Genomic DNA, 57,671 nt, shown 5'->3' on the forward strand with positions numbered 1-57,671 from the left:
GTCGTCACCGGCCTGCTCGACGAGAGACTGTTGGTCGAGATCACCGCTGTGGCTGTGCATTCCGGCGAGGGTGTCGAATGAGAATCGCAGTTCTCGGTGGCGGCATCATCGGTGTGACGAGTGCGTTCTATCTGGCACGCGAGGGCCACGAGGTGGTGGTCTACGACGAGCGCGATCGCGTCGCAGACGACACCACCGCCTCGACGGCCGGGTTGATAGCGCCGGGGCATTCGTATGCATGGGCGTCTCCGCAAGCACCGAAAATGTTGCTTCGATCGCTGGTCGGAGGACAAACCTCCATTCGGGTGAAACCTCGCCTGGATCCAGCGTTGATCCGGTGGGGCCTGGCATTCATGCGTGAATGCACTCCCGCACGCAGCCTGAAGAACACCCTCGCCAAGTACGAGCTCGCCTCCTACAGCCAAACCTTGCTCGAGAAGCTGACGGTGGAGGAGTCGCTCGAGTATCACCGGACCGACGGAGGGATCCTCTACCTCTACCGGGACGCAGCCGCCCTCCACGAAGCCAGCAGCAAAGCCGAGCTGATGCGTCAGCAGGGGAGATCACAACGCCTGCTCACCCGGGAGCAGGCGTTCGAGGTCGAACCTGCTCTGGCCAACAGCACCATCGACTTCGCGGGAGCTGTTCACGACGAGGACGACGGCACCGGTGACCCGGCGCTGTTCACCGTGGGGTTGGCGGCGGCAGCCGAACGCCTCGGTGTCCGGTTCGAGCTGAACACGAGAATCGAGTCGTTGGAGTCCGACGGCACCTCGATCGTCAGGGCTCGTACCGCTCGGGGCAGCGAAATCGACGCCGACTGCTACGTGTTGGCCCTCGGGAGTGCGTCGAGCACACTCGCTCGCACCGCAGGGCTCCGCGTCCCGGTCTATCCGGCCAAGGGATACAGCCTTTCGGTTGCGATCCGGGACCAGTCGCGGGCACCGCACACAGGCGGTATCGACGAACGATCACTGGTTGCCTGGTCTCCGTTCGGATCGACACTCCGTATGTCGGCCGTCGCCGAATTCGCCGGTTACGACAAGACCCATGCGCCGTCGAACTTCGCCGAGATACGCGCTGCCGGTGAGGAACTCTTTCCCGGAGCATTGGACTGGAGTTCGGTCGAGTATCGCTCGGGATTGCGCCCGATGACTCCGGACGGGCCGCCGATCATCGGTGCAACGCCCCGCGACAACCTGTTCGTCAACACCGGACACGGACACGTCGGCTGGACGATGGCCTGCGGCTCGGCCGCACTGCTCGCTGCCGAGTTCGGTCGAGGTCCAGCCGAGATCGATGCCACACCGTACCGGTTCGATCGCTTCTCGCGCCGCACTCGGAAGTCGGCAGCTCGGTCGGTCCGAACCAGGTGAACAGCTACCGGTGGACGCCGCGCTCGACAAGCGTCCACCGGTACTCGCCAGAAAGGGAAAGCCGCTCATGCGCTACCACCAACAGATATCCGGAACGGGCTACACGTTCTCCTCGCTGATCGAGGTCATGGCGAAGGCCTCACCTCTGCGTTCCGGTGACGAGCTGGCAGGATGTGCGGCTCATTCGGATGCCGAACGTGCTGCTGCCCAATGGATCCTGGCAGATATTCCGCTGTCGGTGTTTCTCGAGGAACAGCTCGTTCCCTACGAGACCGACGACGTGACGCGCCTGATCGTCGACTCGCACGATCGGACGGCCTTCTCTCCGATCTCCCATCTGACCGTCGGTGGCTTCCGTGATTGGCTGCTCGCAACGGCGGCCACCGGAAACAGCGCAGACACCCTCGCCGCTGTCTCGTCCGGGATCACACCCGAAATGGCAGCTGCCGCATCGAAGCTGATGCGTAATCAGGATCTGATCGCCGTCGCGAAAGCGATGACTGTCACCTCGGCCTTCCGAACCACTATCGGTCTGCCAGGACGAATTGCCACCCGACTACAGCCAAACCATCCGATCGACGATCCACGCGGAATCGCGGCAGCAACGCTGGACGGGCTGCTTCTCGGCTGCGGCGACGCCGTGATCGGCGTCAATCCGGCCACCGACTCGCCGCACGCCACGGCCACGCTCCTGCATCTCCTCGACGACATTCGACTGCGTTTCGACATTCCCGTGCAATCGTGCGTATTGGCCCACGTGACAACAACTATGGACCTGATCGACAAGAACGTTCCGGTGGATCTGATCTTCCAGTCCATCGCAGGCACGCAGGGTGCCAACACGAGTTTCGGAACAACGATCCCGATGCTGCTCGAGGCCGCAGAGGCAGGACGATCGCTCGGGCGAGGAACCGTCGGCGACAACGTCATGTATCTCGAAACAGGTCAAGGATCCGCGCTGTCCGCCAACGCGAATATCGGATCGGGCGGGCTCGCAGTCGATCAGCAAACGCTCGAGACGAGGGCCTACGCGGTAGCGAGAGTGTTGGATCCGTTGCTGGTGAACACGGTGGTCGGCTTCATCGGGCCCGAATACCTGTACGACGGTAAGCAGATCATTCGCGCCGGCCTGGAAGATCACTTCTGCGGCAAGCTCCTCGGCCTCCCGATGGGGGTCGACGTGTGCTACACCAATCACGCGGAAGCCGATTCCGACGACATGGATGTCCTGCTCACCTTGCTCGGAACTGCTGGTGCCGCGTTCGTCATCGCAGTCCCCGGAGCCGACGACGTGATGCTCGGCTATCAGAGTCTGTCGTTCCACGATGCGCTGTACGTCCGGCACGTCCTGGGCCTGAGGCCGGCACCGGAATTCGAGCGCTGGTTGCACACTCTCGGCATGGCCGACGACTCGGGGCGCATCACCCCGATCGATCTCGCAGCCTCGCCGCTCATGGCGCTCACCGATCGATGACGGACCATCGACCGTCCCCAGCGGGCTCGGACACCGACAGCTGGGACCGATTGCGAGCGACGACGACATCACGCATCGGTTTGGGGCGAACGGGTCACGGCCTTCCGACTTCACGATTGTTGGACTTCAACGCTGCTCACTCCGCTGCCCGCGATGCTGTGCACCTCGAGCTCGACGTCGATCGGCTCGCCGACGACATCAGCGAGCTGGGCATCGGCGTTCCGGTGTCCGTTCGTTCTAGGGCCTCGAACCGCAGCGAGTATCTACGTCGACCCGATCTCGGCCGAACACTGCGCTCCTCGGCACATGTCGTCTCGGAGAACAAGGACATCGGCTTCGTACTCGCCGACGGTCTGTCCCCGCGAGCGCTCGGCGAGCACGGCACCGGGCTACTCGAGGCCTTGGTCTCCGAACTGTCGGATCGCCACACCATCGCGGCTCCGGTCATCGCGACTCAGGCGAGAGTTGCACTCGGCGATCACATCGCTGCAGCGTCCGGTGTCCGCACCGTCATCGTGATCATCGGCGAGCGTCCCGGCCTGTCGGTGGTCGACAGCCTCGGCATCTACCTCACTCACCTGCCGTACCCGGGCCGGACCGACGCCGATCGAAACTGCGTGTCCAACATTCACCCTCCGGACGGCCAAAGTTATCTTCGCGCAGCACAGATCACGCGATCGCTGCTGACCGGGGCCCTCGCGCTCGGCCGCTCCGGAGTGGACCTGAAAGACAATTTCACCAGCGAACTCACTGGTTCGGAGACGTACACGATCGAACACACGACGGCCTCGCACCCCTCGCGAGTCCAGTGATGTCTCCTGATCTGCCGCCGCCTCGCGTCGACCATTGGGAGTGGCAGCGCTCTGCCCGATGCCGCTCGATGGCATCGTCCGTGTTCTTCCCTCCAGAAGGGCTACGCGGACCGACATTGCGGTACAGCGAACAGGCGGCCAAGGCTGTCTGCAGTCTGTGTCCCGCACTCACCGAGTGTCGGCGGTACGCCATCGATGTGCAGGAGCCACACGGTATTTGGGGCGGACTGACACCTGCCGAGCGCTCCGCCCTGGCAGAACCGTAGCGGTGCGACGCAGTGTCTCGATCCCGAGACTGCCACCCCGCTTCACTCCGGAACGAGTACGAACCGCTCCAGGACCACCTGAGTGTCGTCGTCGACTTTGAAGTGTGGATCGCCCAGTTCCGCGCGAACCTCGGTCGAGTGCCAGAATCTTTCGTGTCCGGCCCGCCACTGCGCCACATCGGCGTAACCCTCACCCTCGTCGAGGGCATGCTGTAGTGAAACATCCTTCAGCGCAACGACATCGACGGCCTGGGTTTCTATGATCCCCACCGTCAGTCCCGCCGAATCCACCACCGCGCCACGTTCACCGACTCTCGGCATCTCCTCGTCGGCGTACTGGACCAACAGACTGGCCGTGGTGGTCTTGGCACCGGTCAGGACGGCCGCAACCAAGGCGTCCCGTAAGGGCCCGGGGTAAGCGAATTCGACAATCGGTAGATCGGTCACGCACCCATCATATTTCGAGGTCGACCCACACCAGTCGGTGGTCCGACGGGTGCTCGGTGCCCGAAGGCCAGTACACCTGCGAATCGATCACCGTCAGATCGTCCGAGGGCAACACGTAGTCCACGCGCAGGTCGCCCGGCGTCGGGTCGGCGAAATCGGCTGTGTCCGTGCCGTGATCGGCCGAGGTGGGTGCAGGATCCTGAACCCGCGGAAGGTCGAGAACCTGCGCGATGGCACCGGCCACCGAATCGCCGTCCACCGGATCGCTGTTCTGATCGCCCAGCATGACGAACGATGCTCCGTCCTCCAGCCCGCCGCGTACACCGTTGTCGTCGTAGAGGTAGTCCGCACCCGAGATGTAATCGGCGCTGAGCCGGATCTCGTCGTGGTTGCGTTTGCCGTTGCGGTCCTCGGGACCATCGAAAGACGGGGGAGTGGGGTGTGACGTCAACACGTGCAGGGTCGTGCCGTTCACGTCGATCGGCACGTCCCAATGCGATTTGCTGGACAGTCGAAGCGCGTCGGACACGTCGCCGTAGTAGTCACGCGGCAGCAGGGAATCCGGCATGTCCTTCCACAGGAAGTTCTGGAACGTACGTACCGAATCGGTGGCGATCGGGAACTTCGAGTACACGACCATCCCGTACTGGCCCGGGAACTGACCGAATCCCCACGCATCACCCGGGCCGCCGAGTGTGCCGTCCCGGTCCAGGTCGAGTCCCGAATCGACGCCCGTGTTCACCGGCGCAGTGAAGGAGTGCGGATACTGTCCGTCGAGATAGTTGTCGTTGAAGAGAGTCACCGCATCCTGGCCCGAGTAGTCGAACTCGTTGACCAGCAACACATCCGGTGAGTTCGCGGCAATCACATCGGCAACCGCGCGGGCCTGTGCGTCCTCGCCCTGCAGGTCGGTCACCAGCTGCCCGGCCACCGGCCGATTGAGGCTGGCATTGAACGTTGCCACGCGTACCGGCGTCGTAACGGCTTCGAGTCGGTCTGCATCAGGGTCGGACGAGGAGCAACCGGAGGCCATGACGGCGAGGGTAACGGTGACGGCCACGAGTCTCGACATTCTCACGGTCGTCACCGTAGAGACGGCAAGCGAACGCCAGGTTACGGATTAACAAGCAAGCGTGCTTGCTTTTTTCGAGACCTCCTGTGAAGCTGGGCTCATGGCAGACCTCGACACTCTGGTCGACGACCTCCGCGCCGAGGGCAACGACCTCGATGCACTCGTGGCCGAGTTGACCCCGGACCAGTGGGCGACACCGACACCGGCCGCGGGCTGGACCGTCGCGCACCAGATCGCACACCTTTCCTGGACCGATCACGTCGCGGAGCGGACCACGTCCGGCGCATCAGGCGATATCGAGGCCAAGGAAGAGTTCGCTCTCACTCTGAAGAAGGCGTGGGAGAACCCCACGGGCTTCGTCGACGAGGCCGCCGAGGACGAATCTCGCAACCCGAACCTCCTGAGTGAATGGCGAACCCGACGCACCGCCATGACGGACGCGCTGATGCAGGTGCCGTCCGGGATCAAGATCGACTGGTTCGGACCCCCGATGAGTGCGGCGTCCATGGCCACGGCGCGTCTGATGGAGACCTGGGCGCACGGTCAGGATGTCGCCGACGCGGTTGGCGTCACCCGCGTTCCCACCGACCGAATCCGCGGAGTCGCTCATATCGGCGTCCGCACAAGGGATTTCGCCTATGCTGTCAACGAGCAGGCTCCGCCGACCGAACCGTTTCGCGTCGAGCTCACCGCGCCGTCGGGAGAGCTCTGGACCTGGGGACCCGAGGACGCCGCCCAACGTGTGAGCGGTCCGGCGCTGGACTTCTGCCTTCTCGTCACCCAGCGCGCTCACCGCGACGACCTCGGCATTGCGGCCGACGGAACCGACGCCGCGCACTGGCTCACCATCGCCCAAGCCTTCGCAGGCCCTCCGGGGGTCGGACGGACACAGTCAGGACGAGAGCAAGCATGACCGTACGAATCGGAAACTGTTCGGGCTTCTACGGAGACCGCCTCTCCGCCATGCGAGAAATGCTCGAGGGTGGCGAACTCGATTACCTCACGGGTGACTACCTGGCCGAGCTGACGATGCTCATTCTCGGTCGCGATCGAATGAAGGACGCGACCCGTGGCTACGCCAAGACCTTTCTGCGGCAGGCCGAGGATTGCCTGGGGTTGGCACTGGACAAAGGTGTCAAGATCGTCGCCAACGCAGGCGGACTCAATCCCCGAGGCCTGGCCGAGGCACTGGAGAAGCTGGACTCCGGCGCGAAGATCGCGTACGTCGACGGTGACGACCTCCTCGGCCGAGCCACCGAACTCGGTCTCGGCAGCCCGCTGACCGCAAATGCCTACCTCGGAGCGTGGGGCATCGTCGAATGCCTGAACTCCGGGGCCGATGTCGTGGTCACCGGTCGCGTCACCGACGCCAGTGTCATCGTCGGGCCTGCCGCAGCCCACTTCGGTTGGACGCCGACCGATTACGACGCGTTGGCCGGGGCCGTGATCGCCGGACATGTCATCGAATGCGGAACGCAGGCGACGGGTGGCAACTACTCGTTCTTCACCGAGATCGCAGACATGTCTCGTCCCGGATTCCCCATCGCCGAGATCGAGTCCGACGGTTCGTCCGTCATCACCAAGCACGAGGGCACCGGTGGGGCTGTCAGCGTCGGCACCGTGACCGCTCAGCTGCTGTACGAAATCACCGGCGGGCGATATGCGAACCCCGACGTCACCGCGAGAATCGACACGGCGATCCTGGCGCAGGAGTCCAGTGATCGGGTGTCCATCACCGGCGTTACGGGGGAAGCCCCACCGCCCACCTACAAGGTCTCGCTCAACGCACTCGGCGGGTTCCGCAACGAATTCACGATGGTGCTCACCGGACTCGATATCGAGGCCAAAGCGGCACTGGCGCAACGGCAGTTCGAGTCCTGGCTCACGGCTCGTCCCGCCGAGCTCGACTGGACCCTGGTGCGCACCGACAAGCCGGATGCCGAGACGGAGGAGACGGCCAGCGCCCTGCTGCGCTGTGTTGCCCGCGACAGCAACCCCGACGCTGTCGGACGTCAGTTCTCGGCCGTGGCAGTCGAACTCGCACTGGCCAGTTATCCCGGATTCTCGGTGACCGCGCCCCCTGGAAACGGAGCGCCCTACGGAGTGTTCACGGCAGGTTTTGTCGACGCGGCCGAGGTGCCACACGTCGCGCACCAGGCCGACGGGACCGAATGTGCCGTAGCTCCGTCGCAGCAGACGCAGGTACTGGAACCCGTGAAAGAACCGGTGCTGCCTGCACCCAGAGCACCCGAAGCGACCATCCGGCTTCCACTCGGAACCATCGCCGCGGCCCGTAGCGGCGACAAGGGCGGCAACGCCAACGTCGGAGTCTGGGTTCGCACCGACGACGAATTCTCGTGGCTCGTGCACACATTGACGGTCGAGACTCTGAAACAGATGCTGCCCGAGGCAGAGCCGCTGACCGTCACCCGCCACGTACTGCCCAATCTACGGGCCCTGAATTTCGTCATCGAGGGCATCCTCGGTCAAGGCGTCGCCTCGCAGGCCCGATTCGATCCACAGGCCAAGGGACTCGGTGAATGGCTGCGGTCGCGGCACATCGACATCCCCGAAACGCTTGCCTACAAGGGAGAACTCGTATGAACATCTGGACGACGCCCGAGCGTCAGCAGCTGCGCAAGACCGTCCGCAGTTTCGTGGAGCAGGACATCGCGCCGCACATGAATCAGTGGGAGACCGACGGAGAGATTCCGCGCGACCTGCACAAGAAGGCAGCCGCTCTGGGACTGATCGGAGCAGGCTTCCCCGAGGACGTCGGCGGCGACGGTGGAGATCTGGCCGACGCGGTCGTGATCTGCGAGGAGATGCATCAGGCCGGTGCGTCCGGTGGACTGTTCGCATCGCTGTTCACCAGCGGAATTGCGTTGCCGCACTTGGTGGCAGCGGGCGACGCCGATCAGATCGAGAAGTGGGTGCGGCCCACGCTGGCCGGGGAGAAGATCGGATCGCTCGCGATCACCGAGCCGGGCGGTGGTTCGGACGTCGGCCACCTCAGGACGAAGGCCGTCCGAGACGGCGAGCACTACGTCGTCAACGGATCCAAGACGTACATCACCTCCGGATGCCGAGCCGATTTCATCGTCACCGCGGTCCGCACCGGCGGCGAGGGTGCAGCCGGTGTCTCGTTGCTCGTCATCGAGAAGGGCACGCCCGGGTTCGAGGTCACCAGCAAGCTCGACAAGATGGGCTGGCGCGCATCCGATACCGCCGAGCTCTCGTTCGTCGACGCCCGCGTCCCGGTTGCCAACCTCGTCGGTGCCGAGAACAGCGGCTTCGCGCAGATCGCGCAGGCGTTTCTCACCGAGCGCATCGCCCTCGCCGCGCAGGCCTACGCCAGCGCGCAGCGGTGCCTCGATCTGACGCTGCAGTGGGTCCGCGATCGTGAGACCTTCGGAAAGCCGCTCATCGCACGGCAATCCGTACAGAACACCGTGACCGAGATGGCGCGCAAGATCGACATCGCCCGCGTCTACACCCGCTCCCTCGTCGAGCGATCGCTCGAATCGAACGAGGACTTCATCGCCGAGGTCTGCTTCGCGAAGAACACGGCCGTCGAGTCCGGAGAGTGGGTCGCCAATCAAGCGGTGCAGCTCTTCGGCGGGCTCGGGTACATGCGCGAGAGCGAGGTCGAGCGGCAGTACCGCGATATGCGCATCCTCGGTATCGGCGGCGGGACGACCGAGATCCTCACCGGACTGGCAGCAAAACGATTGGGGTATCAGGCATGAGCGTGCTGAAGTCCACCCTCGACACCGCGTCGGAACAGTATTCCGGTGCCACCGAGGCCATGCACACCAAGCTGGCCGAGATCGACGCCGAGCATTCGAAGGCTCTGCTCGGTGGCGGTCAGAAGTACGTCGAGCGACACAAGAAGCGCGGCAAGCTGCTCGCCCGCGAACGCATCGAGCTGCTGATCGACGAGGACTCCGCGTTTCTCGAACTGTGCCCACTCGCGGCCTGGGGCAGCGACTTTCCCGTCGGAGGCAGCACCGTCATGGGTATCGGCGTGGTGTGCGGCGTCGAATGCCTCATCGTGGCCAACGACCCGACGGTCCGCGGCGGGGCGAGCAACCCGTGGACCCTCAAGAAGGGTTTCCGCGGCAACGACATCGCCACGCAGAACCGGCTTCCGGTCATCTCACTCGTCGAGTCCGGTGGAGCCGATCTGCCGACGCAGAAGGAGGTGTTCATCCCCGGTGGTCGCATGTTCCGTGATCTGACGCAGCTCTCGGCGGCCGGCATCCCCACAATTGCCCTGGTGTTCGGTAACTCCACCGCCGGCGGCGCATACATACCCGGCATGTCCGATCACGTCGTCATGGTCAAGGAACGTTCCAAGGTGTTTCTCGCCGGCCCACCGCTGGTCAAGATGGCCACCGGCGAGGACTCGGACGACGAATCGCTCGGCGGTGCCGAGATGCACGCCCGAAAGTCCGGTCTCGCAGACTACTTCGCTGTCGACGAGCAGGACGCCATCCGCATCGGGCGCAGCATCGTCTCCCGTTTGAACTGGAAGAAGAAGGGCCCCGAGCCGCGCGCAGAGGTCATCGAGCCGTTGGCCGACCCCGAGGACCTGCTCGGCATCGTCCCCACGGATCTGAAGATCCCGTTCGACCCACGCGAGGTCATCGCCCGCATCGTCGACGGTTCCGATTTCGACGAGTTCAAGCCCATGTACGGCGGATCGCTCGTCACCGGCTGGGCCGAGCTGCACGGATATCCGATCGGCATTCTGGCCAACGCCCGCGGTGTGCTTTTCAGCGAGGAATCACAGAAGGCGACGCAGTTCATTCAGCTCGCCAATCGCTCGAACACCCCACTTCTGTTCCTGCACAACACCACCGGATACATGGTCGGCAAGGAGTACGAGGAGGGCGGCATGATCAAACACGGTTCGATGATGATCAATGCCGTGTCCAACTCCACGGTGCCGCACATCTCCATTCTGCTCGGTGCGTCCTACGGAGCCGGTCACTACGGCATGTGCGGACGCGCATTCGATCCGCGATTCCTCTTCGCCTGGCCGTCCAGCAAGTCCGCCGTCATGGGCGGCGCGCAGCTCGCCGGTGTCATCTCCATCGTCGGACGCGCCGCTGCCGAAGCTCGTGGACAAGCCTTCGACGCCGAAGCCGATGCCGGCATGCGCGCGATGATCGAAGGCCAGATCGAGGCCGAGTCGATGCCGATGTTCCTCTCCGGACGCCTCTACGACGACGGCGTCATCGACCCCCGTGATACCCGCACGGTGGTGGGAATGTGCCTGTCGGCCATCGCCACCGCCCCGATCGAAGGCACCGCCAACTTCGGTGTCTTCCGGATGTGAAGCCATGACCGTAACGTCCGTCCTCGTAGCCAACCGCGGCGAGATTGCACGCCGCGTCTTCACTACCTGCCGCGCCGAAGGCATCGACACCGTCGCGGTGTTCTCCGACGCCGACGTGAACTCCCCGCACGTGCGTGAGGCCGACTCGGCAGTGCGGCTGCCCGGAAACAGTTCGGCCGAGACGTACCTGCGCGGCGAGCTCGTCATCGCGGCAGCCGCGGCCGCCGGAGCCGACGCCGTGCATCCGGGATACGGATTCCTCTCCGAGAACGCTGATTTCGCGCAGCAGGTGCAGAACGCCGGCCTGACGTGGATCGGGCCACCCGTCAAGGCCATCGAACTGATGGGCTCGAAGGTCGAGTCCAAGAAGATGATGGCCGACGCCGGAGTGCCGGTGCTGACCCAGCTCGATCCCGAGTCGGTCACCGAGAACGAGCTTCCGGTGCTGATCAAGGCGTCCGCGGGCGGCGGCGGGCGCGGCATGCGCATCGTGCGCAACCTCGAGAACCTGGAGTCGGAGCTCGAAGCAGCCGGGCGCGAGGCACTCTCGGCATTCGGCGACGGAACGGTGTTCGTCGAGCGGTACATCGAGACCGGTCGGCACATCGAAGTACAGGTCATGGCAGACAGATTCGGCACGGTGTGGACGGTGGGCGAGCGCGAGTGCTCGATCCAACGCAGACACCAGAAGGTCGTCGAGGAAGCACCGTCGCCGCTCGTCGAACGCATCGACGGCATGCGCGAGAAGCTCTTCCATGCGGCGACGCTGGCCACCGAGGCCATCGGCTACGAGGGTGCGGGCACCGTCGAATTCCTCGCCGACGAGAAGGGCAACTTCTTCTTTCTCGAGATGAACACGCGTCTGCAGGTGGAGCACCCGGTCACCGAGTGCACGACCGGACTCGACCTGGTGGCGTTGCAGATCAGGGTCGCCGCGGGGGAGCGGTTGCCCGCCGAGCAGCCGAAGACGCGTGGCCACTCCATCGAAGTTCGCCTCTACGCGGAGGATCCGGCCCAGGACTGGCAGCCGCAGAGCGGTGCCGTACACCGGTTCGAGATACCCGGTGTCCAGTTCGAGGTGCTGGACAGAGCGGGAATCAGAGTCGATTCCGGCGTCGAGACCGGCAGTGTGGTGGGAACTCACTACGACCCGATGCTCGCGAAGGTCATCTCGTTCGCGCCGACGCGGGATCAGGCTGCGAATCTACTGGCGAAAGCGTTGCAGAAGGCCACCGTTCACGGCCTGAAGACCAACCGCGATCTGCTGGTCAACATCCTGCGGCATCCGGCATTCCTGGCCGGGGATACCGACACCGCCTTCTTCGACAGGCACGGGCTCGATGTCCTGGCTCAGCCGATCGCACATGGCCGGGCCGAGGAACTGTCGGCTCTCGCGGCAGCGTTGGCGGACGCGGCGAGCAACGTCGCGCGAGCGCGGGTGAACCGGGGACTGCCCGGTGGCTGGCGCAATCTTCGGTCCCAACCGCAGCGCAAGACGTACAACGACATCACCGTCGAATATTCGATCGGACGCAGCGGACTCACCTCCTCGGTGGAGGGCGTCGAACTCGAGGGCGTCGAACTCGTCGTGCACACGCCGACCTCGGTGACGCTCGACGACAACGGAATTCGTCGTATCTTTCAAGTGAGCAGCTACGGATCGGACGTGTTCGTCGATTCTGCACTCGGTCCGGTCAGGTTGATCAAGGCCCCGCGGTTCACCGACCCCACCGACGAGGTCGCGGCCGGTTCGTTGCTCGCACCGATGCCCGGCAGTGTCATCAGAATCGCTGCTGCGCAGGGCGATACCGTCACCGCCGGTCAGCCGATCCTGTGGCTGGAGGCGATGAAGATGGAACACACGGTCACCGCACCCGCGGACGGTGTGCTCACCGAATTGAACGTAGTGGAAGGTCAGCAAGTCGAAGTCGGCGCAGTTCTGGCCGTGGTCACCGAAAAGGGAGTGGAGCAAGTATGAGTTTCATCGAAACCGAAGAGCAGAAGGGTCTGCGCAACGCAGTCTCGTCACTCGGCAAGCGCTACAACTACATCGACTACGTCCTGCCGAAGGCGCGCAAGGGTGAGCCGCTGACCGAACTGTGGAACGAGGCGGGCAAGCTCGGCTTCCTCGGCGTCAACCTGCCCGAGGAGTACGGCGGCGGTGGCGCAGGCATCTACGAACTCGCGCTCGTGCAGGAGGAGTTGGCCGCGCATGGTGCCGGTCTGCTGCTGGTCGTCGTCAGCCCGGCCATCTGCGGCACCATCATCGGCAAGTACGGCACACCGGATCAGAAGCAGGAGTGGCTCACCGCTCTCGCCGACGGTTCCAAGATCATGGTCTTCGGGATCACCGAACCCGACGCCGGATCCAACTCGCACCAGATCACCACCACGGCGCGTCGTGACGGTGACGAATGGATTCTCAAGGGCAACAAGATCTACATCTCCGGCGTGGATCAGGCCGATGCGGTTCTGATCGTCGCACGCACCGAGGATTCCAAGACCGGCAAGCTCAAGCCGGCCCTGTTCATCGTGCCCACGGACGCTCCCGGTCTGCAGAAGACGCAGATGGAGATGGACATCGTCGAGCCCGATCATCAGTTCGTGCTGTTCCTCGACGACGTCAGGCTCCCCGCCGAGGCGCTCGTCGGTGAGGCCGACGCCGCCCTGATGCAGCTGTTCGCAGGCCTGAACCCCGAACGCATTCTCGGTGCCGCGATGGCTGTCGGTATGGGTCGGTACGCCATCGATGCAGCGGTGAAGTACGCCAAGGAACGCACCGTATGGAAGACGCCGATCGGGGCTCACCAGGGTCTCTCTCATCCGTTGGCGCAGTGCAAGATCGAACTCGAGCTCGCCAAGCTGATGATGCAGAAGGCCGCCGTGCTCTACGACTCCGGCGACGACTTCGGCGCTGCCGAGGCGGCGAACATGGCCAAATACGCTGCCGCCGAGGCCAGCATCAAGGCGCTCGATCAGGCGATCCAAACCCACGGTGGTGCCGGGTTGAGCAGTGAGTACGGCTTGGCTGCGATGCTCGGGGCCGCCCGTATCGCACGCGTTGCACCGGTGAGTCGGGAGATGATTCTCAACTTCGTGAGCCAGCACTCGCTCGGACTGCCGAGAAGCTACTGATGGCCGTTCTCGTCGAGTCGAGCAACAGCACAGCATATTTGACGTTGGATTCGCCGCAGAACCGGAACGCGCTGTCCTCGGTGTTGGTCGAAGAGCTGACCGCGGGCCTGATCGCTGCTGCACATGACGACGACGTCAGAACGATCGTGCTCGGCCACACCGGCACGACGTTCTGTGCCGGAGCCGACCTCCGCGAAGCCGGAGCATCACCGGAACTGCGCACCCGGCAGATGCTCGATTTGATGCGGTTGATCATCGACACCCCGAAACCCGTCGTCGTGCAGATCGACGGACATGTGCGGGCAGGAGGGATGGGGCTCGTCGCGGCGTGCGACGTCGCGGTCGCCGGACCCGAGAGTTCGTTCGCGTTGACGGAGGTACGCCTCGGCCTCGCCGCGTCGGTCATCTCGGTGGCCGTGCTGCCGCGGCTGACGTCTCGCGCGGCGAGTCGCTATTTCCTCACCGGGGAGACGTTCGACGGTGCCACGGCCGAGGCGATCGGTCTGGTCACCGTGGCCGAAGCCGTCCCCGCGGCCGCGGTGGCCGACTACATGATCATGTTCAGGAAGTGTTCGCCGCAGGGCCTGGCCGAGTCGAAACGCCTCACCACGGCCGCGATCAGGCGCGAGATGGACGAGCGCGGGACTGCCGTCGCCGAGCAATCGGCCAGGTTGTTTGCGTCCGACGAGGCCCGAGAGGGGATGATGTCCTTTCTGGAGAAGAGGCCCCCGTCCTGGGCGGCCGAGAAGTAGAGCGGCCGAGAAGCAGGTCGGCAGAGCGTCGGTAGTAGGGAGTATGGCGATGGTGATGGCGCGCGAACCCAAGCAGGACCGCAGCAGGGTGACGCGTCAGCGACTGCTGGAGGCGACGATCGATTCGCTCGCCGAGCAGGGCTGGGTTGCAACGACGGTCGGCGTGGTCGCCGAACGTGCAGGCGTCTCCCGCGGCGCGACCCAGCATCATTTCCCGACGCGTGAGGATCTGATCACCGGAGCGCTCGAGTACATGTTCGACACTCGGATGGACAGCGCTCGCCGCGAGGCGCAGGAGATTCCGGCGGGCCCGGGCCGGACGAAACTGGTGGTGGAACGGCTCGTCGAGTACTACACCGGGCCGATGTTCAAAGCGGCACTTCAGGTCTGGACAGCGGCCTCGGCCGATCCCGAGTTGCGCGATCGGATCGTCCCACTCGAAGAACGGTTCGGTCGTCGTGCCCACAAGATGGCCGTCGAGAACCTCGGTGTCGACGACAACGATCCCGTCACCCACCGTCTCGTTCAGGCAACCCTCGACCTCGCCCGCGGTCTGGGTCTGGCCGATGTGCTCACCGACGACGCACGACGGCGTGCCGAGGTCGTGCGGTCGTGGGCAGAGGTATTGGATGCGTCGTTGAACGCGCGGCTGTCCGCGGCAGGAGCGGGAGTGCAGTAGAGAGCCGCACGATCTGCAGTTCCGATCGACCTGTGCTTGAGTCTGGCGGGTGACTTCCGAAATCGCACGCGTGCACCGCGGCCACATCTTTCACGTCGCAGGCTCGCCCACCGTGGTGGACGCCGCCGCCGCGCTGGTGTCGATTCCCGACGGTGCCCTCGTGGTCGGCGACGACGGCATCATCGAGTTCTGTGGTGAGTTCGACTCGCTCCCAACCGAATTCGCGCAGCATGCGGTTGCCGACCATCGGCCCGGGTTCCTACTGCCGGGATTCGTCGACACGCACATTCACTTCCCACAGACCTACGCCGGGGATTCCTATGGCGGCGGGCAACTCCTCGAGTGGCTGAACACGTGCATCTTTCCGTCCGAGTCGCGCTTCGCCGATCCCGAGTTCGCTGCCGCTGCGGCCGGAGACTTCTGCGCCGCGCGGATCCGAGCCGGAACCACGCAGGCGATGGTGTTCGGATCGGCGTTCCCGCATGCGCAGGACTCGCTGTTCTCCGAGACCGAGAAGCACGGGCTGCGCATCGTCAGTGGCCGCGGGGTCCAGACCACCGGCCCGGCGTCGGCGCAGGCCCTGATCACCGGTGAGGACGAGGCCATCCGGCTGGTGTCCGAGGAGATCGAGAAGTGGCACGCAGCCGACACCGGCGATGTCGACACGGCAAAGCTGCACGTGGCCGTCGTACCGCGGTTCTCGCTCTCGGTCACGACGGAGACGCTGAAGAACCTCGGCGAGCTCTACGATTCCGTCCGCACGCGAGGTGTCTACTTCCACACACACCTCAACGAGAACAACCGGCCGGGAACCGGCGAGATCGACGCCACCAAGAACGCTTACGGGGTGCAGACGTACCTCGACACCTACGACGGCAAGTTCCTGCCGGGCTCGCAGGTCGGTGGGAAGAGCTTCCTGGGGCGGCGCACCATCCTGGCGCACGCGGTGCACTGTCAGGACGTCGAACTCGCGCGAATGGCAGAGACCGGCACGTCCATCGCGCACTGTCCCACCTCGCAACAGTTCCTGGGCTCGGGCACCATGCCGTGGCTGCGGACCGTTGCCGCGGGGGTGAACATCGCCATCGGGTCGGACTTCGGCGGCGGTGACGAATGGTTGCTGCCGCAGGTCCTCGCCGACGCGTTCAAGGTGCACATCTCCGAGGCCGGTGACGCCGGACTGTCCCTGCATCCCGCCGAGCTGCTGTTCGCCGGAACCCTCGCCGGGGCCCGTGCGCTGGACATGGAGAACCGAATCGGCAACTTCGACGCGGGCAAGGAAGCCGACTTCGTCGTGGTCGATCCGTCCGCATGGCCGCAGCTCGCGGCAGCAGTCGACCACGGCGTCCGTGCCGACGACCCCGAGCTGGCCCGCGACCAGACCCTGTTCGCTCTGCTGATGGCGATGCGCGAGCCCGCCATCGTCGGCGTCTACGTCCAGGGCCGGAAGCTCGCCGCTTCGCGGTAACGTATGGCGACTCGCTTCCAAAGGATCAGGAGACACACAGGTATGGCTCGTCGGACTCGATTCGGTCTACTCGCAGCTGCATTCGCGGCTGTGGGCACCATGGCCCTCGCGCCGGTCGCACAGGCCCAACCGCCTGCCGATGCACCGCCTGCACCCACCGAGAACGCGCCTGCACCCCCGCCGGGACCGGTTCCCGTCCCCGTTCTGCAGATCCCCAACCTCGGAGTCACTGTCGGCGGGCTCGTCGTGCCGGATCAGTGGATCGGGACGATCGAGGTAGCCAGCACCGAGACGCCGGGACTGACCAACATCTGGGGCCGCGCCGCCGAGCCGCGGATCTGCACGTCCTATCAGAACTTCGCCAGCCTGCAGGTCGATTTCGTCAACATCGCCAACGGACGCACCGGCTCGGTGAACGCACCGATCTGCCAGCAGGGAAACGGCGTGTTCGAGCCCTCCGGACCGGTCGTCGCCGATACCGGCAGCGGACCGGTCCTGTTCACCGCACACGTCCTCGCCTACGGCATTCTGTTCGACATTCCGGGCGTCGGCGGATTCTCGGCCCCGTAGCTGTGAGCCCGGGGCAGATCTTGAGACGGTTCGCGATGGTCGTGACGGCAACAGCTGTGCTCATCGCCGGGTGCGGCGGCGCGGAGGACGACGCCGCGGCGCCGGAGGACACCGCCCCGACCACCGCGGCCTACGAGCCCGGCCCCTTCTTCGGCGAATGCGGATCGATCACCGACGCCGAGGTGCAGTCCGCGTTCGGTGCAGGCCCGTTCGCGCAGATCACCCGAAATTCCGTCGGTTGCCAGTGGGAGACCACGGGGTTCGGCGGGCCCGGCGTCAGCTTCTCCTGGTACCGCGGTAGCCCCATCGGACGCGAACGCGCCGGTTCCGAGCTGATCGGCCGTCCGGCGAAAGACATCGACATCGACGGCAACCCCGGCTTCGAGGCCGAGCAGGACACTCTGTGCGAGATCGGCGTGCAGTTCGGCGACGACTTCTTCCACTGGTCGATCACGTACTCCCTCGGACCGGCCGCGCGCCCGCCGTGCGACGTCGGAAACGAACTCGCGACGCTGACAGTGGAGCGCAAGCAATGACGCGCACACGAGTGATCGCGGCGGCGTCGACCCTGTTGCTCGTTGCCGGGTGCGCCCAGACCGTCGAGGGGACCGCGAGACCGGCGAGCTTCGCAGGCTCCGGTGGCCAAGAATTCACCGAATTGTTGACCGAGTGCGACGCCGTCTCCGACGACCAGATCGCCGAGACCACCGGAGCCGACGCGATCGAGCGCGGCTTCTTCGGGGCCATCTGTCGGTGGGATCTCGTCGGCTCCGCGGGCACGGTGAAGGTGACGTTCAACTGGTTCGAGTCCGGCACTCTCGCAGCCGAGCGGGCCGCCGACGAGAAGATGATGTACACCGTCACCGACACAACGGTGCAGGGCCGCAAGGCAATCCAAGCTCAGCGTCCCGACGACTCCGCGTCGTGTGGAGTCTCGGCGGGTGCGGATCGGGACGGCATCTTCGGGTGGTGGGTGCAGTACCAGCCGGACGCCGCGCATCCCGATCCATGCCAGGCCGCGGCGAAGCTCGCCGATCTCACGCTCAACCTCAGTCGTTAGTTGCCTACCCACGCGAGGGGTGTTTTGACCCGAGGCGACGCCGCCGGGTATCGTTATGGGTCGTGTCCGGCCTGGCCGGAACGTTTGTGTGCCTATGCGAGGTACAGCCGTGCGCACGTTCGCTCGAAGAGCGCGCAACCGGCTGGACGTGTGGGGGTATGCGACACACCCGACCGCGGGGTGCAAGAGACCCGCGATAGCAGTACTGGAGCAGCAGCAGTACCGGGTGAGGAGCAGTGTTCTCTTGCTCCAACTGCTAGATCCCTGTTTATCGACACGAAGAAAGCCGGTTTATGCCAACGATCAACCAGCTGGTCCGTAAGGGACGCACCGACAAGGTCGCGAAACTGAAGACCGCTGCCCTCAAGGGCAGTCCCCAGCGCCGTGGCGTGTGCACTCGCGTGTACACCACCACCCCCAAGAAGCCGAACTCCGCTCTCCGTAAGGTCGCGCGTGTTCGCCTGACCTCCTCGGTCGAGGTCACCGCATACATCCCCGGTGAGGGTCACAACCTGCAGGAGCACTCGATGGTGCTCGTTCGCGGTGGTCGTGTGAAGGACCTCCCGGGTGTGCGTTACAAGATCATCCGCGGCTCGCTCGACACCCAGGGTGTCAAGAACCGCAAGCAGGCTCGTAGCCGCTACGGAGCCAAGAAGGAGAAGAGCTGATATGCCACGCAAGGGCCCAGCACCCAAGCGGCCGCTGATCAACGACCCGGTCTACGGATCGCCGTTGGTCACGCAGCTCGTCAACAAGATCCTTCTCGACGGCAAGAAGTCGACCGCAGAGCGCATCGTCTACCAGGCGCTCGAGCAGGCTCGCGAGAAGACCGGCACCGACCCCGTCGTCACGCTCAAGCGTGCACTCGACAACGTCAAGCCGGCCCTCGAGGTTCGCAGCCGTCGTGTCGGTGGCGCCACCTACCAGGTGCCCGTCGAGGTTCGTCCCGGCCGCTCCACCACGCTGGCACTGCGCTGGCTGGTCACGTTCTCGCGCGCTCGTCGTGAGAAGACCATGGTCGAGCGTCTGGCGAACGAGTTGCTCGACGCCAGCAACGGCCTCGGTGCCGCTGTGAAGCGTCGCGAGGACACTCACAAGATGGCCGAAGCCAACAAGGCGTTCGCTCACTACCGCTGGTGATCTCCTCGCTCGGGCGGCATTCGGAACTATCCGGTGCCGCCGGAGCGTTGATCAGCTCAGGCAATACCTCTTCCAACACCAAGGCGGGTTAACTCGTGGCACAGGACGTGCTGACCGACCTACTCAAGGTCCGCAACATCGGCATCATGGCCCACATCGATGCCGGCAAGACCACCACTACCGAACGCATCCTCTTCTACACCGGTATCTCCTACAAGATCGGTGAAGTTCACGATGGCGCAGCCACCATGGACTGGATGGAGCAGGAGCAGGAGCGTGGCATCACGATCACCTCTGCTGCCACGACGTGCTTCTGGAACGACAACCAGATCAACATCATCGACACCCCCGGTCACGTCGACTTCACCGTCGAGGTGGAGCGTTCGCTCCGCGTCCTCGACGGCGCAGTCGCAGTGTTCGACGGCAAAGAAGGTGTCGAGCCGCAGTCCGAGCAGGTCTGGCGTCAGGCCGACAAGTACGACGTGCCGCGCATCTGCTTCGTCAACAAGATGGACAAGCTCGGCGCGGACTTCTACTACACCGTGCAGACCATCATCGATCGTCTCGGTGCCAAGCCGCTGGTCATCCAGCTGCCCATCGGCGCAGAGAACGACTTCGAGGGCGTCATCGACCTCGTGCAGATGAAGGCTCTCGTGTGGAGTGGCGAGACCAAGCTCGGCGAGAAGTACGAGATCCAGGAGATCCCGGAAAACCTCAAGGAGCGCGCGGACGAGTACCGCACCATGCTGCTCGAGACCGTGGCCGAGTCCGACGAAGCGCTTCTGGAGAAGCACTTCGGCGGCGAAGAGCTCACGATCGACGAGATCAAGGGCGCCATCCGCAAGATGACGGTCAACAGCGAGCTGTACCCGATCCTGTGTGGATCCGCGTTCAAGAACAAGGGCGTTCAGCCCATGCTCGACGCGGTCATCGACTACCTCCCGTCTCCCCTCGACGTTGCCGAGACCATCGGACACGCCGTCGGCGACGAGGAGAAGGAGATCACTCGCAAGCCGTCCGCAGACGAGCCGTTCGCAGCTCTCGCGTTCAAGATCGCGACTCACCCCTTCTTCGGCAAGCTGACCTACGTCCGGGTGTACTCGGGCAAGGTCGACTCCGGCGCTCAGGTCATCAACTCGACCAAGGGCAAGAAGGAGCGTCTGGGCAAGCTGTTCCAGATGCACTCCAACAAGGAGAACGCGATCGCGACCGCATCTGCCGGTCACATCTACGCCGTCATCGGCCTCAAGGACACCACGACGGGTGACACGCTCTGCGATCCGCAGAACCAGATCATCCTCGAGTCCATGAGCTTCCCGGACCCGGTCATCCAGGTCTCGATCGAGCCGAAGACCAAGTCCGACCAGGAGAAGCTGGGAACAGCAATCCAGAAGCTCGCCGAAGAGGATCCCACCTTCTCGGTGAAGCTGGACGAGGACACCGGCCAGACCGTCATCGGCGGAATGGGCGAGCTGCACCTCGACATCCTCGTGGACCGCATGCGTCGCGAGTTCAAGGTCGAGGCCAACGTCGGCAAGCCGCAGGTCGCGTACCGCGAGACCATCCGCAAGACGGTCGAGAAGCACGACTACACCCACAAGAAGCAGACCGGTGGCTCCGGCCAGTTCGCGAAGGTCATCATCAAGCTCGAGCCTTTCGAGGGCGAAGACGGTGCGACCTACGAATTCGAGAACAAGGTCTCCGGTGGCCGTGTGCCCAGGGAGTACATCCCCTCGGTCGACGCCGGTGCGCAGGACGCCATGCAGTACGGTGTTCTCGCCGGATACCCCCTGGTCAACGTCAAGGTCACACTGCTCGACGGTGCGTACCACGACGTCGACTCGTCGGAAATGGCCTTCAAGGTCGCCGGCTCACAAGCGTTCAAGGAAGCCGCCCGCAAGGCCAGCCCCGTCATTCTCGAACCCGTCATGGCCGTCGAGGTCATCACGCCCGAGGATTACATGGGTGAGGTCATCGGCGACCTGAACTCCCGCCGTGGTCAGATTCAGGCCATGGAGGAGCGCAGCGGTGCCCGTATCGTCAAGGCACTGGTTCCGCTGTCGGAGATGTTCGGCTACATCGGAGACCTTCGGTCGAAGACACAGGGCCGCGCTAACTACTCCATGGTCTTCGATTCGTACGCAGAAGTTCCCGCGAACGTAGCGAAGGAAATCATCGCGAAGGTCAACGGAGAGTAATTCTCTTCGTTTGCTGGACCACGCTCGACCTGTAATAAGTAAGAACACATACGCGTGTCGGCCCCGTCGGGGTCCGCACAGATCAGTCCAGGAGGACACACAGTGGCGAAGGCGAAGTTCGATCGGACGAAGCCGCACGTCAACATCGGCACCATCGGTCACGTTGACCACGGTAAGACGACGCTGACGGCTGCAATCACCAAGGTTCTGCACGACAAGTTCCCGGACCTGAACGAGGCCTCGGCTTTCGATCAGATCGACAAGGCTCCGGAGGAGAAGGCTCGTGGTATCACGATCAACATCTCCCACGTCGAGTACCAGACCGAGAAGCGCCACTACGCGCACGTCGATGCACCGGGTCACGCCGACTACATCAAGAACATGATCACCGGCGCGGCACAGATGGACGGCGCAATCCTGGTCGTTGCAGCAACTGACGGCCCGATGCCGCAGACCCGCGAGCACGTGCTGCTCGCTCGCCAGGTCGGTGTTCCGTACATCCTGGTCGCACTGAACAAGGCCGACATGGTCGACGACGACGAGATCATCGAGCTCGTCGAGATGGAGGTCCGCGAGCTCCTCGCTTCGCAGGAGTTCGACGAGGACGCACCGGTCATCAAGGTCTCCGCACTCAAGGCACTCGAGGGTGACGAGAAGTGGGGCGAGTCGGTTCTGGAGCTCATGCAGGCCGTCGACGATTCCGTTCCGGATCCCGTCCGTGAGACCGACAAGCCGTTCCTCATGCCCGTCGAGGACGTCTTCACCATCACCGGCCGTGGCACCGTGGTCACCGGACGTATCGAGCGCGGCTCGGTCAACGTCAACGAAGAGGTCGAGATCGTCGGCATCCGCCCCGGCTCGACCAAGACCACCGTCACCGGAATCGAAATGTTCCGCAAGCTGCTCGACTCGGGTCAGGCAGGCGACAACGTCGGCCTCCTCGTTCGTGGCATCAAGCGCGAAGACGTCGAGCGTGGACAGGTCATCATCAAGCCCGGCACCACGACTCCCCACACGGAGTTCGAGGGCAACGCCTACATCCTCTCGAAGGACGAGGGCGGCCGCCACACGCCGTTCTTCAACAACTACCGCCCGCAGTTCTACTTCCGTACCACGGACGTTACGGGCGTCGTGACCCTTCCCGAGGGCACCGAGATGGTCATGCCCGGTGACAACACCGAGATGTCCGTCACGCTGATCCAGCCGGTCGCCATGGATGTCGGCCTGCGTTTCGCAATCCGTGAGGGCGGTCGTACCGTCGGAGCCGGTCGCGTCACGAAGATCATCAAGTGATCTAGTTCCACCAGCTGTACCTGAAGCGGCACTCACCCGAAAGGGTGGGTGCCGCTTTTGCGTGCGTGCGTGCGGCTCCGCCGCCCGCGTCAATGGACCTTTGCACCGCCCAGACGTATGCAATGGTCCATTCACGCAGGCTGAGGTGGCCACCCCCAGAGGGTGAATGGACCTTTGCACTGCCCAGACGTATGTAATGGTCCATTGACGCGGCCCGAGGTGGCGGCCGAAAAATGGGACGCATCGGGCGCGGCGGTCCCGTAACGTCGCTGCGGTGCTACTGACCGTGACTGCAAATGCCACAACCGATTTCCCGGACACCTCCGACATCGGGTATTTGTTGCACAAGCACCCCGATCGCGTGCAGAGCTGGAACCTGCCGATGGGCACCACCACCGTGCTGTATCCGGAAGTCTCGGCTCAGCGCACCACCGTCGCAGTCCTGTTGAACGACGGTGCCGCGTCCGGATTGGCCGTGGCCCTGTCGCGACTGTTCAAGCAGACACTGGCCGGTGTGTGCACCGGAAGGCCCGAATTAGTCTCTGCTGCAATGGATCTGACGATCTCGATGCCGGCCGCGCCGTCACGTGGTGCCGCTGATCTCGCGTCACGGATGTTCGGTCCGTTGGGCTGGACGGTAGACGCGACGCCCATTCCGCTCGATTCGAGGCAGCCGGAGTGGGGCAACTCCGAGTACATCGATCTGGTGTTGACCGGAACCTTCACGCTGTCGGCCGCGCTGCGGCACCTGTACGTCCTTCTTCCGGTCCTCGACGACGGGAAGCACTACTGGGTGGGCGAGGACGAGGCGGACAAACTCGTTCGAGCAGCAGGGGATTGGCTGGGAGATCACCCGGAGTCGGCACTGATCGCGTCCCGCTACCTGGCGCACCGCCGCGAACTGGTGGCCTCGGCGCTCGACCGACTGGTACCCGACGCGCCGCAGGACGACGCAGCCCCGCGAGATCCGACGCTGGCCGAACAGCGAGTACGCGCCGTCCTGTCGGCACTGACGGGTGCAGGCGCGAAGTCGGTGATCGACCTCGGTTGCGGTGAGGGTCGTTTGCTGCGAGAGCTGCTCGCGGACAGCACGTTCGATCGCATCGTCGGTGCCGACGTGAGTGATCGGGCACTCGCCAAGGCACACCGCCGGTTGCGTCTGGACGACATGGCGGATCGGCAGCGGACACGCATCGAACTGGTCCAGTCGTCCGCGACGTACCGCGACGTTCGGTTGCAGGGATTCGACGCGATGGTGCTCATGGAGGTCATCGAACACGTCGACCTCGATCGGCTTCCGGCGTTGGTGCGATCGGTGTTTCTTCAGGCCCGCCCGCGAACGGTTCTGGTCACGACACCCAACTCCGAGTACAACGTGCTGTATCCCGGCCTCGAACCGGGAGGCTTCCGTCACGTCGACCACCGATTCGAGTTCACCCGCTCGCAGTTCGAGCAGTGGGTTTCGTCGGTGGCACGTGATCACGCATATGAGGTGCGCGTCGAGGGAATCGGCCCCGTCGACGACATGCACGGCACCCCGACCCAGATGGCCGTCTTCACCCGAGAGGAGCAGTCCCGATGAGTACCTTCGACATTCCGGATCGGTCCCTCGTCGTACTCGTCGGCATCAGCGGCTCCGGCAAGTCGTCGTTCGCTGCGCGACACTTCGGTCCGTACGAGACGGTGTCCAGCGACGCGTGCCGGGGCATGGTGAGCAACGACCCCAATCTGCAGAGCGCAACCAAGGACGCGTTCGCGCTGTTGGAATTTCTCGTCGCAACCAGGCTTCGAGCCGGTCTGCTCACCGTCGTCGACGCCACCAATGTGCAACCTGCGGCGCGAAAGGCGTTGATCGCGTTGGCTCGCGAACACGATGTGCTGCCGGTCGCCGTCGTGCTCGATGTGCCGGAATCGGTATGTGCACAGCGCAATGCCGAGCGCACCGACAGGACGTTCGGTCGAGACGTGCTGCGTCGCCAGCAGTCCCAGTTGCAGCGCTCGATGCGGGGCCTGTCCAAGGAAGGTTTCCGCTCGGTCCATGTACTCGACGGTGTCGAGGAGGTGGCGTCGGCGACGTTCGTTCGTACCCCGCTGCGCAGTGATCGACGTGAGCTGACCGGACCGTTCGACGTCATCGGGGACATTCACGGCTGTCTCGTCGAGCTCGAAAGACTGCTCGCGACATTGGGTTACACGATCGAGCGGGACGAGGCCGGCCGCCCGGTCGGTGCGACGCCACCGGACGGACGAACGGCCGTGTTCGTCGGTGACTACATCGATAGGGGGCCCGACTCCGTCGGAGTACTCCGGCTGGTGATGGGAATGGTCGGTACCGGAGCAGCACTGGCGGTTCCGGGCAACCACGAGAACAAGCTCGTCAAGGCACTCCGCGGCCGGAAGGTCACTGCCTCGCACGGTCTGGCCGAAACTCTCGAACAGCTCGACGCCGAGACGGAACAGTTCCGCCGGGAGGTTCTCGAGTTCTGCGACGGCCTCGTCGCGCACCTCGTGCTCGACGGCGGCAAGCTCGTCGTCGCGCACGCCGGACTGATCGAGAAGTACCACAACCGGGCGTCGGGCAGGGTTCGAAGCTTTGCTCTGTACGGAGACACCACCGGCGAGACCGACGAGTTCGGCCTGCCGGTGCGGTATCCGTGGGCGCAGGACTATCGGGGCTCGGCGACGGTGCTCTACGGGCACACGCCGGTGCCGGAAGTGGAGTGGGAGAACAACACTGCGTGCCTCGATACGGGATGCGTCTTCGGTGGGAAGCTCACGGCGCTGCGCTATCCGGAGCGCGAGGTGGTGTCGGTTCCGGCCGAGAAGGTCTGGTACGAGCCTGCCCGCCCGATGGGTGCGTTCACGCGGGATGCGGCGTCGCTCGATCTGTCCGACGTGATCGGTCCGACCGGCGTCGAGACGTCGCTGCGGGGGCGCGTATCGATTCGGCCGGAGAATGCCGCGGGCGCATTGGAAGTGATGAGTCGGTTCGCGCTCGCTCCGCAGTGGCTGCACTATCTGCCGCCGACGATGGCCCCTAGTGGAACATCGGAGCGCGAGGGCTATCTCGAGTATCCGACGCAGGCGTTCGACGCGTATCGCGCGCTCGGTGCGTCGACGGTGATCTGCGAGGAGAAGCACATGGGCTCGCGGGTGGTCGTGGTGGTGTGTCGAGATGCAGGCACCGCTCGGGAGAAGTTCGATGCACCGGAGGGAGTGCTCGGCACCGCGTACACGCGGACGGGGCGTCCGGTGTTCGACGAGTCGCTCACCGGTGAGCTGATCACCGGGGTGTCCGACGCGATCGAGAAGGCCGGTGTGTGGGACGAGTTGGCCTCGAGCTGGCTGATTCTCGACTGCGAACTGCTGCCGTGGTCTGCCAAAGCGGAGGGCCTGATCAAGGCCGAGTACGCCGCCGTCGCTGCGGTGTCCCGGGCGAATCTCGGGGCCGAGGCGGCGGTGCTGGCATCGGCCGGATCGCGCGGTCTCGACGTGCAGGAGTTGCTGGAGCGGAACACCGTCAGGCAGAGCAATCTCGGCGAGTTCACCGATGCGTATCGGCGGTACGTCTGGCCGACGGACGGGCTCGACGGGGTTCGGATCGCGCCGTTTCAGGTGCTGGCGTCCAACGTCGAGACGTATGCGGATCGTCCGCACACATGGCACCTCGACGTTGCCGACCGACTGGTGGCAGCAGCTCCCGAGGTGTTCGCCACCACCCGTCGAATCGAGGTCGATCTGTCGACCCCGGATTCGGTTGCGGCAGGGGAGAAGTGGTGGGAGGAGTTGACGGCGCAGGGCGGCGAGGGCATGGTCGTCAAACCGTCAGCGAACGCTCCACGCGGAAAGATGCAGCCCGGCACGAAGGTTCGCGGTCGAGAGTATCTGCGGCTGATCTACGGTGCCGACTACACCGACCCGGATCGACTGACTGCACTGCGCAACCGAAACGTGGGACACAAGCAGTCGATGGCGCTACGCGAATACGCGCTGGGAATGGAGGCGCTGGATCGCTCGGTGCGCGGTGAGCCGCTCTACCGCATCCACCAGGCCGTGTTCGCCGTCCTGGCACTGGAATCCGAGCCCGTCGACCCGCGCCTGTAGGTGCCGAGGGCAGTGGTGTGGTTGTGTGCCCGCTGGGGCACATAACCACACCACTGCCGCAGGCACTAGAACGGACTGATGCCGGCGCTGATCGGTGCCGCGATTGCTGCAGCAACCGCGATCGATGCCCAGAATGTCGGCGAGTCCAGCATCAGGCCGCCCGCGAGACCACACACAGCGACGACGACGCCGGATCCGATCAGCAGGGCCGATCCCACAGCGGCGTGAACTCGGCCGCTTCGGTCCGAGACGGAACGCGCTTTGAGCCAGATCATCGTGCCGGTTGCGACGAACACCAGTGGGGCGTAGAAGAACACCGAACTGCCGCCGAGCTTCGAGGCGAAGGAGGCAAGGACCAGTACCGCTCCGAATGCGACGGGCACGGCGAGGGGCATGCCGCCGGACCATTTCCGGAACTTACTGCGCGTCGATGCAACCATGGCTTCACCGTACCGCCGGGACTGTTATCGACGTTTGTCCACATGCAATTGAATGCGGGTGGCGACGTGTGTACCGGCAAGGGATTCGGCCACGAAAGCGGCACGTGATTCGGCTCGGGCGGTGAAGTCGACGACATCGAAATCTGCTGCAGCATGGACCGACACAGCGACGGTGGGCAATCCTCGATCATCGATCGCCGTACCGCGGGCGCGTCGAACACCGGGGAACTGGGCCAACTCCGCGGCGACGCCCGATGCGATGGCACTCAGATCCACGTGTGCCGAGAAGTGCGGCTCCTCGATGACGCTTGCCGTTCCCGTCGTGCGCGGAGAGAAGTTGCCGATCAACAGGAGCAGTGCCATGACCACTGCGATGCAGACAACCACAGCCAGCGTCGGCACCCACCAGCCCTGTTCCGGTAGCGCCGACATTCGCGCGCGATCGAAGCGAGAGAGCATCTCTCGTGCCCACTGCACGTCGTAGTGCCAGGCGAGCGCGAAGCTACCTCCCGCGATCAATCCCAACCCGGCCACGATCGCGAGGAGTCGATCGACCCCGGCGACGAACGTCTTCATCACGACACCCTCGTCGGAGCTGCCACCGACTGCTTCACCGTCAGCCGTCGTCCGCCCGCGGCAACCGACAGTGTCGGAGCGAGTGCCTCGCGCACGGCGGCGTCGACGTTCTCGGCATCGACAGTCCCGTCCCGCTCGGCTCGCACCTCGATCTTCCTGCGCGTGACGACGGTGTGTGCATCCGCGACTCCGCGCGTGGACTGCGCTGCAGCACTGCACAATCGAGCGATGTCGGTCGGCGTGGCCCAGACGGTCGGTGCCGACTCGCCCAGTCCGGAATGCGTCTTCGTCCGCGGCTTGACCCCGATGAACACGAGGAACAACCCGACGAAGGCTGCTCCGATCGCGGCGGCCGTCATCCAACTCTGCCAGTGCAATCGGGCGATCCAGGACACAGCGTCGGCGATCCACGGGCTACCGCCGAGGTGGCCGCCGGCGATCAGGAATTCCCTGCCGGCCAAAAAGGCCACACCGAGGAGGGCGAACCCGAACAACAGTGCCACCGGCATCGCGGCCGGCCCGGCCGTGGGTGGACGAGGTGGGATGGCCTGCGTTGCTTCGGTATTCGGGGTGGACGAGAAACCGGTGTCCGGTGTGGTGTCCGATACCAGGACGTTCACCCGATGCACGTGCAGCCCCGTCATCGTCGCCAACGCGGCCTCGACGGTGGCGTGCACGGACTCGGTCACCTCGGTGATCTGCGACGGCCAGGTCACGCCGATGTAGAGGTTGACGGCGATCGTGTCCTCGCCGAGGGTGACGTCGGCGCGGGGGAGTTCGCGACCGGTCAGTCGCGAGAAGCCGCCGGTGGTGCGCGTGACCCGAGGATCCTTCAGTGCCGCCGCGATGGCGGTCCGTGAAATCGCCCGATCCTTGATCTCGACGCTGCCACGCATCTCGTGGTCGTTGTCGACCTCGTCGGATCCAGCCTGCGTCATCTCGAGAGAATCCTTTGCGCCTGTCGCGGCTCGCTGTGGTGCGGCACGCGCTCCCCAACTGTAGTGACGACCGCTGACGGATGACGTCACGAGAGTAATTGTTCCTGGCATACTGCGACCGTGTCGGAAATTGTGCGGGTGACCGCGTCGGATATTGCGTCGGCCGAGGAGCTGCTGGAGCCGGTCATGCGCCGGACCCCTGTGGTGGCCTCGCGCATTCTGTCGGATCTGACCGGCCACGAGGTGCGGCTCAAGTGCGAGAACCTGCAGCGCACCGGATCGTTCAAGCCGCGCGGGGCGTACAACCGCATCGCCCGGCTCGACGCCGACCAGCGCGCCCGCGGGGTCGTGGCGGCCAGCGCGGGCAATCACGCTCAGGGTGTGGCGTGGGCGGCGTCGCAGGTGGGGATCGACTCGACGGTGTTCATGCCGGTGGGAGTGTCGCTACCCAAGCTCGTCGCCACCAAGGCCTACGGCGCGACGGTACATCTGGTGGGCAACACGGTGGACGAGGCACTGAAGTCGGCGAGGGAATTCGCCGAACGTACCGGTGCCACCCTCATTCACCCGTTCGACCACCTCGACATCGTCGCGGGGCAGGCGACGTTGGGCACCGAACTGTTGCAGCAGATGCCGGATGTCGGCACCATCGTGATTCCCACCGGCGGCGGGGGACTGTTGGCCGGTGTCGCCGCCGCGGTCAAGCTGACCAAGCCCGATATCAGGATCGTCGGTGTGCAGGCCGAGGGCGCTGCCGCCTGGCCCGCATCACTGAAGGCGGGGCACCCGATCGCGCTGACGTCGATGTCGACGATGGCCGACGGCATTGCGATCGGCCTGCCCGGATCGGTGCCGTTCGATCACGTGCAGGGATGGGTCGACGACGTCGTCACCGTCAGTGAGGATGCGCTGTCGCGGGCGCTGGTGCTGTGCATCGAGCGCGCGAAACTCATCGTCGAGCCGGCAGGTGCGGCAGCGGTGGCCGCGCTGATGACGCATTCCGCGGACGAACTCGGACTGACCGGCTCGGTGTGCGCTGTTCTCTCCGGCGGAAACATCGACCCGCTGCTGCTCACGCACGTCATCACCCACGGTCTTCGAGCGGGTGGACGTTATCTCGCTGTACGCGTGACCATTTCGGACAAGCCGGGCGGACTCACCGGCGTACTCGGGGTGGTGCGCGATGCCGGAGCCAGCGTCGTGGACGTCGTCCACTCCCGTACCGGTGGACGCCTGGGCCTCGAGGAGGTCGACGTGATGTTGACCGTCGAGACCCGCGGACCCGACCACCGCGGTTCGGTGCTCGATGCCCTCGGCGCGGCCGGGTACGCCGTGCACGTGGAGAACTGATCTGCCGGTCGGCACAGCCGATTCAACGCCGCAGACTTCGACGGATCACCTGGCCGACATACGAACCTGCACTACGCATGTAGAAGAGCGCCGGTGTCCAATAACTTCGTCGGATCGCTGTGTTCACGGCCCGCTGCAGGTCTGCGTCGGTGACACCGGCATCGTGCATCGCGGCGAGTGAGGTTCGCAGGTAGCCGCGATCGCGGCTTCTCAGATCCATGCGAGCAACAGCGCGTATATCGATGGTGTCGGGGAAGGTCGTGCACTGTGCACCTGCGGCCGCGAGCCCGATCCGGGTGCGAACGCACTTGGCGCACCTGCCGCAGTTGAAGGCCCCGTCGAGGTTCTCCCAACAGACCCGCAGATGGTTCATCGCGGTTCGGTTCTCGCCGATGTAACGAATCTTGCCCAGACGGTGCAGATCGAGCTCGTGGTGCTCGAACGCGACTGTGCCGCTAGACCACAACGGGTCGAGATCAGGATGAGAGCCCCACGGTGTGAGTTCCTCGCGGCAGTTCGAGGACGGGATGATGACGGTGCGCAGGTGTTGCGACAACGCCAGACCGACGTGCGCCAACGCGGCGCCGTGAAAGTCGTACCCCCAGTCGAGAGGCAGCCGGTTTGCGAAGGCCGACCTCATCGTGGTCTTCACCTCGATCAACGGCTTGCCCAACTCCGCCGCCGACTCGCGGGCTCCGGCCAAGGCTCTGGCCGCCAGATTCTCGTCGTCGATGTCGATATCGAAACCGTGCACGAAGATCAGGTGAGTGATGCGGTCCGATTCCATGATTGCCGAGTAGAAGCTGTCGACGCCCCCGCTGAAGAAACAACCCACTCCCGTCGCGCCGGTGGCGACGCGGCCGGGTTCGGCCGAAATCGATACCTCACGAAAACGCTTGGGATACCAGTCGAGGAAGACCTTCTGAGCCCCGGACGCACCGCGAAGCGCCGTCGAATCCACCGGTCCGTCGAAAGTGATGTCCCAACCCTTGCGCATGCCGGCTGTCAGGAGCGGCGGAAGCCAGGGGGTGGCGGAATGGTCGAGCGGATAGTTCGACTCCGTCGTCACTCGTGTCTCGATGCCCGATGGGGTCGTTATCCGCGCGGTGATGCGTCCGGCTTCGATGCCTTCGACATGCACCGCCATCGGGCTGATCACGGTCAAGAGTGTGCCACAGCGAGAGTTGTCCAGGCCGGATTCGTCTCGCCCGGCCCGCTCGGACCAGACTGGTACCTTGATCAGCGACCTGGACCAGGACATCGGTGGGAGATATTTGCATGGCTCGGCTCGTCGCGATCGTCTCCGCAGTCCTGGGAATTCTGCTGACGATCGCGATACCGCTGTTGCCGATCGAGCAGCAGCAGTCCTCCCTGACGTGGCCGCAGTCGGACACGATCGCCAGTGTCGAGGCTCCGCTCGTCGCCTACACGCCGATCGACGTCGATGCGACGGTTCCGTGTGCTGCCGCGAATCTGTTGCCCGACGGCGGGCTGTTGGTGTCCACCTCGCCCAAGGGATCGCCCGACGCCTATCGCTACGGTCTCGTTGCCGAGGTCACGGGCGGTGAAGCATCGCAACTGAAGGTGACGTTGCGTGATTCCGTCCTGCTCGAGAAGCCGGTATCGGAACTGAGCCCTTCGACTGCGGGCGACTGTGCGTTGACGATCACCTCGAACGGCACCTCGACGACCGTCGGGCTGACCGGTGCCGAGACCACCACGCGCGAGGGTGATGTCCGACCACAGCTGGTCGGAGTCTTCAGCGATCTTCGAGGCAGCGTCGGCGGCCTGACACTGACCGCGCAGCTCGACAGTCGATTCTCGTCGACCCCGAGTGCGCTGAAGTGGTTCGCGATGATCGTCGGCGTACTCGCCACGGGCATCTCGCTGACAGCGCTGCACCGCCTCGACCTCTCCGACGGCCGACGTGCCCGACGCTTCCTCCCGCGTCGCTGGTGGACGTTCGGCGCTGCCGATGCGGTGGTGATCGGGACGCTGTTGGTGTGGCATCTGATCGGCGCGAACACCTCCGACGACGGCTACCAGCTGGGCATGGCGCGCACGGCCGATCACGCCGGGTACATGGCCAACTACTTCCGTTACTTCGGGGTGCCCGAGACACCGTTCGGGACGCCGCTGTACGACATGTTCGGACTCATGTCGCACGTCTCGACGGCCAGTGTGTGGATGCGTCTGCCGACGCTGATCTGCGCCGTCGTGGCGTGGCTCGTCATCAGTCGAGAGGTGATCCCGCGGTTCGGTGCGGCTGCTCGCGCTTCGAAGACCGCGCTCTGGACGGGCGGCCTGGTCCTGCTCGCGTTCTGGCTGCCGTACAACAACGGCCTGCGCCCGGAACCGTTCGTGGCGCTCGGGGTGCTGCTGACGTGGTGTTCGGTGGAGCGCTCGATCGCGACCCGCAGGTTGCTGCCCGCGGCCGCGGCGATACTCATCGCGGCGTTGACGGTCACCTGCGGCCCCTCCGGTTTCATCTGCTTCGCACCGCTGATCGCCGGGGCTCGGCCGGTGTTGCAGATCGTCGTCGCCCGCGCCCGAGAGTTCGGCAGTACCGCACTGGGCGCGCTGACACTGCTCGCCCCGCTGATCGCGTCGGGCACGGTGGTGCTGGTGTTCGCATTCGGCAACCAGACCGTGGCCGGCATGCTCGAGATGCAGCGGGTGCACAACGCGGCCGGACCGAGCCAGGCCTGGTTCGACGAGTACCTGCGCTACCAGTGGCTGATGAACATGGACATCGACGGCTCGCTCGCGCGCCGCTTCGGAGTGTTCGTGATGGTCGTTTCGCTGATCGCGGTGGTCGTCGCCATGCTGCGCAAGGGTGGCAAGATCCCGGGCACCGCCACGGGGCCGGCCCGCCGGATCGTCGGCATCACCGTCGGGGCGATGGCCTTGATGATGATCACCCCCACCAAGTGGACTCACCATTTCGGTGTCTTCGCCGGACTCGCCGCATCGGTTGCGGTACTGGCAGCCGTGGCGACCGGTGCGGCGGTACTGCGATCGCGGCGCAACCGACTCCTTTTCGCCGCGTCGGTCTCGTTTCTGCTGGCCGTCGCGTTCACCGGAACCAACGGCTACTGGTACGTCTCGGCGTGGGGAGTCCCGTTCTGGGACAAGCCGATCCTCGTTGCCGGTCTCGGCATCTCGACCATGTTCCTCGGCCTGACCCTGCTGCTGTTGCTCGCTGCCGTCTGGTTCCATCTCCGCGCGCCCTATGTGCGCGCCGACAAACCGATGGCGCGATGGTGGTCGGTGCCGCCGATCGCCGTCGGGGCGGCTCTGATGGTGCTGGTGGCCGTCGCGTCGATGGCCAAGGGTGCTGTGGCGCAATGGCCGTCGTACTCGGTCGCGAAATCGAATCTCTCGGCGCTGACCGGGGACACGTGCGGGCTCGCGAACGACGTGTTGCTCGAGACGGATCCCAATGCCGATGTGCTGCAACCGGTCAGCGGTGACGCCTTCGCCGCGCTCGGTGCAGAGAACGACGGGTTCACCCCCGATGGTGTGGCGGGCGACCTCACCGCCGACAAGGAATCCTCGGCGTCGGGTACCTCGAACACCGTCGACACCGACGAGCAGCAGCAGCCGACGTCGACCACCGGGGCAGGAACCGGCGGTAGCGCATTGCCGTTCGGCCTCGATCCGGCCACTGTGCCGGTGCTCGGTTCGTTCGGGTCCGATACTCCTGCCACGTTGACCACCGGCTGGTACGCGCTGCCTGCCGATCCCGGAGACCTGATCTCGATCGCCGCTGCCGGACGCATCCGTTCGGTGGATTCCGACGGCATCGTCACGTACGGCCAGAGCCTCGAACTCGAGTACGGAGTCGACGGACAGGCGCAGGGGCGCGTGACGCCGATCGACATCGGCCCGACGCCGTCGTGGCGCAACCTGCGAGTCCCGATGGACCAGATTCCCGCCGGTGCCAACACGATTCGCCTGGTGCTCTCCGATACCGATCGAGATTCCGATCAGTGGTTGGCGATCACCCCGCCCCGAGTTCCGCGTACCCAGACGTTGAACGAGGTCGTCGGCCGTGACGCTCCGGTGATGCTGGACTGGGAGGTCGGCTTCAACTTCCCCTGCCAGCGTCCGTTCGATCACCGCCTCGGGGTTGCCGAAGTTCCGCAGTACCGGGTGCTGCCGGATCGCAGCGGTGCCGTCATCACCAACGCGTGGCAGGACCACTTCGGCGGTGGGCCGCTCGGGTGGATCGACATCGTCGCCTCCGCCCGCACCATCCCGTCGTATCTGTCCGGCGACTGGGACCGCGACTGGGGGTCGATCGAGCAGTACATGCCGTACGACGAGTCGGCGCAGGCGGCGCAGATCACAGCCGAAGAGGTCGAGCGTTCGGGTCTGTGGACGCCCGGTCCGATCAAGACCGGTTAATCTCTACGCGTTCGGAAGTCCTAACACCGACCAGTAGAGAAACGGGGACAGGGCAATGGCGAACGCTATAGAAGTAGAGAACCTCGTACTTCGGTACGGCAAGAACGTCGCGCTCGACGGGATCGACTTCACCGTTCCCGAGGGCACGGTGCTGGGTGTGCTCGGTCCCAACGGTGCCGGAAAGACCACGGCAGTGCGTATTCTCGCCACCTTGCTACAAGCGACATCCGGGTCGGCCAGAATATTCGGGCTCGACGTCGCGACGCAGGCGAACGAGGTTCGCGGCACGATCGGACTGACCGGTCAGTTCGCGGCCGTGGACGAATACCTGACCGGGTACGAGAATCTCGAGATGGTCGGCCGACTGTTCGGCCTGCGCAAGGCGGAGGCCAAGAAGCGCGCCGACGAGCTACTCGTGCGCTTCGATCTGGAGTACGCACGCGATCGCACCGCCAAGCAGTACTCGGGCGGTATGCGTCGGCGACTCGACATCGCGGCCAGCCTGATCGGCCGACCACGGGTGGTGTTCCTCGACGAACCGACCACCGGACTCGATCCACGCAGCCGAATCACCATGTGGGAGTTCATCGCAGATCTCGTCCGAGACGGCACGACCATTCTGCTGACCACCCAGTACCTCGAGGAGGCCGACCGACTGGCCGATTCGATCATCGTGCTGAACAAGGGCAAGATCATCGCCCGCGGCACAGCGGACGAACTCAAGGCCCAAACCGGCGGCGAGCGAGTCGAATTCGTGCTGACCGATCGGTCCCAGGCGGATCGAGCGATGCAGATCCTCGCTCCGATCGGCGTCGAACCGCCCACGCTCGACGATCAGGTGGGCCGGATCGTCATGCCCGTCAACGGGGGATCGAAGGACCTGTCCACGGCGCTGGCCCAGCTGGAGGAAAACGGAATCGGAGTCGTCGACGTCGGTCTGCGGCGGCCGAATCTCGACGATGTGTTCCTGAGTCTGACCGGTCAGACCACCGGCGAACCCGAGGCTGCGGAGGAAGAGAAATGAGCAACGTTCTCCTGGATTCGGCAATCATCACCAAGCGAAACCTGATCAAACTCAAGCGAGTTCCCGATCTGCTGTTCTTCGCGACGCTGTCGCCGATCATGTTCGTCCTGCTGTTCGCGTACGTCTTCGGCAGTGCGATCGACGTGCCCGGTATCGACTACAAGAGCTTCCTGATGGGCGGCATCTTCGTCCAGACGATGATCTTCGGTGCCTCCATCACCGGGTCCTCGTTGGCCGAGGATCTGCAGAAGGGCGTGATGGACCGGTTCCGGTCGTTGCCGATGGCGAGATCGGCCGTCGTCATCGGACGCACGGCAGCCGACGTCGGCAACAACATCGTCACCATCACGATCATGTCGATCACCGGACTGATCGTGGGCTGGCGCATCACGTCCTCGTTCTTCGACGCACTGCTGGGCTATGTACTGCTGCTGTTGTTCGCGTACTCGATCTCGTGGGTGATGGCTCTGGTGGGACTGATCGTGCGTTCGCCGGAGATCTTCAACAACGCGTCGTTCATCGTGATCTTCCCGTTGACGTTCATCGCCAACACCTTCGTCCCCATCGACAATTTCCCCAGCGTGCTCAAGACGATCGCGGAGTGGAATCCGATCTCGTCGGTGACGTTGGCGGTGCGAGAGCAGTTCGGCAACACCAATCCGACGGCACCGCCGCCGGAGGTGTGGCCCCTGCAGAATCCCGTGCTGTACACCCTGATCTGGGTGGTGTTGATGCTCGTGGTGTTCGTGCCGCTGTCGGTACGCAAGTACCAGAAGACGATGACCGCCTGACATCCACGCAGACAAGCACCCCCGGTCGCTCGGCGACCGGGGGTGCTTCTTCGTCTTCGGTGAGAAGGCTTACGTGTGGTACGGCTCCGCGCTGACGAGCGTGACCTTCATGGTCTTGCCGTTGGGCAGCGTGTACTCGCGGGTGTCGCCGACCTTGGCGTCGATGAGCGATCCACCCAGCGGTGACGCGGGGGAGTACACCTCGAGCTTGTTGTCACGGGCACCCTCTTCGCGGGTGGCGATCAGGAACGTCTCGGTGTCGGACTCGTCGCCGTCGTAGTAGACCTTGACGACCGAGCCGGGCAGTGCGACACCGGACTGAGTGGGTGCCTCGCCGACCTTCGCGTTGTTGAGCAGTTCCTGCAGCTGACGGATACGTGCTTCCTGCTGGCCCTGCTCCTCGCGCGCAGCGTGGTAGCCGCCGTTCTCCTTCAGATCGCCCTCTTCGCGACGCTCGTTGATCTCGGCGGCGATGACGGGGCGATTGGAAATGAGCTGGTCGAGTTCGCTCTTGAGCCTGTCGTGTGATTCCTGGGTAAGCCAGGTCACCTGGGTCTCGGTCATCTCGATCACTCCCTCGTAGTCGGAATCTCGAGCTCGGATTCCGGTTTCTGAGCAGGTAGGGCACGCAACGAACAGGGGACTCCAATGGTTGGATCCCCTTGGTCGGCCCACATCCTGGAGCCGTCGTCATCGTTCGCAGGTGAACCCTGCCCGCAATGCAGCAATACACGGCACCTTCTGCGGTGGCCGTGTATGACCCGACCTTACCACGAACAGGCAGTTCGCCTATCGAGCTCGTAAATATTCGGGAACATCGAGGCTGCAGCCGTAGACGTCGCCGACGGCAGGGGCAGCCGACGTCGTCACCTCGGTGGTCATCTCCACGGTGGTGGACGCCGACTCCGGTGGGATGTACACCTCGCGCCTGCCGGTCTCGGAGCCGTCGCGCGAGCGAGCGCGGACGATGCACACGGCCGGTTGCTCGGGATCCTGCCGAGTGACACTGAAACGGATCGACATCGTGGAGTCGTCGACGATGTCGAACGAGAGCTGACTGCCTTCGATGGGTTTGACCGAGAATTTGCTGTACGCGTAGTAGGCCACGCCCAGCCCGACCAGCAGGACCAGGGCCACGAGTGCGATCTTCGTCGCACGTTTCGGGGCCTGCCGAATTCCGCTGGGACCGGAACCCGACGGGTATCTACCTGCGGGAAGTGCGTTGGTCATGGCCGCTCTCGGGATCGATTCGGGGGTGCCGCTGGGGGCCTGTCGGCGTCAGATGGAACTATAGGGGCAGGCAAGAATCAGGCGAATCCGAGGTGAGGAAGAACGTGTCCGGACTGCGGCTCATGGCAGTACATGCCCACCCCGACGACGAATCCAGCAAAGGCGCTGCGACAACGGCTCGCTACGCGGCCGAAGGACACGATGTTCTGGTCGTCACCCTCACCGGTGGCGAGCGGGGAGACATCCTCAATCCGGCGATGGACATTCCGGGGGTGCACGAGCGCATCCACGAGGTTCGGCGTGAGGAGATGGCCGAGGCCGCTCGCGTTCTCGGCGTGCAGCAGACCTGGCTCGGTTTCGAGGACTCGGGGTTGCCCGAGGGCGATCCGCTCCCGCCTCTTCCCGACGGCTGTTTCGCGTTGGTCCCGTTGGAGGTCTCCACCGAGGCGCTGGTGAAGGTGGTGCGCGAGTTCAAGCCGCACGTCATCACCACGTACGACGAACGTGGCGGCTACCCGCACCCGGACCACATCCGGTGCCACGAGGTGTCGATGGCGGCATGGGAGGCAGCGGGGGATCCCGAGCGCTTCCCCGACGCCGGTGAGCCCTGGACTCCGCTCAAGCTCTACTACTCGCACGGCTTCATTCGTAAGCGCATGCAGCTCTTTCACGATTGGTTCATCGACCGCGGCGAGGAAAGCCCGTTCGTCGACTGGCTGAAGCGATGGGACGGCCAACGCGACGAGATCATCGGCCGCATCACCACTCAGGTGACCGTCGGCGACTGGTTCGAGCAGCGCGACGACGCACTCCGAGCGCACGCGACGCAGATCGATCCCAACGGGTCCTTCTTCGCCGTTCCGCTGGACGTCCAGCGGAAGTTGTGGCCCACCGAGGAGTTCGAGCTGGCCCGCACTCGGGTCACGACGTCGCTGCCCGAGACGGACCTGTTCGCCGGAATAGAAGAGACCGACAAATGATCGTTTCGATCCTCGCCCAGCAGCCCACCGGTCCCGAATTCGGCAAGTCCTCGCCGATCGGTCTGGTGATCCTGGTCGCGCTGCTGGTCGGAACGGCGCTGCTGATCTGGTCCATGAACAAGAAGATCAAGCGTCTGCCCGCCACGTTCGAGAAAGAGGATCCGACGTTGGACCAGGCCCTCGACGAGGGCACCGATCGGGGCGGGATAGCGGATCCGCTTCCACCGGGACAGACTCGACCGAAACCCGCCGTTTCCGACGAGCCCTGATGCTCGACGCCAATGCCCTGGGTGAGTCCACCAGCCCGTATCTGAGGCAGCACGCGGACAACCCGGTGCACTGGCAGCAGTGGGGACCGCAGGCTCTGCAGTCCGCCCGCGATCGCGATGTTCCGATCCTGCTGTCGATCGGGTACTCGGCGTGCCATTGGTGCCATGTCATGGCCCACGAGTCGTTCGAGGACGAGGCGACCGCGGCACTGATGAACGAGCACTTCGTGTGCATCAAGGTCGATCGCGAGGAACGACCCGACCTCGATTCGGTGTACATGAACGCCACCGTCGCGATGACCGGCCACGGCGGCTGGCCGATGACGTGTTTCCTGACGCCCGACACCGAACCCTTCTACTGTGGTACCTACTACCCGCCGGCCCCGCGGCAGGGAATGCCGTCGTTCCAGCAGTTGCTCACCGCGATCGCCGACACCTGGTCGACGCGGCGCCAGGAGGTGTTCGACGCCTCCGCCGACATCGTCACCGAACTGCGCAAGCACAGCGCAGGCGTGCCCGCGGGCGGGCGCCCGATCGACGCCGACTCACTGGCGGCCTCGGTCTCTGCGATCTGCGCCGACGAGGACACCACATACGGCGGCTTCGGCCGGGCACCGAAGTTCCCGCCCGGTGCATTGCTCGAAGGTCTGCTCCGGCACTACGAGCGCACCGGCGACACCGAGGTCCTCGGTGTTGTTCGCCGTACCGCGTCGGCGATGGCGCGCGGGGGCATGTACGACCAGCTGGGCGGGGGATTCGCGCGCTACTCCGTCGATGCCGAGTGGATCGTCCCGCACTTCGAGAAGATGCTCTACGACAACGCTCTGCTGTTGCGGTTCTACGCGCACGCCGCCCGGGTCGACGACGATGCGCTCGCCCGGCGGGTGGCGTCGGACACCGCGGAGTTCATGCTTCGCGAATTACGCACGGAGAACGGCTGTTTCGCGGCGGCACTCGATGCCGACACCGAAGGCGTCGAGGGTCTGACCTATGCGTGGACGCCGGAGCAACTGACCGAGACACTCGGCTTCGAGGACGGTGTCTGGGCAGCCGGGTTGTTCGCGGTCGACTCGGCAGGCACGTTCGAGGGCGGCATGTCGGTACTGCAGCTGCCCGCCGAACCCGAGGACTACGAGCGGTTCGCCCGGGTGCGCAGCACGTTGTCGGCCGCTCGCGCGACGCGGCCGCAACCCGGCCGCGACGACAAGGTCGTCACCGCGTGGAACGGCTTGGCGATCACCGCACTGGTCGAGGCCGGTACCGGGCTCGGGCAACCGCGATGGGTCGACGCGGCAGTCGAATGCGGCGAGCAGCTCTTCGCCACACACGTCGAGTCGGGGCGGGTACGGCGCGCCTCACTCGGCAGTGCAGTCGGTGAGGCCACCGGAGTGCTCGAGGACTACGCGTGCCTGGCCGTCGCCGCGGCCGCGCTGTTCCAGGCCACCGGAGACACGGTCTGGATCGAGCGCATGACGTCGATCGTCGATGCGGCGATCGACCACTTCGCCGACCCCAACGACGTCGGCGGGTGGTTCGACACCGCCGACGATGCCGAGACTCTCGTGACCCGGCCTCGTGACCCGATCGACGGGGCCACCCCGTCGGGCGCATCCACGATGGCCGAGGCGCTGCTCACCGCAGCCGCGTTGGTCGATCACAGTTCCTCGGCGCGCTACGGCGAATTCGCGGCCGCGTCGTTGGCGCGGTCGGCCTCGATTCTCGAACGAGCGCCCAGGTCCGGTGGGCACTGGCTGGCCGTCGCAGAAGCGTCCGTTCGTGGCCCGATTCAGGTCGCGGTGTCGACGGCACCCGGCGGTGACCTGCTCTCGACCGTGCGGGCACTGGCTCCGGGTGGTTCGGTGGTGGTGGCAGGCGTGACGGATTCGTCGGTGCTGCTGATGGACCGTCCACCCGTCGACGGGCTCGAGACGGCATACGTGTGTCGTGGCTTCGTGTGCGACCGTCCTGTGACCTCTGCCGAAGAATTGCCGTTCGTATTGCAGAGGTGACCACGCTCGTCGATGCTTCGACGGAAGAACAGTACTGTGGCCGGGAGTTTCCTCGGCCTGGGGTGGTCGAACGTCTAGCAATGGATCGACGGTGTCATGAGTGAAGGTGTCATGAATGAGGGTGCGGTGCGTGCAGGCACCGTGCGCGAGGCGGTGACCGACGCGCAGCGCGCTGCGGTCGCCGATTTCGTGGCCGCGGTGCCGATGGCGGCCATGGTGCATTCGTTGCACTACGAGGTGGTCGGGGCCAACATCCTCTGCGAGGGCGTGCTGGGGTGCACCGTGGACGAGATGGTGGGTCGCCCGGTGGCAGATTTCGTGCCGCTCGGGGATCGCGCGTCGGCGACGCGCATGGCGGTCCAGCTCGAGCAGCGCTACCCCGCCGCGGGCTCAACCGAACACGGTCGACCGATCGGAGCTCTGCGTCGAGTGCGACGCGGCGACGGGGAGGTCGTCTCGTGCTGGATGCATGTCGGGCTCTCGACGATCGCCGGGCGACGGTTCATCGTCGCACTGCTGGACCTGGTCAATCCCGTCGCCGACGACACCGTTCACTGGCGCGATCGCGCCGAGCGCGACGAACTGACCGGATTGCTGCGACGAGGTGCCCTGCTCGCCCACGTCGACGAATGGATTCTCGCGGACCTGCCGGTTGCCCTGGCCTTCGTCGACGTCGATCGGTTGAAGTCGATCAACGACGCGCACGGTCACCCGGCAGGTGACGCGATGCTCGAGGCAGCGGGACGGCGACTGCAGCAGTGGTCGCCGCGCGGGAGCGTCGTCGGTCGATACGCGGGGGACGAGTTCGTGTTCGCGGTGACGTTCGACCGGCCGAAGGGGCTCGACAGCACCGAACTCACGGAATCGGTGCGGTCGGCGATCTGCGGCGAGCCGGTGCCGTTCGGATCGAATCTGCTCGAGGTGTCGGTGAGCGTGGGCGTTGCGGTGCGTGAGCCGGGGGAGTCGAGAGACCGGCTGATTCAGCGCGCCGACGCGCTGATGTATCGAGACAAGGCAGCCCGAAGCAGCTGAGGGCGATCAGAACAGGACGAGCCACACGGCAACGAGGTGGCAGGTTGCCGCCAATACCGTTGCTGCGTGGAAGAACTCGTGGTGGCCGAAGGTCGTCGGCCACGGATTGGGCCACTTGGTGGCATACAGCACGGCCCCGACGCTGTAGAACACACCGCCCACGAGCAGCAACAGAAACGGTGCGTAGCCGACGTGGTCGATCAGCGTGGGTGCGACCGGGACGATCGCCCAGCCGAGGAGCAGGTACAGCGGTACCCCGACCCATCGGGGAGCGGTGGGCCACAACATCTTCAGGGCCACCCCGGCGAGGGCCCCGATCCACACGACGACGAGCAACGTGCGTCCGGTCGAGGCGGGTAGACCCAGCACGGCGAACGGGGTGTAACTACCTGCGATGAACAGGAAGATCATCGAATGATCGGCGCGCTTCATCCAGATCTGCGACGCGGTGGTCTTCCAGTGCACGCGATGGTAGGTGGCACTGACCCCGAACACTCCGCAGACGGTGATCGAATACACGCTCACGGCCACACCCGCACTGACCGAGACCATGCTGAACGCGAGTGTGACGAGAGTGATCGCGCACACCACCGCCACGCCGAACGCGTACAGGTGAATCCAGCCGCGCATTCGAGGTTTGACGGGTATCTCGTCGAGTCCGAACATCGTCATGACGATTGCCTCCCGTGCCGCCGCGTGAACCTACGCCACCGTAGGTTCTGACGCTACTGTACCGGCGACCGGCTCGCAGACGTCGGCGTAAGGTGATCCTTCGTGGTGATGAGAGCAGCGGTGACGAAGCAGTGGTGATCATTCCGCAGAAGGTCCGCGGCGTTCTCTACAACGTGTACGAGCGGCGTCTGCTGAGCCAACTCGAAGGGGTTCAGCACCCGCGGCACGTGGCAGTGATGTGCGACGGCAATCGCCGCTGGGCGCGCGAGAACGGGTTCACCGACGTCGCGCACGGGCACCGTATGGGCGCACTGAAGATCGCCGAGATGCTCGGCTGGTGCGATGCCGCCGGAATCGAGATGGCCACCATCTACCTGCTCTCCACCGAGAACCTCCGCCGAGACGCGGACGAATTGGATTCGTTGCTCGACATCATCACCGACGTCGTCGAGGAGATCTGCGGACCCGAGATGAACTGGGGCGTCAAACTCGTCGGCACCCTCGATCTGCTGCCCGCGTCGACCGCGCGTCGACTCAAAGAAGCGGCTGCGCTCACCGAGGGACGGTCGGGAACGCACGTCAACGTCGCCGTCGGATACGGCGGGCGGCAGGAAATCGCCGACGCCGTCCAGTCCCTGGTGACCGAGAAGATCGCCGAGGGCGTCAGCGGCGACGAACTCGTGGCCTCGATCAACGTCGACGAGATCGGTAGTCACCTCTACACCTCCGGCCAACCCGACCCGGATCTGGTGATCCGCACCTCGGGCGAACAGCGACTCTCCGGCTTCCTGCTGTGGCAGAGCGCGTACTCGGAAATCTGGTTCACCGAGGCCTACTGGCCCGAATTCCGACGCGTCGACTTCCTGCGCGCACTCCGTGACTTCGCGGCCAGGCACCGACGCTTCGGTATCTGACGTACACGGAACTTCTCGACCTGCCACGAAGTTCCACTCACGACCCGAAGCCACTACGTACTTGTGCTTGTACCGCTACGTAGACGATGGCGCGGTCGTTCCGAGGCTCGGAGAATTTCCGATCGTGGACTACAACGTGCTCGGACCCATGGTGGTGCGTGACGGGGCCGGCGTGAAGGCGCTCGGTGGGCTCAAGCAGCGGACCGTCTTGGCGGTGCTGCTCGTGGACGCGGGAAACGTCGTCGAGTTCGACCGATTGATCGATCTCGTCTGGAACGGCCGTCCGCCGGCCAAGGCTCTGACGTCACTGCGTGCCTACATGGCGAATCTGCGTCGGGTCCTCGGCGCGGAGAACGGCGCTCGGCTCGTCACGACGTCCTGGGGCTATCGGTTGGATCTGGGCAGTGACCGACTCGATCTGCGCCAGTTCGAGATGCTGGCCACGCGCGGGCGTGAGGCATTCGGTCGCGGCCGGTTCGCCGAGGCCGATGGCCAGTTCGGTCGTGCCCTTGCACTGTGGCGGGGCCCCGCGCTCGTCGAATTCGGTGATCTGGCCTTCGCCGTGGACGAGCGGGTACATCTCGACGCGGTGCACGCCGTGGTGTTGGAATCGGTGTTCGAGGCCCGTCTGCAGCTCGGTCGACACGAGACGGTGATCGCCGAGATCGAGCGCGCGCTGCGGGCCGCCCCGTTGCGCGAACACCTGTGGGGTCAGCTGATGATCGCTCTCGACCGGTCACATCGGACGGCCGAGGCCGTGGTCGCCTTTCGGCGGGCCGAGGCGATTCTGCGGACCGAACTCGGGGTGGCTCCGTCGCAGTACCTGCTCGACATCGAGACCTCGCTGTACACCGGCGGTTCGGTCAATCGAGCAGAGAGCCTCGTAGCGATGTGAGTTCGGCGCGGGTACTGATGCCCAGCTTTCCGAAGATGCGATTGAGGTGGGTCTCGACGGTGCGGATCGACAGCACGACGGCGGCGGCGATGTCGCGGTTGGACAGGCCGGATGCGGCGAGGGACGCGATCTGGCTTTCGCGTGCCGTCAGAGCCGGGTCTCGTGTTCCGTTCAGCAGCGGCGTGCTGGGATGTCCGCAGCGCGCGGCCAATACCCGGCCCTGCCGCCCCGCTGTTGCTGCGGCACGAGGGCTATTGCGCAGCAACAGGTTTCGGGCATAGAAGTACATCTCGGCCGCGTGTAGATCGAGGCCGTGCTTTTCGGCGCTCGTGGCCACGGCCACCACCTGCTCGGTGACCGCGGTGTTCGGCCCGGACGATGCGGCGAGTACCTCGACCATGCGTACTTCGGTGCGGGCCAGGTCCCCTTCGATCAGACCTGCCAGCTGGTGGACGGGAGCCAGCGCGGCAGCGGCCGCTCCGCACCGAGCGGCATCGACGTAGGAGAACAGGGCGGGCAGGTGGTGGTCGATAGCGGCATGGGCCTCGGCCGAGGCGATGAGCAGCTCGCAGGCCTCGTCGACGTCACCGCGGGCAGCGGCGGCCCAGCCGAGCGCTGCCAGACGCGTGCCGCGAGCACCGAACAACGCCGGCGAGGCCGGGTTGTCGAGGTCCGCGGCCTCGATGAGGTCCGACGCCTCCTCGGGTCGCCCGTCGAGCGCGAGGGCGCGGACCAGATCGCACGCCACCATCGGTTCCATCGATCGCTGGCCGAGTGTGCCTGCGAGCGTGTAGGCCTCCGAGCACCAGCGGATCGCCTCGGCCGCATGGCCCTGGGAGAGCAGCAGACCTCCGCGCGCCCACCCGAACCACGCCTGCTGCAGCGGTGAGAACTGTTCGACGGCTTCGTCGTACCGATAGCGAGCGAGGGACGTGGCCTCCTCGAAGTTGCCTGCGCACGCAATCGTGAAACACCGCGTCAGATCCAGCACCGTCGCCGCCGGATTGTCGGGCTCGGGCTGCACTCGGGCGAGCGCGGAGAACGCTGTCGACAATCGCCCTGCGACGGTGGCCCCGGCAGCGACGGCGAAGCTGGCCGAGATCAGCGTTGCACCGACGAGGTCGTCCATCAGAGGTTCGAGCAAGGCCAGCGAACCCGCCGTGTCTCCGATCGCATGCATCATCAGGCCGCGCTGCGCTCGCAGCTGCGTGCGGATGGCGGGATCGACGACGGCATGTTCGGTACTGGAGTTCAGCGCCAGCGCCCGCGCCGGATCCGCCAGCCGCAGCACCATGTTGTCGGTACACGCGCGCACGGCCGTCGCGCGTCGAATGTCGTTGTCGGCCCCCCGAAGAAGCTCGTCGAGCCGCTGCTGTGCGGATTCGGTCATGCCGAGCTGGCTCTCCGCGGACGCGAGGACGAGCTGGGCATCGAACCCGCCGCCGGCCGCCGCAGCGGCCGAGGCCAGCTTGCGCGTCGTCTCCGGGGGCACGAAGCGCCACGACAACCGAGCCGCCTCCACCGCAGTCGGGGCATCGAGCGAGACGCCCGCGTCGATACGAAGCAGTGCAGCGGTGACGCGTTCGCGGGGGCCGATCCCGTCGGTCGAGGCGTCGAGGGCGTCGGCGACCGTCAGGCTCAGACGACGCCTGCGCAAAGTGGCCATGTCCTCGGTGCGCACCTGTGCGGTGATGGGCGTCGAGAACGTCACCCGGTCGATGTTCTGTTCGGCGCGGATCGTCAGCACGCCCGCCGATTCGAGTTCCTCGATCAGACGCGGATCCATCACGGCGGCTGCGGCTCCGAACGCCAGCGAACCGGCCACGGCGACCATGTCGAGAGCGTCGTCGATTTCGGCAGCACCGGCGTAGTCGGCGAGCGCGATCACCTCGGCCAGATGATCACGCACCACATCGGCCAGACCGGCCGACACGGGCAGGGGAGCGGACAGGTGCCACACGTGGGACGTGACCGTCAACGCGCGGCGCTCGAGCGCCGTTGCCACCAGATCTCTCAGCGCCACGAGGTTGCCGGAGGATAATGCGGTGACTGCGAACACTGCTGCGCTGTCGACTATTTCGCCGTTGCGACCGAGCATCGACTCGATCAGCGATCGGCACTGCTGCAGCGTGAGCGGCTCGAGATCGATGCGGTCGATCACACCGTCCTTCCACAGGGCGTCGAGCACGGGGGTGCGGCGTCGACCCGCGCTGACACTGGCCAGCACGAACAGATCCTTCGATCCGACGCGCCGTGCGAGAAGCTCGATGGTCGAATCCGCCAGCCATTGGGCGTCGTCGATGACCACGACGGTGCGTCGACCGCCGTGCGCGTCCGCCAGCGTGGCGGCCAGAGCTCGATCGGATTCGACGGGGACGAATCCGGTACCGGTCGGCATCACCGTCACCACTCGGTGGGGGTGCCATCCCAGTTTCACCAGCGACCGCACCGCCTCGGTCAACAGGCGAGTTCGGCCGACACCGGGCGCGGCCTTGACGGCCATGCCGCCGTACCTGCCGGCGGCATGCAGAATTCGCTGCAGCTCGCCGTCTCGACCGATCAGCGGAACCTCGCCGATCGACCGCTTTTCCACCGCCATCGATGGATTATGGTCTACAACTTACGAAGCCGCAGCCGGTTGATCGCGTGATCGTTGTCCTTACGCAGCACCATCGTCGCTCGCGGTCGCGTCGGGAGGATGTTCTCCACCAGATTCGGCAGGTTGATCGAATGCCACAGATCCTCGGCCGCGATCTGCGCGTGGTCGTCGGACAGGCCTGCATAGTGGTGGAAGTGCGAGGACGGATCGGTGAACGACGTCTTACGCAATGCGAGAAAGCGTTTGACGTACCAACTCTCGATGTCCTCGATCCGCGCGTCGACGTAGATCGAGAAGTCGAACAGATCCGAGACCATCAACCGCGGTCCGGTCTGTAATACGTTGAGCCCCTCCACGATCAGGATGTCGGGCTGCCGGACCATGTGGTACTGGCCCTTGACGATGTCGTACGAGACGTGCGAATAGACCGGTGCGCCGACCTCTTCGGTCCCGGACTTGACCTCGGTGACGAACCTGAGCAGCTTGCGCCGGTCGTAACTTTCGGGAAATCCCTTGCGATGCAGTATGCCTCGACGCATGAGCTCGGCCGTCGGGTACAGGAATCCGTCGGTGGTGACCAGATCGACCCGCGGATGATGGTCCCATCGGGCCAGGAGTGCCTGCAGCACACGGGCCGTCGTCGACTTTCCGACGGCGACGCTCCCCGCGACCCCGATGACGAACGGGACCTGACGGTCGGGGTGCTTCTCGCCGAGGAACGTCGCGGTCGCGGCGAACAGTCGTTGCCGAGCCGCGACCTGGAGGTGAATCAGTCGTGCCAGTGGCAGATAGACCTCGGCCACCTCGTCGAGATCGATCTGTTCACCCAGACCACGCAGACCGACGAGCTCTTCCTCGGTCAGCACCAACGGCGTGGATTGACGTAGCGTGCGCCACTGCACACGGTCGAACTCGACGTACGGACTGGACTCGCTCACGCACAGCTCCGACCAGAGTCGTTCCGCAGGCTCCACTCGTGCCACGTCAGAGCTGCGGAGGGTTCGGCTGAGCTCCTGTCGAGCGCGAGTCGCATGGTTCCAGATTGTGCTCGGTGCCGGTCGATCGCGCACGGGCGGGGTCGTTCGCCGTACTAGGGTTCGGATATGGATGCTGCTTCCCTCGTTCGTGAATACCTGCTGCTGGGCCTGAGTTTCGACCGGCTCGAAGACGGATTCGTCGATGCATACACCGGCGATCCCGAGTTGCGTCGCATCACCGAGAACGCCCCCGCGCCCGAGCCGCGGGAGCTGATCCGTCGAGCACAGACTCTGCGTGCCGAGCTCGGCAACGTCGATCTGACACCCGAGCGCACGACGTTCCTCGACGTCCACCTGCGCGCATTCGAATGCTCGGCGCGCAAGTTCGCAGGCGAGGACATCGGTTTCGTCGACGAGGTGTACGCCTACTTCGACGTCCGAATCTCCGCGGGCGATCAGGATCAGTACCTGCAGGCACACCGCAAGATGGACGAGGTTCTCTCCGGTCCCGGGTCGCTCGGCGAACGGTTGATCGCGCATCGCCGTGCCGACGTCGTTCCGGCCGACCGACTGCAGGACTGCGTCGAGGCGTTCTCGTCCGCGTTGCGCGACCGCGTCCGCGCCGAATACACGCTGCCCGACACCGAGAAGGTCACCTACGAGGTCGTCGGAGACAAGCCGTGGTCGGGATTCAACTACTACCTCGGCGACTACCGGTCCACCGTCGCGATCAACTCCGACATCGAGCAGCAGATGGCCAATCTGCCGCACCTGATCGCGCACGAGTCCTACCCGGGACACCACACCGAGCACTGCCGCAAGGAGACCGGGTTGGTCGGCGCAGGCCAACTGGAGCAGACGCTGTTCCTGGTCAACACCCCGCAGTGTCTGATGGCCGAGGGCCTGGCCGATCACGCGCTCGGGGCCGTCGTCGGCGAAGGCTGGGGTCTGTGGGCGCAGGAGATCTACGCCGACCTTGGACTGCGATTCGACGGCGAGAAGGCCGAGCGTCTCTCGGCTGCGTCGAGCCAGTTGCTCGGGGTGCGGCAGGACGCCGCGCTGCTCCTGCACGATCAGCACAAGAGCGAGGACGACGTGGCTGCCTACCTGGAGCGATGGTCGTTGGCATCGCCGCAGCGCGCCCGGCACAGCCTGCGCTTTCTGTCCTCCCCGCTGTGGCGGGCGTACATCAGCACCTACGTCGAGGGTTACAAGCTGCTCGCCGGCTGGCTGGACCGAGGTGAGACGGCCAGTGAGCGCGCGCAACTGTTCGGCAGGCTGCTCGACGAGCCACTGACACCCGGTGCACTGCGCGTCTCGTAAACTGGCCTGGCCCCCTTTATTCTGCTGTCCCTTGGAGACTCCTGTTATGACTGACGTCAACAACCTGTCACTGGCCGAACTCGATCCCGAGGTCGCCGAAGCGATGGCCGGTGAGCTGGGGCGTCAGCGCGACACGCTGGAGATGATCGCCTCGGAGAACTTCGTTCCCCGCGCGGTGCTGCAGGCCCAGGGCAGCGTCCTGACCAACAAGTACGCCGAGGGCTACCCCGGCCGCCGCTACTACGGCGGCTGCGAGCACGTCGACATCGTCGAGGATCTCGCGCGCAACCGCGCCAAGGAACTCTTCGGTGCCGAGTTCGCGAACGTGCAGCCGCACGCCGGAGCGCAGGCCAACGCCGCGGTCCTGATGGCCCTGATCAACCCGGGCGACAAGATCATGGGCCTCGACCTCGCCCACGGCGGCCACCTCACGCACGGCATGAAGCTGAACTTCTCGGGCAAGCTCTACGAGGTCGAGTCCTACGGGGTGTCGAAGGAAGACCACCGGATCGACATGGACGAGGTGCGCAAGCAGGCCATCGCCGCCAAGCCGCAGGTGCTCATCGCCGGCTGGTCGGCCTACCCACGTCACCAGGACTTCGCCGCGTTCCGCTCCATCGCCGACGAAGTGGGCGCACTGCTCTGGGTCGACATGGCGCACTTCGCCGGACTCGTCGCCGCAGGCGTGCACCCCTCACCCGTGCCGTACGCAGACGTCGTCTCCTCCACCGTGCACAAGACCCTCGGCGGACCCCGCTCCGGCATCATCCTGGCCAAGAAGGAATGGGCCAAGAAGCTCAACTCCGCAGTGTTCCCCGGCCAGCAGGGCGGCCCGCTGATGCATGCCATCGCCGCCAAGGCAGTTGCGTTCAAGATCGCTGCGACGCCCGAGTTCAAGGAACGCCAGGAGCGCACCCTCCTCGGTGCATCACTGCTCGCCGAGCGTCTCACCGGCGCCGACGTCGCAGACAAGGGTGTATCGGTCCTCACCGGCGGCACCGACGTGCACCTGGCACTGGTGGACCTGCGCAACTCGGAGATGGACGGCCAGCAGGCCGAGGATCTCCTGCACGAGGTCGGCATCACCGTCAACCGCAACGCAGTGCCCTTCGACCCACGCCCGCCGATGGTCACCTCCGGCCTGCGCATCGGCACCGGCGCACTGGCAACCCGCGGATTCGGCGAAGCCGAGTTCACCGAGGTCGCCGACATCATCGCCACCGCCCTGGCCACCGGCGAGGCCAGCGATTCCCTCAAGGACCGCGTGGTGAAACTGGCACAGAGCAAGCCACTGTACGAGGGCCTCGAAGACTGGGGATTGCTCGGCTGATCGACGCGCCCACCCCGCCCGCGTCAATGGACCATTGCACCGCTCAGACGTGTGCAGTGGTCCATTCACGCAGCACCCCGGTCCGCGTCAATGGACCATTGCACCGCTCAGACGTGTGCAGTGGTCCATTCACCCATCCGCGCCGGATCAATGTGGCTTTCAGTCGATCTGAGTGCAACGAAGTCGCATTGATTCACCCGGGGGAGGGCATTTTCGATACCGGTCGCCCGGTGACCAGGGTCGATGTCGACGTAACGCGTTGTTCACCGACACGCCAGACTTCCAGCGAGCCGATACCGGATTTCGGCGGTACCGTCGGCAGTAACAGGCAGCGGGGAAGCTACCTGTGCGGGAGGTTCTGATACGTGACTGAGCTAGTGAGCGCGAGAGGGCCGGTACCCGGTCCTCGTGTCACCTGACACATCGGACCCGACCGGCCGAGCGACAGAGTTTGCGCGGTGCCGCGCAGACGTAGGAGCCCCACGTGACCACTTCACGCTCCGTTTCCGCCCCTCTTCGGACATTCGTGCTCGATACCTCGGTCCTGCTCTCGGATCCCTGGGCAGTCATCCGGTTCGCCGAGCACAATGTGGTACTTCCGTTGATCGTGATCAGCGAGTTGGAGGGCAAACGCCACCATCACGAATTGGGATGGTTCGCGCGGGAATCCTTGCGCATGCTCGACGACCTGCGAGTCGAGTTCGGCCGACTCGACCAGCCGGTTCCCATCGGAACATCCGGTGGCACACTGCAAGTCGAGCTCAATCACACCGATCCGTCGGTGCTTCCCGTCGGGTTCCGCACCGACTCCAACGATTCTCGAATCCTCGCCTGCGCCCTGAACCTGGCGGCCGAAGGCAAGGACGTCGTGCTCGTCAGCAAGGACATTCCGTTGCGCGTCAAGGCCGGTGCCGTCGGTCTTCCCGCCGACGAGTACCACGCTCACGACGTCGTGCCGTCCGGTTGGACCGGTATGACCGAGCTCGATGTGCCGTCCGATGCGGTCGACACACTGTTCAACGACGGTGTCATCGACCTGGTGGAGGCGCGAGACCTGCCGTGCCACACAGGAGTTCGACTGCTTGCCGGACGGCAGAGTGCGCTGGGGCGCGTCACGCCCGACAAGCAGATCCAACTCGTACGCGGTGAGCGAGAGGCGTTCGGCCTGCACGGTCGCTCGGCAGAACAGCGAGTGGCGCTGGATCTTCTGCTCGACGAGAGCATCGGCATCGTCTCGCTCGGTGGAAAGGCCGGCACCGGTAAGTCCGCTCTGGCGCTGACTGCCGGACTCGAGGCCGTCCTGGAACGACGCTCGCATCGGAAAGTCGTTGTCTTCCGGCCGCTCTACGCCGTCGGCGGTCAGGAGCTCGGCTATCTCCCCGGTAGCGAGAGCGAGAAGATGGGCCCCTGGGGACAGGCGGTCTTCGACACCCTCGAAGGGCTCGCGAGCCCGGAGGTGATGGAGGAGGTCATCGCCCGCGGAATGCTGGAAGTGTTGCCGCTGACGCACATTCGCGGCCGATCGCTGCACGATTCCTTCGTGATCGTCGACGAGGCACAGTCACTCGAGCGCAACGTCCTGCTGACGGTACTGTCCCGACTGGGTTCGGGCTCACGGGTCGTACTCACCCACGACGTCGCTCAGCGAGACAACCTACGAGTCGGACGACACGACGGCGTGGCTGCAGTGATCGAAAAGCTCAAGGGACACCCACTTTTCGCACACATCACCCTCACTCGCAGTGAGCGTTCACCGATCGCTGCACTGGTGACGGAGATGCTCGAAGAGTTCGGGCCGTCGGGAGCCTGACCCCCTCGTGAGCGTGGAGCCTGCGGGTCGTTCCGCAGGCTCCACTCCTGCCTCTTAGTCCACCACGAGGTTCCGCTCACAAGGGTCACCGGCCGACTGCGGCCCGGAATACTCCTCGTGCAACACCTTTCAGGAAGTCGACAGTGTCGAAGTAGTCTCGCCACACCGCCATTCTGCCGTCGCGCAGCTCGAAGGTTCCGCACACCCAGAACTCGATCCGAAGCCGACGCCAGATCAGCACATCTGTGCGCTCGGTGAGAACGATGTTTCCGTCGGCCGCGATGTTGTGCACGATCACGTCGAAGCCGAACGCAGGCTTGGCGAGCATCGCCATGTACCTGCCCACGTTCGAGGTGCCGCGCACCTTCGGTAATCCGACGTTGTGCCAGACGATGTCGTCGTCGAGGAGCGACATCGCGCGATCGGTGTCTCGACTTCGCAACGCGTCGAACAGATCCATCACGGTCTCGGTTGCCTGCTGTGTCTCGGTCATTTGGTGAACCGCCCCAATCCATCGCCGTCGAAGAACTCGAGCGTCAGCGTATTCGCGTTGAACGTCGCCTGGGAAATGGTTCCGTCCGGTGCGTTCTCGCCCGTCGGCTCGAACGTGAACGTGTCACCGTCCCAGGGTGACAACTCGTACGACGTCGAGTTCGGTCCGAGGGACAACACCAACTCACCGTTGACCTCCGCCACCGTCGCCGGCCCCCAGTAGCTGTTCTGGTACACCCCAACGTACGACGCGAGAGGTTGTGGCGCAGTGGGATTCGTTGGAGCGGTCTTGCCTGCGAGCTCGCCTTCCGGTTCGCTCATGCCGGCGAAGGCATTCTTGTACAGCGTTCGCCAGTCCTCCCGCACCTCACCGAACTGAACGAGGTCGGCGAACTCGGCAGTGACCGTTTCGGCGATGCCGAGGGGTGCGGCATTGGTCAGTACGACGATGGCGACGTCGAGCGAAGGAATCCAGACGAAGTTGGTGCCCGCTCCCAGAGCGAACGCTCCCGAATGACTCACCGTCGTGCGGCCGGCCGCACTGGTGGAGACGTTGAATCCGAAGCCGTAGTAGCCGGCGCGTGAGTCCGGTGTCGCCGACGGGCTCGACACGATCTGCGCGCTGACGGCGGGCAGAAGGGCGTCGGGATCGACGAGCTCTCGTCCGTCGTGGGTGCCGTCGGCGACGAGCATAGTCAGCCACTTCGCAAGGTCGTTCACCGAGGAGCTGACGCCACCGGCCGGGGTCTGTGGATCGGGTTCCCGCTGATACTTCGCCTGATACTCGCCGTCGACCAGTACATGGGGTACGGCCCGATCGGCCCGCGACATGTAGTCCGCGAACGACGAGCTGGTCGAGGTCATGCCGAGCGGGCCGTAGATCGTGTCCTGGCTGAGGGTGTCCCAGTCCTTGCCCGACGCCGCCGCGACGGCTTCGGCCGCGGCCGTGATCCCGAAGTTGGTGTAGTGGTACGTGGAGCGGAACGGGTCGAGGGGCACCTCCCGAAGGCGTTCGAGAATTTGGCGCCGGTCGTAGCCGAGGTCCTCGAGCAGATCGCCTTCGTGCTCGGGCAGCCCGCTTCGATGCGCGTAGAAGTCGCCGACCGTGACGTTCTCGGTCACCCACGGATCGTCGAGCGCGAACCACGGCAACTGCGAGACCACCGGCGTCGACCAGTCGACCACGCCCGCTCCCACCTGGGACGCGATGACCGTCGCACCGACCGATTTGGACAGCGAGGCCAACTGGAACACCGAGTCGCCGTCGACCGTATCGTCCTTACCCACTTCGCGGACGCCGAAGCCCTTCGAGTAGACGACGTCCGAGCCGTGCACGACGGCAATGGCCATACCGGGGATGTTCGACGACGCCATCAGCTCCTCGGCGATGCCGTCGAGCTTGCCGACCGCCTCGTCGATGCGGCCGGTCGGAACATCGACGCCCGCGACCTGACCGGGGGACAGGTCGCTGGGCGGGGCGGGCTCGGATGTCGGTGGACTGTCTGCGGTCGGTGCGTCGTTCGAGCACCCGACCAGCACGACCATCGAGCACACAACAGCAAGACACAGCAAATTTCGACCCGACCGCATCATGAGGAGTCCTCACTTCGATGACTGGATGCACCTGAGAATAGACCTGCAACGACCTGGTGTTAGGAGAATTCACAATGGTCAGGGGCACGACGTCGGGCGCTCAGGTGTAGGCGCTACGGTTACCGCATGTCTACGAACCTGTCCGACGGTGATCTGCTGGTCCGTTTGGAGCCCGCGGTCGAAGAGAATCTACGACGCCACATCGAGGCTGCCAGCGACTGGCATCCCCACGATCTCGCGCCGTTCGACGAGGGCAAGAACTTCGCGTTCCTCGGCGGCGAGGACTGGACGCCGGAGCAGTCGCACCTCAGCGATGTCGAAATCCTGTCCGCCACGGTCGGCGTGTTGGTGGCCGACAACCTGCCCGCGTACCACCGCGAACTGGCCCACGCGCTCACCGGCCTCGGAGCCTGGTGGAAGTGGACCGGCCGGTGGACGTCGGAGGAGAACCGGCAGTCGATCGTGCTGCGCAACTTCCTGGTGCTCACCCGGGCAGTCGATCCGGTCGCCCTCGAGCGCGTCCGGATGGAGCACATGACGCTCGGATACGACGCCCCCAGCCAGCATCTGCTCGACATCCTCGCGCATTTCGCCATCGAGGAAGCCGCAGCCTCACTGCGTAACCGCAACACCATCGCCCTCGGCAAGGACCCCGTGCTCGCCACCATCCTCGGCCGGATCGCCGACGACGACGCGCTGCAGTCGGCATTCTTCGCCAGCATCCTCGACGAGGCATTCGCCGTGGTGCCCGACCAGGCCGCCCGCGCCATCGCGGACCGGATCAACGGGTTCAAGATTCCCGAGGTCGACCTTCCCGAGCGGGGCAGCAGCACCGCAGCGCTCGCCGAAGCCGGAATCTACGACGCGGATCAGGAACGCGACAAGGTGTTCAAGCCGCTGCTCGCAGGCTGGAAGATCTTCGACCGCACCGATCTGGGCGAGGACGGGCTGAAGGCACGCGAGGAACTCGCTCACCTCGCCTGAGGTTCGGCCCCTTTCGAAAGCGTGAATGGTCCATTGCACACGTCTCGGCGGTGCAATGGACCATTCACGCGTTCAGGGGTCCGGCGGGCGAACCGAAAAGCTAGTCCTTGACCTTCGCCATGGCGAGGACGTCGAGGCGCTTGTCGAGTTCGGCCTCACTGAGTTTGTCGCCGATCAGTCCGCGGTCGATGACCGTCTGACGGATCGTCTTCTTCTCCTTGAGTGCCTGCTTGGCGACGGCGGCAGCTTCCTCGTAGCCGATCGCGGAGTTCAGTGGCGTCACGATGGACGGCGAGGACTCGGCGAGGGTCTTGAGGTGCTCGACGTTGGCTTCGAGGCCGACGACACACTTGTCTGCGAACAGCACCGAGACGTTGGCGAGCAGCTTGAACGACTCGAGCAGGTTGCGCGCCATCATCGGGATGTACACGTTGAGCTCGAATGCGCCCGACGCGCCGCCGAATGCGACTGCGGCGTCGTTGCCGATGACCTGAGCCGCGACCTGCGTAACAGCTTCGGGCAGAACGGGATTGACCTTGCCGGGCATGATGGAGCTGCCGGGCTGCAGGTCGGGGAGGGTGATCTCGCCGAGTCCGGTGAGCGGTCCCGATCCCATCCAGCGAATGTCGTTGGCAATCTTGGTCAGTGAGACCGCGATGGTGCGCAGTGCGCCCGAGGCCTCGACGAGTCCGTCACGTGCGGCCTGCGCCTCGAACGAATCCTTGGCGGCGGTGAGTGCATCGATACCGGTCGACTCGACCAGTGCTGCAACAACTTTCGGGCCGAAGCCGTCGGGTGCGTTGAGTCCGGTGCCGACCGCGGTGCCGCCGATGGGCAGTTCACCGAGGCGCGGCAGGGTGGCCTCGACGCGCTCGATGCCGGCCTCGATCTGACGGGCGTAGCCGCCGAATTCCTGACCGAGGGTGACCGGAACGGCATCCATGAGGTGGGTGCGGCCGGACTTCACGACGTGCTTCCACTCCGTGGCCTTGACCACGAGAGCCTCGTGGAGGTGGCGCAGTGCTGGCACGAGCGACGTCACGGCTGCCTCGGTGGCGGCGACGTGAGTGGCCGTCGGGAACGTGTCGTTGGAGGACTGCGACATGTTGACGTGATCGTTGGGGTGCACCTCGACGCCGTTCGCCTTGGCGATCGACGCGATGACCTCGTTGGCGTTCATGTTGGAGCTGGTGCCCGAGCCGGTCTGGAAGACGTCGATCGGGAACTGGTCGTCGTGCTTGCCGTCGGCGATCTCGGTGGCGGCGGCGATGATCGCGTCGGCCAGTGCGCCGTCGAGCAGACCGAGGTCCTTGTTGACCTGCGCGCAGGCTGCCTTGAGCAGGCCCATCGCGCGAATCTGAGTGCGCTCGAGCGGACGGCCCGAGATGGGGAAGTTCTCCACGGCACGCTGCGTCTGGGCACGCCAGAGCGCATCGATGGGAACGCGAACCTCTCCCATGGTGTCGTGCTCGATCCGGAACTGCTGTTCGTTCTCTGTCATTGACCTCTTGCCTCGGTAGGGGAGCGGAAACTTCGTCGAGCGGTCGTCAGAAGGACGGGATGGCACCGGAGGTGTCGCCGTCGAAGTCGATGGTCGAGTACTCCTTGAGCTTGTTGAGCTGGTGGTACGCGTCGATCATGCGGACGGTGCCGGACTTCGAGCGCATCACGATGGACTGCGTGTGCGCGCCGCCGCCCGAGTAGCGGACGCCCTGGAGCAGGTCGCCGTCGGTGACGCCGGTCGCGGTGAAGAAGACGTTCTCGCCCGAGACCAGGTCTTCGGTGGACAGGACGCGATCGAGATCGTGTCCGGCGTCGATCGCCTTCTGGCGTTCGTCGTCGT

General features: G+C 65.1%; 52 protein-coding genes (2 of these 52 cut by a window edge). 37 read left to right on the forward strand and 15 right to left on the reverse strand.

Features of this window, described 5'->3' with window-relative positions; translation table 11 throughout:
* From CH302_RS26825 to CH302_RS26845, 5 genes are all read left to right on the forward strand, one after another.
* Nucleotides 1-81: the 3' end of a RidA family protein gene (locus tag CH302_RS26825; protein ID WP_037191337.1), read on the forward strand. 318 nt of this gene lie to the left of the window's left edge; 81 of the gene's 399 nt are visible here — the last part of the coding sequence; its start codon lies off the left edge, out of view; its stop codon occupies nucleotides 79-81.
* Complete coding sequence (locus CH302_RS26830) at nucleotides 78-1,376, forward strand: D-amino acid dehydrogenase (protein WP_082323689.1); 1,299 nt, start codon at nucleotides 78-80, stop codon at nucleotides 1,374-1,376. The genes CH302_RS26825 and CH302_RS26830 overlap by 4 nt, the downstream gene beginning before the upstream one ends.
* A 67-nt stretch (nucleotides 1,377-1,443) precedes the next feature.
* Nucleotides 1,444-2,850 (forward strand): ethanolamine ammonia-lyase subunit EutB, encoded by a 1,407-nt coding sequence (locus CH302_RS26835; protein WP_037191640.1) that lies wholly within the window; start codon nucleotides 1,444-1,446, stop codon nucleotides 2,848-2,850.
* Nucleotides 2,847-3,662, forward strand: a complete 816-nt coding sequence (gene eutC / locus CH302_RS26840; RefSeq protein WP_052047728.1) for an ethanolamine ammonia-lyase subunit EutC — start codon at nucleotides 2,847-2,849, stop codon at nucleotides 3,660-3,662. The genes CH302_RS26835 and eutC overlap by 4 nt, the downstream gene beginning before the upstream one ends.
* Nucleotides 3,662-3,928 carry a WhiB family transcriptional regulator gene (locus CH302_RS26845; protein ID WP_037191642.1) on the forward strand — a complete coding sequence of 89 codons (267 nt, stop codon included), beginning with the start codon at nucleotides 3,662-3,664 and terminating at the stop codon, nucleotides 3,926-3,928. Before eutC ends, CH302_RS26845 begins: the two co-directional genes overlap by 1 nt.
* Nucleotides 3,929-3,970: 42 nt before the next feature.
* Here CH302_RS26845 and CH302_RS26850 read toward each other — a convergent pair whose 3' ends face one another.
* Complete coding sequence (locus CH302_RS26850; RefSeq protein ID WP_037191338.1) at nucleotides 3,971-4,375, reverse strand: ASCH domain-containing protein; 405 nt, start codon at nucleotides 4,373-4,375, stop codon at nucleotides 3,971-3,973.
* Between the two features lie 7 nt (nucleotides 4,376-4,382).
* Nucleotides 4,383-5,447 (reverse strand): endonuclease/exonuclease/phosphatase family protein, encoded by a 1,065-nt coding sequence (locus CH302_RS26855; protein ID WP_094650146.1) that lies wholly within the window; start codon nucleotides 5,445-5,447, stop codon nucleotides 4,383-4,385.
* A gap of 100 nt (nucleotides 5,448-5,547) precedes the next feature.
* Here CH302_RS26855 and CH302_RS26860 point away from each other — a divergent pair, with 100 nt between their 5' ends.
* From CH302_RS26860 to CH302_RS26945, 18 genes are all read left to right on the forward strand, one after another.
* On the forward strand, nucleotides 5,548-6,360 hold the full coding sequence (locus CH302_RS26860; RefSeq protein WP_037191339.1) for a TIGR03084 family metal-binding protein: 813 nt from the start codon (nucleotides 5,548-5,550) through the stop codon (nucleotides 6,358-6,360).
* A complete protein-coding gene (locus CH302_RS26865; protein ID WP_037191340.1) occupies nucleotides 6,357-8,051 on the forward strand; it encodes an acyclic terpene utilization AtuA family protein in 1,695 nt (564 codons plus the stop codon). Before CH302_RS26860 ends, CH302_RS26865 begins: the two co-directional genes overlap by 4 nt.
* Nucleotides 8,048-9,196, forward strand: coding sequence for an acyl-CoA dehydrogenase family protein (locus tag CH302_RS26870; protein ID WP_037191348.1), 1,149 nt, complete (start codon nucleotides 8,048-8,050; stop codon nucleotides 9,194-9,196). The genes CH302_RS26865 and CH302_RS26870 overlap by 4 nt, the downstream gene beginning before the upstream one ends.
* Nucleotides 9,193-10,791, forward strand: coding sequence for an acyl-CoA carboxylase subunit beta (locus CH302_RS26875; RefSeq protein ID WP_037191350.1), 1,599 nt, complete (start codon nucleotides 9,193-9,195; stop codon nucleotides 10,789-10,791). The genes CH302_RS26870 and CH302_RS26875 overlap by 4 nt, the downstream gene beginning before the upstream one ends.
* Before the next feature lie 4 nt (nucleotides 10,792-10,795).
* Nucleotides 10,796-12,769, forward strand: a complete 1,974-nt coding sequence (locus CH302_RS26880; protein ID WP_037191351.1) for an acetyl/propionyl/methylcrotonyl-CoA carboxylase subunit alpha — start codon at nucleotides 10,796-10,798, stop codon at nucleotides 12,767-12,769.
* A complete protein-coding gene (locus CH302_RS26885) occupies nucleotides 12,766-13,926 on the forward strand; it encodes an acyl-CoA dehydrogenase family protein (protein ID WP_037191352.1) in 1,161 nt (386 codons plus the stop codon). Before CH302_RS26880 ends, CH302_RS26885 begins: the two co-directional genes overlap by 4 nt.
* Nucleotides 13,926-14,678, forward strand: a complete 753-nt coding sequence (locus CH302_RS26890; RefSeq protein WP_037191353.1) for an enoyl-CoA hydratase family protein — start codon at nucleotides 13,926-13,928, stop codon at nucleotides 14,676-14,678. The genes CH302_RS26885 and CH302_RS26890 overlap by 1 nt, the downstream gene beginning before the upstream one ends.
* A 55-nt stretch (nucleotides 14,679-14,733) precedes the next feature.
* On the forward strand, nucleotides 14,734-15,357 hold the full coding sequence (locus CH302_RS26895; RefSeq protein WP_037191644.1) for a TetR/AcrR family transcriptional regulator: 624 nt from the start codon (nucleotides 14,734-14,736) through the stop codon (nucleotides 15,355-15,357).
* A gap of 61 nt (nucleotides 15,358-15,418) precedes the next feature.
* Nucleotides 15,419-16,825: a guanine deaminase gene (locus tag CH302_RS26900; protein WP_052047744.1), complete on the forward strand. Its 1,407-nt coding sequence runs from the start codon at nucleotides 15,419-15,421 to the stop codon at nucleotides 16,823-16,825.
* 42 nt (nucleotides 16,826-16,867) lie between these two features.
* Nucleotides 16,868-17,395 (forward strand): hypothetical protein, encoded by a 528-nt coding sequence (locus CH302_RS30330; protein WP_094633930.1) that lies wholly within the window; start codon nucleotides 16,868-16,870, stop codon nucleotides 17,393-17,395.
* Between the two features lie 35 nt (nucleotides 17,396-17,430).
* Complete coding sequence (locus CH302_RS26910; protein ID WP_037191645.1) at nucleotides 17,431-17,931, forward strand: DUF3558 domain-containing protein; 501 nt, start codon at nucleotides 17,431-17,433, stop codon at nucleotides 17,929-17,931.
* Nucleotides 17,928-18,455 (forward strand): DUF3558 domain-containing protein, encoded by a 528-nt coding sequence (locus CH302_RS26915; protein ID WP_037191356.1) that lies wholly within the window; start codon nucleotides 17,928-17,930, stop codon nucleotides 18,453-18,455. Before CH302_RS26910 ends, CH302_RS26915 begins: the two co-directional genes overlap by 4 nt.
* 293 nt (nucleotides 18,456-18,748) lie before the next feature.
* Complete coding sequence (gene rpsL / locus CH302_RS26920; RefSeq protein WP_008714048.1) at nucleotides 18,749-19,123, forward strand: 30S ribosomal protein S12; 375 nt, start codon at nucleotides 18,749-18,751, stop codon at nucleotides 19,121-19,123.
* 1 nt (nucleotide 19,124) lies between these two features.
* Nucleotides 19,125-19,595 (forward strand): 30S ribosomal protein S7, encoded by a 471-nt coding sequence (gene rpsG / locus CH302_RS26925; protein WP_003941856.1) that lies wholly within the window; start codon nucleotides 19,125-19,127, stop codon nucleotides 19,593-19,595.
* A 95-nt stretch (nucleotides 19,596-19,690) separates the two neighbouring features.
* Nucleotides 19,691-21,793 (forward strand): elongation factor G, encoded by a 2,103-nt coding sequence (gene fusA, locus CH302_RS26930; RefSeq protein ID WP_037191357.1) that lies wholly within the window; start codon nucleotides 19,691-19,693, stop codon nucleotides 21,791-21,793.
* Between the two features lie 102 nt (nucleotides 21,794-21,895).
* Nucleotides 21,896-23,086: an elongation factor Tu gene (gene tuf, locus CH302_RS26935; protein WP_008714056.1), complete on the forward strand. Its 1,191-nt coding sequence runs from the start codon at nucleotides 21,896-21,898 to the stop codon at nucleotides 23,084-23,086.
* Between the two features lie 286 nt (nucleotides 23,087-23,372).
* Complete coding sequence (locus tag CH302_RS26940) at nucleotides 23,373-24,668, forward strand: 3' terminal RNA ribose 2'-O-methyltransferase Hen1 (RefSeq protein ID WP_230596290.1); 1,296 nt, start codon at nucleotides 23,373-23,375, stop codon at nucleotides 24,666-24,668.
* Nucleotides 24,665-27,190 (forward strand): polynucleotide kinase-phosphatase, encoded by a 2,526-nt coding sequence (locus tag CH302_RS26945; protein WP_037191361.1) that lies wholly within the window; start codon nucleotides 24,665-24,667, stop codon nucleotides 27,188-27,190. Before CH302_RS26940 ends, CH302_RS26945 begins: the two co-directional genes overlap by 4 nt.
* A gap of 65 nt (nucleotides 27,191-27,255) precedes the next feature.
* On the opposite strand, the gene CH302_RS26950 is transcribed toward CH302_RS26945, so the two are convergent.
* The 3 genes from CH302_RS26950 to CH302_RS26960 are packed head-to-tail and all read right to left on the reverse strand — an operon-like array spanning nucleotide 27,256 to nucleotide 29,144.
* Nucleotides 27,256-27,630, reverse strand: a complete 375-nt coding sequence (locus CH302_RS26950; protein ID WP_141216740.1) for a hypothetical protein — start codon at nucleotides 27,628-27,630, stop codon at nucleotides 27,256-27,258.
* Between the two features lie 24 nt (nucleotides 27,631-27,654).
* Nucleotides 27,655-28,206, reverse strand: coding sequence for a hypothetical protein (locus tag CH302_RS26955; RefSeq protein WP_037191365.1), 552 nt, complete (start codon nucleotides 28,204-28,206; stop codon nucleotides 27,655-27,657).
* The gene (locus CH302_RS26960) at nucleotides 28,206-29,144 is read right to left on the reverse strand and encodes a DUF6286 domain-containing Asp23/Gls24 family envelope stress response protein (RefSeq protein ID WP_037191367.1); all 939 of its coding nucleotides are present in this window, start codon (nucleotides 29,142-29,144) and stop codon (nucleotides 28,206-28,208) included. The genes CH302_RS26955 and CH302_RS26960 overlap by 1 nt, the downstream gene beginning before the upstream one ends.
* A gap of 186 nt (nucleotides 29,145-29,330) precedes the next feature.
* Between CH302_RS26960 and ilvA the strand changes: the two genes are divergently transcribed.
* On the forward strand, nucleotides 29,331-30,494 hold the full coding sequence (ilvA, locus tag CH302_RS26965; RefSeq protein WP_217903136.1) for a threonine ammonia-lyase: 1,164 nt from the start codon (nucleotides 29,331-29,333) through the stop codon (nucleotides 30,492-30,494).
* Between the two features lie 22 nt (nucleotides 30,495-30,516).
* Here the strand turns inward: ilvA and CH302_RS26970 are convergent, their stop codons facing one another.
* Nucleotides 30,517-31,653, reverse strand: a complete 1,137-nt coding sequence (locus tag CH302_RS26970) for a hypothetical protein (RefSeq protein ID WP_176460788.1) — start codon at nucleotides 31,651-31,653, stop codon at nucleotides 30,517-30,519.
* A gap of 119 nt (nucleotides 31,654-31,772) precedes the next feature.
* Between CH302_RS26970 and CH302_RS26975 the strand changes: the two genes are divergently transcribed.
* The 3 genes from CH302_RS26975 to CH302_RS26985 are packed head-to-tail and all read left to right on the forward strand — an operon-like array spanning nucleotide 31,773 to nucleotide 36,719.
* Complete coding sequence (locus CH302_RS26975) at nucleotides 31,773-34,904, forward strand: arabinosyltransferase domain-containing protein (protein ID WP_037191371.1); 3,132 nt, start codon at nucleotides 31,773-31,775, stop codon at nucleotides 34,902-34,904.
* A 55-nt stretch (nucleotides 34,905-34,959) separates the two neighbouring features.
* On the forward strand, nucleotides 34,960-35,928 hold the full coding sequence (locus CH302_RS26980; RefSeq protein WP_037191373.1) for a daunorubicin resistance protein DrrA family ABC transporter ATP-binding protein: 969 nt from the start codon (nucleotides 34,960-34,962) through the stop codon (nucleotides 35,926-35,928).
* The gene (locus CH302_RS26985; protein WP_037191376.1) at nucleotides 35,925-36,719 is read left to right on the forward strand and encodes an ABC transporter permease; all 795 of its coding nucleotides are present in this window, start codon (nucleotides 35,925-35,927) and stop codon (nucleotides 36,717-36,719) included. The genes CH302_RS26980 and CH302_RS26985 overlap by 4 nt, the downstream gene beginning before the upstream one ends.
* Nucleotides 36,720-36,788: 69 nt before the next feature.
* Here the strand turns inward: CH302_RS26985 and greA are convergent, their stop codons facing one another.
* Both greA and CH302_RS26995 read right to left on the reverse strand, forming a co-directional pair.
* The gene (greA, locus tag CH302_RS26990; RefSeq protein WP_032394210.1) at nucleotides 36,789-37,283 is read right to left on the reverse strand and encodes a transcription elongation factor GreA; all 495 of its coding nucleotides are present in this window, start codon (nucleotides 37,281-37,283) and stop codon (nucleotides 36,789-36,791) included.
* Nucleotides 37,284-37,508: 225 nt separating this feature from the next.
* Nucleotides 37,509-37,949, reverse strand: a complete 441-nt coding sequence (locus CH302_RS26995; protein WP_037191378.1) for a DUF4307 domain-containing protein — start codon at nucleotides 37,947-37,949, stop codon at nucleotides 37,509-37,511.
* Nucleotides 37,950-38,053: 104 nt separating this feature from the next.
* Here CH302_RS26995 and mca point away from each other — a divergent pair, with 104 nt between their 5' ends.
* From mca to CH302_RS27015, 4 genes are all read left to right on the forward strand, one after another.
* On the forward strand, nucleotides 38,054-38,929 hold the full coding sequence (gene mca, locus CH302_RS27000; RefSeq protein WP_176460389.1) for a mycothiol conjugate amidase Mca: 876 nt from the start codon (nucleotides 38,054-38,056) through the stop codon (nucleotides 38,927-38,929).
* Entirely contained in the window at nucleotides 38,926-39,198 is a 273-nt protein-coding gene (locus CH302_RS27005; RefSeq protein WP_037191381.1) for a hypothetical protein, read from the forward strand. Before mca ends, CH302_RS27005 begins: the two co-directional genes overlap by 4 nt.
* Nucleotides 39,198-41,207, forward strand: coding sequence for a thioredoxin domain-containing protein (locus CH302_RS27010; RefSeq protein WP_037191383.1), 2,010 nt, complete (start codon nucleotides 39,198-39,200; stop codon nucleotides 41,205-41,207). The genes CH302_RS27005 and CH302_RS27010 overlap by 1 nt, the downstream gene beginning before the upstream one ends.
* A gap of 111 nt (nucleotides 41,208-41,318) precedes the next feature.
* On the forward strand, nucleotides 41,319-42,239 hold the full coding sequence (locus tag CH302_RS27015) for a sensor domain-containing diguanylate cyclase (RefSeq protein WP_037191385.1): 921 nt from the start codon (nucleotides 41,319-41,321) through the stop codon (nucleotides 42,237-42,239).
* A gap of 6 nt (nucleotides 42,240-42,245) precedes the next feature.
* On the opposite strand, the gene trhA is transcribed toward CH302_RS27015, so the two are convergent.
* The gene (trhA, locus tag CH302_RS27020; RefSeq protein WP_037191387.1) at nucleotides 42,246-42,911 is read right to left on the reverse strand and encodes a PAQR family membrane homeostasis protein TrhA; all 666 of its coding nucleotides are present in this window, start codon (nucleotides 42,909-42,911) and stop codon (nucleotides 42,246-42,248) included.
* Nucleotides 42,912-43,042: 131 nt separating this feature from the next.
* On the opposite strand from trhA, the gene CH302_RS27025 reads away from it, so the two are divergent.
* Together CH302_RS27025 and CH302_RS27030 are read left to right on the forward strand one after the other, a co-directional pair.
* Complete coding sequence (locus tag CH302_RS27025) at nucleotides 43,043-43,825, forward strand: isoprenyl transferase (protein WP_037191390.1); 783 nt, start codon at nucleotides 43,043-43,045, stop codon at nucleotides 43,823-43,825.
* Nucleotides 43,826-43,949: 124 nt separating this feature from the next.
* A complete protein-coding gene (locus CH302_RS27030; protein ID WP_141216741.1) occupies nucleotides 43,950-44,720 on the forward strand; it encodes an AfsR/SARP family transcriptional regulator in 771 nt (256 codons plus the stop codon).
* On the opposite strand, the gene CH302_RS27035 is transcribed toward CH302_RS27030, so the two are convergent.
* Nucleotides 44,689-47,319, reverse strand: a complete 2,631-nt coding sequence (locus CH302_RS27035; RefSeq protein WP_037191392.1) for a helix-turn-helix transcriptional regulator — start codon at nucleotides 47,317-47,319, stop codon at nucleotides 44,689-44,691. The genes CH302_RS27030 and CH302_RS27035 overlap by 32 nt on opposite strands.
* 14 nt (nucleotides 47,320-47,333) lie before the next feature.
* Nucleotides 47,334-48,257, reverse strand: a complete 924-nt coding sequence (gene coaA, locus CH302_RS27040; protein ID WP_037191653.1) for a type I pantothenate kinase — start codon at nucleotides 48,255-48,257, stop codon at nucleotides 47,334-47,336.
* A 165-nt stretch (nucleotides 48,258-48,422) separates the two neighbouring features.
* On the opposite strand from coaA, the gene CH302_RS27045 reads away from it, so the two are divergent.
* The 3 genes from CH302_RS27045 to CH302_RS27055 all read left to right on the forward strand — a co-directional run bounded on the left by CH302_RS27045 (nucleotide 48,423) and on the right by CH302_RS27055 (nucleotide 52,759).
* Entirely contained in the window at nucleotides 48,423-49,619 is a 1,197-nt protein-coding gene (locus tag CH302_RS27045) for a hypothetical protein (RefSeq protein WP_037191394.1), read from the forward strand.
* A gap of 46 nt (nucleotides 49,620-49,665) precedes the next feature.
* A complete protein-coding gene (gene glyA, locus CH302_RS27050; RefSeq protein ID WP_037191396.1) occupies nucleotides 49,666-50,949 on the forward strand; it encodes a serine hydroxymethyltransferase in 1,284 nt (427 codons plus the stop codon).
* 484 nt (nucleotides 50,950-51,433) lie between these two features.
* Nucleotides 51,434-52,759, forward strand: a complete 1,326-nt coding sequence (locus CH302_RS27055; protein WP_176460789.1) for a PhoH family protein — start codon at nucleotides 51,434-51,436, stop codon at nucleotides 52,757-52,759.
* Nucleotides 52,760-52,844: 85 nt separating this feature from the next.
* Here the strand turns inward: CH302_RS27055 and CH302_RS27060 are convergent, their stop codons facing one another.
* The gene (locus CH302_RS27060) at nucleotides 52,845-53,252 is read right to left on the reverse strand and encodes a limonene-1,2-epoxide hydrolase family protein (protein ID WP_037191401.1); all 408 of its coding nucleotides are present in this window, start codon (nucleotides 53,250-53,252) and stop codon (nucleotides 52,845-52,847) included.
* A complete protein-coding gene (locus tag CH302_RS27065) occupies nucleotides 53,249-54,841 on the reverse strand; it encodes a serine hydrolase (RefSeq protein ID WP_037191655.1) in 1,593 nt (530 codons plus the stop codon). The genes CH302_RS27060 and CH302_RS27065 overlap by 4 nt, the downstream gene beginning before the upstream one ends.
* Before the next feature lie 129 nt (nucleotides 54,842-54,970).
* On the opposite strand from CH302_RS27065, the gene CH302_RS27070 reads away from it, so the two are divergent.
* On the forward strand, nucleotides 54,971-55,828 hold the full coding sequence (locus CH302_RS27070; RefSeq protein WP_037191404.1) for an acyl-ACP desaturase: 858 nt from the start codon (nucleotides 54,971-54,973) through the stop codon (nucleotides 55,826-55,828).
* 100 nt (nucleotides 55,829-55,928) lie between these two features.
* Here the strand turns inward: CH302_RS27070 and CH302_RS27075 are convergent, their stop codons facing one another.
* Nucleotides 55,929-57,329: a class II fumarate hydratase gene (locus CH302_RS27075; RefSeq protein WP_037191407.1), complete on the reverse strand. Its 1,401-nt coding sequence runs from the start codon at nucleotides 57,327-57,329 to the stop codon at nucleotides 55,929-55,931.
* Between the two features lie 46 nt (nucleotides 57,330-57,375).
* Nucleotides 57,376-57,671 carry the final stretch of a class II fructose-bisphosphatase gene (gene glpX, locus CH302_RS27080; RefSeq protein ID WP_037191409.1) on the reverse strand. The gene runs 745 nt beyond the window's last position, so the window shows 296 of its 1,041 coding nt (coding positions 746-1,041); its start codon lies beyond the right edge, outside the window; it ends in the stop codon at nucleotides 57,376-57,378.

Source organism: Rhodococcus sp. 15-2388-1-1a (genome assembly GCF_002259145.1).
Classification (GTDB): domain Bacteria; phylum Actinomycetota; class Actinomycetes; order Mycobacteriales; family Mycobacteriaceae; genus Rhodococcoides.

Excerpts from the sequence above, each read along its gene's own strand:
- CH302_RS27035 (WP_037191392.1), bottom strand. The coding sequence starts at position 47,319 with ATGGCGGTGGAAAAGCGGTCGATCGGCGAGGTTCCGCTGATCGGTCGA.
- CH302_RS27045 (WP_037191394.1), top strand. The coding sequence starts at position 48,423 with ATGGATGCTGCTTCCCTCGTTCGTGAATACCTGCTGCTGGGCCTGAGT.
- CH302_RS27010 (WP_037191383.1), top strand. The coding sequence starts at position 39,198 with ATGCTCGACGCCAATGCCCTGGGTGAGTCCACCAGCCCGTATCTGAGG.
- trhA (WP_037191387.1), bottom strand. The coding sequence starts at position 42,911 with ATGACGATGTTCGGACTCGACGAGATACCCGTCAAACCTCGAATGCGC.
- CH302_RS26960 (WP_037191367.1), bottom strand. The coding sequence starts at position 29,144 with ATGACGCAGGCTGGATCCGACGAGGTCGACAACGACCACGAGATGCGT.
- CH302_RS26855 (WP_094650146.1), bottom strand. The coding sequence starts at position 5,447 with ATGTCGAGACTCGTGGCCGTCACCGTTACCCTCGCCGTCATGGCCTCC.
- CH302_RS26895 (WP_037191644.1), top strand. The coding sequence starts at position 14,734 with ATGGCGCGCGAACCCAAGCAGGACCGCAGCAGGGTGACGCGTCAGCGA.
- ilvA (WP_217903136.1), top strand. The coding sequence starts at position 29,331 with ATGCGCCGGACCCCTGTGGTGGCCTCGCGCATTCTGTCGGATCTGACC.
- CH302_RS26845 (WP_037191642.1), top strand. The coding sequence starts at position 3,662 with ATGTCTCCTGATCTGCCGCCGCCTCGCGTCGACCATTGGGAGTGGCAG.
- CH302_RS26875 (WP_037191350.1), top strand. The coding sequence starts at position 9,193 with ATGAGCGTGCTGAAGTCCACCCTCGACACCGCGTCGGAACAGTATTCC.
- CH302_RS26950 (WP_141216740.1), bottom strand. The coding sequence starts at position 27,630 with ATGGTTGCATCGACGCGCAGTAAGTTCCGGAAATGGTCCGGCGGCATG.
- CH302_RS27065 (WP_037191655.1), bottom strand. The coding sequence starts at position 54,841 with ATGCGGTCGGGTCGAAATTTGCTGTGTCTTGCTGTTGTGTGCTCGATG.
- rpsL (WP_008714048.1), top strand. The coding sequence starts at position 18,749 with ATGCCAACGATCAACCAGCTGGTCCGTAAGGGACGCACCGACAAGGTC.
- eutC (WP_052047728.1), top strand. The coding sequence starts at position 2,847 with ATGACGGACCATCGACCGTCCCCAGCGGGCTCGGACACCGACAGCTGG.
- CH302_RS27060 (WP_037191401.1), bottom strand. The coding sequence starts at position 53,252 with ATGACCGAGACACAGCAGGCAACCGAGACCGTGATGGATCTGTTCGAC.
- CH302_RS26890 (WP_037191353.1), top strand. The coding sequence starts at position 13,926 with ATGGCCGTTCTCGTCGAGTCGAGCAACAGCACAGCATATTTGACGTTG.
- CH302_RS26885 (WP_037191352.1), top strand. The coding sequence starts at position 12,766 with ATGAGTTTCATCGAAACCGAAGAGCAGAAGGGTCTGCGCAACGCAGTC.
- CH302_RS26975 (WP_037191371.1), top strand. The coding sequence starts at position 31,773 with ATGGCTCGGCTCGTCGCGATCGTCTCCGCAGTCCTGGGAATTCTGCTG.
- CH302_RS26860 (WP_037191339.1), top strand. The coding sequence starts at position 5,548 with ATGGCAGACCTCGACACTCTGGTCGACGACCTCCGCGCCGAGGGCAAC.
- CH302_RS26835 (WP_037191640.1), top strand. The coding sequence starts at position 1,444 with ATGCGCTACCACCAACAGATATCCGGAACGGGCTACACGTTCTCCTCG.
- glyA (WP_037191396.1), top strand. The coding sequence starts at position 49,666 with ATGACTGACGTCAACAACCTGTCACTGGCCGAACTCGATCCCGAGGTC.
- CH302_RS27070 (WP_037191404.1), top strand. The coding sequence starts at position 54,971 with ATGTCTACGAACCTGTCCGACGGTGATCTGCTGGTCCGTTTGGAGCCC.
- CH302_RS26955 (WP_037191365.1), bottom strand. The coding sequence starts at position 28,206 with ATGAAGACGTTCGTCGCCGGGGTCGATCGACTCCTCGCGATCGTGGCC.
- CH302_RS26980 (WP_037191373.1), top strand. The coding sequence starts at position 34,960 with ATGGCGAACGCTATAGAAGTAGAGAACCTCGTACTTCGGTACGGCAAG.
- CH302_RS26880 (WP_037191351.1), top strand. The coding sequence starts at position 10,796 with ATGACCGTAACGTCCGTCCTCGTAGCCAACCGCGGCGAGATTGCACGC.
- CH302_RS27075 (WP_037191407.1), bottom strand. The coding sequence starts at position 57,329 with ATGACAGAGAACGAACAGCAGTTCCGGATCGAGCACGACACCATGGGA.
- CH302_RS26865 (WP_037191340.1), top strand. The coding sequence starts at position 6,357 with ATGACCGTACGAATCGGAAACTGTTCGGGCTTCTACGGAGACCGCCTC.
- CH302_RS27005 (WP_037191381.1), top strand. The coding sequence starts at position 38,926 with ATGATCGTTTCGATCCTCGCCCAGCAGCCCACCGGTCCCGAATTCGGC.
- CH302_RS26830 (WP_082323689.1), top strand. The coding sequence starts at position 78 with ATGAGAATCGCAGTTCTCGGTGGCGGCATCATCGGTGTGACGAGTGCG.
- CH302_RS26985 (WP_037191376.1), top strand. The coding sequence starts at position 35,925 with ATGAGCAACGTTCTCCTGGATTCGGCAATCATCACCAAGCGAAACCTG.
- CH302_RS26995 (WP_037191378.1), bottom strand. The coding sequence starts at position 37,949 with ATGACCAACGCACTTCCCGCAGGTAGATACCCGTCGGGTTCCGGTCCC.
- greA (WP_032394210.1), bottom strand. The coding sequence starts at position 37,283 with ATGACCGAGACCCAGGTGACCTGGCTTACCCAGGAATCACACGACAGG.
- CH302_RS26945 (WP_037191361.1), top strand. The coding sequence starts at position 24,665 with ATGAGTACCTTCGACATTCCGGATCGGTCCCTCGTCGTACTCGTCGGC.
- CH302_RS30330 (WP_094633930.1), top strand. The coding sequence starts at position 16,868 with ATGGCTCGTCGGACTCGATTCGGTCTACTCGCAGCTGCATTCGCGGCT.
- rpsG (WP_003941856.1), top strand. The coding sequence starts at position 19,125 with ATGCCACGCAAGGGCCCAGCACCCAAGCGGCCGCTGATCAACGACCCG.
- CH302_RS26910 (WP_037191645.1), top strand. The coding sequence starts at position 17,431 with ATGGTCGTGACGGCAACAGCTGTGCTCATCGCCGGGTGCGGCGGCGCG.
- CH302_RS26870 (WP_037191348.1), top strand. The coding sequence starts at position 8,048 with ATGAACATCTGGACGACGCCCGAGCGTCAGCAGCTGCGCAAGACCGTC.
- CH302_RS26915 (WP_037191356.1), top strand. The coding sequence starts at position 17,928 with ATGACGCGCACACGAGTGATCGCGGCGGCGTCGACCCTGTTGCTCGTT.
- CH302_RS27015 (WP_037191385.1), top strand. The coding sequence starts at position 41,319 with ATGAATGAGGGTGCGGTGCGTGCAGGCACCGTGCGCGAGGCGGTGACC.